This is a genomic window from Streptomyces sp. YIM S03343 (genome assembly GCF_054729195.1).
The window spans coordinates 737678-794700 of record NZ_JBPUKX010000002.1 but is presented as its reverse complement, the minus strand read 5'-3'; the positions used below and the strand labels follow the sequence as shown (position 1 = coordinate 794700).

The 57023-nt window shown below is 71.8% G+C and carries 52 protein-coding genes and 1 pseudogene (2 of these 53 running past the window's edge); 35 read left to right on the top strand and 18 right to left on the bottom strand.

Annotated elements, in window-relative coordinates; translation table 11 throughout:
- On the top strand, positions 1-211 hold the 3' end of the coding sequence (locus ACSYGN_RS39305) for an oxygenase MpaB family protein (protein ID WP_460405305.1). The gene continues 683 nt to the left of window position 1, outside the view; 211 of the gene's 894 nt are visible here — the last part of the coding sequence; the start codon falls outside the window, past its left edge; it ends in the stop codon at positions 209-211.
- Positions 212-529: 318 nt separating this feature from the next.
- On the opposite strand, the gene tnpA is transcribed toward ACSYGN_RS39305, so the two are convergent.
- Complete coding sequence (gene tnpA, locus ACSYGN_RS39300) at positions 530-961, bottom strand: IS200/IS605 family transposase (protein WP_460405303.1); 432 nt, start codon at positions 959-961, stop codon at positions 530-532.
- Between the two features lie 25 nt (positions 962-986).
- Here tnpA and ACSYGN_RS39295 point away from each other — a divergent pair, with 25 nt between their 5' ends.
- The 8 genes from ACSYGN_RS39295 to ACSYGN_RS39260 all read left to right on the top strand — a co-directional run bounded on the left by ACSYGN_RS39295 (position 987) and on the right by ACSYGN_RS39260 (position 11679).
- Entirely contained in the window at positions 987-2195 is a 1209-nt protein-coding gene (locus ACSYGN_RS39295) for an RNA-guided endonuclease InsQ/TnpB family protein (RefSeq protein WP_460405301.1), read from the top strand.
- Between the two features lie 685 nt (positions 2196-2880).
- Entirely contained in the window at positions 2881-4083 is a 1203-nt protein-coding gene (locus tag ACSYGN_RS39290; protein WP_460405299.1) for a helix-turn-helix domain-containing protein, read from the top strand.
- Positions 4084-4290: 207 nt separating this feature from the next.
- Positions 4291-4440, top strand: coding sequence for a hypothetical protein (locus ACSYGN_RS39285; RefSeq protein WP_460405297.1), 150 nt, complete (start codon positions 4291-4293; stop codon positions 4438-4440).
- A 5-nt stretch (positions 4441-4445) separates the two neighbouring features.
- Positions 4446-4814 (top strand): DUF6415 family natural product biosynthesis protein, encoded by a 369-nt coding sequence (locus ACSYGN_RS39280; protein WP_460405295.1) that lies wholly within the window; start codon positions 4446-4448, stop codon positions 4812-4814.
- Positions 4815-5386: 572 nt separating this feature from the next.
- A complete protein-coding gene (locus tag ACSYGN_RS39275; RefSeq protein ID WP_460405293.1) occupies positions 5387-6982 on the top strand; it encodes a phytoene desaturase family protein in 1596 nt (531 codons plus the stop codon).
- A gap of 110 nt (positions 6983-7092) precedes the next feature.
- Positions 7093-8205: an NAD(P)H-dependent flavin oxidoreductase gene (locus ACSYGN_RS39270; protein WP_460405291.1), complete on the top strand. Its 1113-nt coding sequence runs from the start codon at positions 7093-7095 to the stop codon at positions 8203-8205.
- Complete coding sequence (locus ACSYGN_RS39265; RefSeq protein ID WP_460405289.1) at positions 8202-9752, top strand: acyl-CoA synthetase; 1551 nt, start codon at positions 8202-8204, stop codon at positions 9750-9752. Before ACSYGN_RS39270 ends, ACSYGN_RS39265 begins: the two co-directional genes overlap by 4 nt.
- Before the next feature lie 466 nt (positions 9753-10218).
- Entirely contained in the window at positions 10219-11679 is a 1461-nt protein-coding gene (locus ACSYGN_RS39260) for an eCIS core domain-containing protein (RefSeq protein WP_460405287.1), read from the top strand.
- On the opposite strand, the gene ACSYGN_RS39255 is transcribed toward ACSYGN_RS39260, so the two are convergent.
- Positions 11676-11831, bottom strand: coding sequence for a hypothetical protein (locus tag ACSYGN_RS39255; RefSeq protein WP_460405285.1), 156 nt, complete (start codon positions 11829-11831; stop codon positions 11676-11678). The two genes, ACSYGN_RS39260 and ACSYGN_RS39255, sit on opposite strands and share 4 nt — an antisense overlap.
- Positions 11832-11957: 126 nt before the next feature.
- Positions 11958-13250: a phenylacetate--CoA ligase PaaK gene (gene paaK / locus ACSYGN_RS39250; protein WP_460405283.1), complete on the bottom strand. Its 1293-nt coding sequence runs from the start codon at positions 13248-13250 to the stop codon at positions 11958-11960.
- A gap of 139 nt (positions 13251-13389) precedes the next feature.
- On the opposite strand from paaK, the gene ACSYGN_RS39245 reads away from it, so the two are divergent.
- The 3 genes from ACSYGN_RS39245 (at position 13390) to ACSYGN_RS39235 (ending at position 14606) form a co-directional block, all read left to right on the top strand.
- Complete coding sequence (locus tag ACSYGN_RS39245) at positions 13390-13839, top strand: hypothetical protein (RefSeq protein WP_460405281.1); 450 nt, start codon at positions 13390-13392, stop codon at positions 13837-13839.
- Entirely contained in the window at positions 13803-13898 is a 96-nt protein-coding gene (locus tag ACSYGN_RS39240) for a DUF397 domain-containing protein (protein WP_460405279.1), read from the top strand. The genes ACSYGN_RS39245 and ACSYGN_RS39240 overlap by 37 nt, the downstream gene beginning before the upstream one ends.
- Positions 13899-14135: 237 nt before the next feature.
- Positions 14136-14606 (top strand): hypothetical protein, encoded by a 471-nt coding sequence (locus ACSYGN_RS39235; RefSeq protein ID WP_460405277.1) that lies wholly within the window; start codon positions 14136-14138, stop codon positions 14604-14606.
- A 67-nt stretch (positions 14607-14673) separates the two neighbouring features.
- Here the strand turns inward: ACSYGN_RS39235 and ACSYGN_RS39230 are convergent, their stop codons facing one another.
- Positions 14674-15354 carry a formylglycine-generating enzyme family protein gene (locus ACSYGN_RS39230; RefSeq protein WP_460405796.1) on the bottom strand — a complete coding sequence of 227 codons (681 nt, stop codon included), beginning with the start codon at positions 15352-15354 and terminating at the stop codon, positions 14674-14676.
- A gap of 266 nt (positions 15355-15620) precedes the next feature.
- On the opposite strand from ACSYGN_RS39230, the gene ACSYGN_RS39225 reads away from it, so the two are divergent.
- Entirely contained in the window at positions 15621-15803 is a 183-nt protein-coding gene (locus tag ACSYGN_RS39225) for a hypothetical protein (RefSeq protein ID WP_460405275.1), read from the top strand.
- A 16-nt stretch (positions 15804-15819) separates the two neighbouring features.
- Here ACSYGN_RS39225 and ACSYGN_RS39220 read toward each other — a convergent pair whose 3' ends face one another.
- A complete protein-coding gene (locus tag ACSYGN_RS39220) occupies positions 15820-17475 on the bottom strand; it encodes an acyl-CoA synthetase (RefSeq protein WP_460405273.1) in 1656 nt (551 codons plus the stop codon).
- A gap of 174 nt (positions 17476-17649) precedes the next feature.
- On the opposite strand from ACSYGN_RS39220, the gene ACSYGN_RS39215 reads away from it, so the two are divergent.
- The 7 genes from ACSYGN_RS39215 to ACSYGN_RS39185 all read left to right on the top strand — a co-directional run bounded on the left by ACSYGN_RS39215 (position 17650) and on the right by ACSYGN_RS39185 (position 26033).
- Positions 17650-18450, top strand: coding sequence for a crotonase/enoyl-CoA hydratase family protein (locus ACSYGN_RS39215; protein ID WP_460405271.1), 801 nt, complete (start codon positions 17650-17652; stop codon positions 18448-18450).
- Positions 18451-18564: 114 nt separating this feature from the next.
- Positions 18565-19506 (top strand): Zn-ribbon domain-containing OB-fold protein, encoded by a 942-nt coding sequence (locus ACSYGN_RS39210; RefSeq protein WP_460405269.1) that lies wholly within the window; start codon positions 18565-18567, stop codon positions 19504-19506.
- Positions 19503-20564 (top strand): thiolase domain-containing protein, encoded by a 1062-nt coding sequence (locus ACSYGN_RS39205; RefSeq protein ID WP_460405267.1) that lies wholly within the window; start codon positions 19503-19505, stop codon positions 20562-20564. Before ACSYGN_RS39210 ends, ACSYGN_RS39205 begins: the two co-directional genes overlap by 4 nt.
- On the top strand, positions 20561-21727 hold the full coding sequence (locus tag ACSYGN_RS39200) for a thiolase domain-containing protein (protein ID WP_460405265.1): 1167 nt from the start codon (positions 20561-20563) through the stop codon (positions 21725-21727). Before ACSYGN_RS39205 ends, ACSYGN_RS39200 begins: the two co-directional genes overlap by 4 nt.
- Positions 21728-21856: 129 nt before the next feature.
- A complete protein-coding gene (locus tag ACSYGN_RS39195) occupies positions 21857-22099 on the top strand; it encodes a DUF397 domain-containing protein (protein ID WP_460405263.1) in 243 nt (80 codons plus the stop codon).
- A gap of 398 nt (positions 22100-22497) precedes the next feature.
- On the top strand, positions 22498-25452 hold the full coding sequence (locus ACSYGN_RS39190; protein ID WP_460405261.1) for an ATP-binding protein: 2955 nt from the start codon (positions 22498-22500) through the stop codon (positions 25450-25452).
- 83 nt (positions 25453-25535) lie between these two features.
- A complete protein-coding gene (locus ACSYGN_RS39185; RefSeq protein ID WP_460405259.1) occupies positions 25536-26033 on the top strand; it encodes a hypothetical protein in 498 nt (165 codons plus the stop codon).
- Positions 26034-26043: 10 nt separating this feature from the next.
- Here the strand turns inward: ACSYGN_RS39185 and ACSYGN_RS39180 are convergent, their stop codons facing one another.
- Entirely contained in the window at positions 26044-28017 is a 1974-nt protein-coding gene (locus ACSYGN_RS39180) for an N-acetylmuramoyl-L-alanine amidase (RefSeq protein ID WP_460405257.1), read from the bottom strand.
- A 245-nt stretch (positions 28018-28262) separates the two neighbouring features.
- A complete protein-coding gene (locus ACSYGN_RS39175) occupies positions 28263-29390 on the bottom strand; it encodes an aminoglycoside phosphotransferase family protein (protein ID WP_460405255.1) in 1128 nt (375 codons plus the stop codon).
- A gap of 232 nt (positions 29391-29622) precedes the next feature.
- On the opposite strand from ACSYGN_RS39175, the gene ACSYGN_RS39170 reads away from it, so the two are divergent.
- Positions 29623-31116 (top strand): DNA-binding protein NsdB, encoded by a 1494-nt coding sequence (locus ACSYGN_RS39170; RefSeq protein WP_460405253.1) that lies wholly within the window; start codon positions 29623-29625, stop codon positions 31114-31116.
- A 48-nt stretch (positions 31117-31164) separates the two neighbouring features.
- Here the strand turns inward: ACSYGN_RS39170 and ACSYGN_RS39165 are convergent, their stop codons facing one another.
- On the bottom strand, positions 31165-32625 hold the full coding sequence (locus ACSYGN_RS39165) for a PP2C family protein-serine/threonine phosphatase (protein ID WP_460405251.1): 1461 nt from the start codon (positions 32623-32625) through the stop codon (positions 31165-31167).
- Positions 32626-33176: 551 nt separating this feature from the next.
- Between ACSYGN_RS39165 and ACSYGN_RS39160 the strand changes: the two genes are divergently transcribed.
- Positions 33177-33602 carry an SsgA family sporulation/cell division regulator gene (locus ACSYGN_RS39160; protein ID WP_460405249.1) on the top strand — a complete coding sequence of 142 codons (426 nt, stop codon included), beginning with the start codon at positions 33177-33179 and terminating at the stop codon, positions 33600-33602.
- A gap of 53 nt (positions 33603-33655) precedes the next feature.
- Here the strand turns inward: ACSYGN_RS39160 and ACSYGN_RS39155 are convergent, their stop codons facing one another.
- From ACSYGN_RS39155 to ACSYGN_RS39145, 3 genes are all read right to left on the bottom strand, one after another.
- Positions 33656-34666 (bottom strand): Gfo/Idh/MocA family protein, encoded by a 1011-nt coding sequence (locus ACSYGN_RS39155; protein ID WP_460405247.1) that lies wholly within the window; start codon positions 34664-34666, stop codon positions 33656-33658.
- A 93-nt stretch (positions 34667-34759) separates the two neighbouring features.
- The gene (locus tag ACSYGN_RS39150) at positions 34760-35857 is read right to left on the bottom strand and encodes a baeRF3 domain-containing protein (protein ID WP_460405245.1); all 1098 of its coding nucleotides are present in this window, start codon (positions 35855-35857) and stop codon (positions 34760-34762) included.
- Positions 35858-35995: 138 nt separating this feature from the next.
- A complete protein-coding gene (locus ACSYGN_RS39145; RefSeq protein WP_460405243.1) occupies positions 35996-37678 on the bottom strand; it encodes an alpha/beta hydrolase in 1683 nt (560 codons plus the stop codon).
- A gap of 275 nt (positions 37679-37953) precedes the next feature.
- Between ACSYGN_RS39145 and ACSYGN_RS39140 the strand changes: the two genes are divergently transcribed.
- From ACSYGN_RS39140 to ACSYGN_RS39130, 3 genes are all read left to right on the top strand, one after another.
- Positions 37954-38646 (top strand): chaplin, encoded by a 693-nt coding sequence (locus tag ACSYGN_RS39140; RefSeq protein ID WP_460405241.1) that lies wholly within the window; start codon positions 37954-37956, stop codon positions 38644-38646.
- Positions 38647-39156: 510 nt separating this feature from the next.
- Positions 39157-40011 (top strand): GNAT family N-acetyltransferase, encoded by an 855-nt coding sequence (locus tag ACSYGN_RS39135; RefSeq protein WP_460405239.1) that lies wholly within the window; start codon positions 39157-39159, stop codon positions 40009-40011.
- Positions 40012-40105: 94 nt separating this feature from the next.
- Positions 40106-40882, top strand: a complete 777-nt coding sequence (locus tag ACSYGN_RS39130) for a GNAT family N-acetyltransferase (RefSeq protein ID WP_460405237.1) — start codon at positions 40106-40108, stop codon at positions 40880-40882.
- A 610-nt stretch (positions 40883-41492) separates the two neighbouring features.
- Here the strand turns inward: ACSYGN_RS39130 and ACSYGN_RS39125 are convergent.
- Positions 41493-41756, bottom strand: a complete 264-nt coding sequence (locus tag ACSYGN_RS39125; RefSeq protein WP_460405235.1) for a GlsB/YeaQ/YmgE family stress response membrane protein — start codon at positions 41754-41756, stop codon at positions 41493-41495.
- Positions 41757-42125: 369 nt separating this feature from the next.
- Here ACSYGN_RS39125 and ACSYGN_RS39120 point away from each other — a divergent pair, with 369 nt between their 5' ends.
- The gene (locus ACSYGN_RS39120) at positions 42126-43580 is read left to right on the top strand and encodes a hydrolase (protein ID WP_460405233.1); all 1455 of its coding nucleotides are present in this window, start codon (positions 42126-42128) and stop codon (positions 43578-43580) included.
- 144 nt (positions 43581-43724) lie between these two features.
- On the opposite strand, the gene ACSYGN_RS39115 is transcribed toward ACSYGN_RS39120, so the two are convergent.
- Together ACSYGN_RS39115 and ACSYGN_RS39110 are read right to left on the bottom strand one after the other, a co-directional pair.
- Positions 43725-44168 carry an SPW repeat protein gene (locus ACSYGN_RS39115; RefSeq protein WP_460405231.1) on the bottom strand — a complete coding sequence of 148 codons (444 nt, stop codon included), beginning with the start codon at positions 44166-44168 and terminating at the stop codon, positions 43725-43727.
- A gap of 157 nt (positions 44169-44325) precedes the next feature.
- A pseudogene (locus ACSYGN_RS39110) lies at positions 44326-44619 on the bottom strand (sigma factor); the annotation flags it as partial.
- Between the two features lie 152 nt (positions 44620-44771).
- Between ACSYGN_RS39110 and ACSYGN_RS39105 the strand changes: the two are divergent.
- Complete coding sequence (locus ACSYGN_RS39105; RefSeq protein WP_460405229.1) at positions 44772-45830, top strand: MerR family transcriptional regulator; 1059 nt, start codon at positions 44772-44774, stop codon at positions 45828-45830.
- 18 nt (positions 45831-45848) lie between these two features.
- Here ACSYGN_RS39105 and ACSYGN_RS39100 read toward each other — a convergent pair whose 3' ends face one another.
- A complete protein-coding gene (locus ACSYGN_RS39100) occupies positions 45849-47237 on the bottom strand; it encodes a cryptochrome/photolyase family protein (RefSeq protein WP_460405227.1) in 1389 nt (462 codons plus the stop codon).
- A 610-nt stretch (positions 47238-47847) separates the two neighbouring features.
- Between ACSYGN_RS39100 and ACSYGN_RS39095 the strand changes: the two genes are divergently transcribed.
- The 5 genes from ACSYGN_RS39095 to ACSYGN_RS39075 all read left to right on the top strand — a co-directional run bounded on the left by ACSYGN_RS39095 (position 47848) and on the right by ACSYGN_RS39075 (position 51509).
- On the top strand, positions 47848-48225 hold the full coding sequence (locus ACSYGN_RS39095; protein ID WP_460405225.1) for a YciI family protein: 378 nt from the start codon (positions 47848-47850) through the stop codon (positions 48223-48225).
- A gap of 192 nt (positions 48226-48417) precedes the next feature.
- Positions 48418-48789: a BlaI/MecI/CopY family transcriptional regulator gene (locus ACSYGN_RS39090; RefSeq protein ID WP_460405223.1), complete on the top strand. Its 372-nt coding sequence runs from the start codon at positions 48418-48420 to the stop codon at positions 48787-48789.
- Positions 48786-49718: a M48 family metalloprotease gene (locus ACSYGN_RS39085; RefSeq protein WP_460405221.1), complete on the top strand. Its 933-nt coding sequence runs from the start codon at positions 48786-48788 to the stop codon at positions 49716-49718. The genes ACSYGN_RS39090 and ACSYGN_RS39085 overlap by 4 nt, the downstream gene beginning before the upstream one ends.
- A gap of 287 nt (positions 49719-50005) precedes the next feature.
- Positions 50006-50410: a VOC family protein gene (locus tag ACSYGN_RS39080; protein ID WP_460405220.1), complete on the top strand. Its 405-nt coding sequence runs from the start codon at positions 50006-50008 to the stop codon at positions 50408-50410.
- Positions 50411-50438: 28 nt separating this feature from the next.
- Positions 50439-51509 (top strand): adenosine deaminase, encoded by a 1071-nt coding sequence (locus tag ACSYGN_RS39075; protein WP_460405218.1) that lies wholly within the window; start codon positions 50439-50441, stop codon positions 51507-51509.
- On the opposite strand, the gene ACSYGN_RS39070 is transcribed toward ACSYGN_RS39075, so the two are convergent.
- Entirely contained in the window at positions 51491-52006 is a 516-nt protein-coding gene (locus ACSYGN_RS39070; protein ID WP_460405216.1) for a mycothiol transferase, read from the bottom strand. The two genes, ACSYGN_RS39075 and ACSYGN_RS39070, sit on opposite strands and share 19 nt — an antisense overlap.
- Before the next feature lie 102 nt (positions 52007-52108).
- Positions 52109-53002, bottom strand: coding sequence for a LysR substrate-binding domain-containing protein (locus ACSYGN_RS39065; protein WP_460405214.1), 894 nt, complete (start codon positions 53000-53002; stop codon positions 52109-52111).
- A 110-nt stretch (positions 53003-53112) separates the two neighbouring features.
- On the opposite strand from ACSYGN_RS39065, the gene mgrA reads away from it, so the two are divergent.
- Together mgrA and ACSYGN_RS39055 are read left to right on the top strand one after the other, a co-directional pair.
- Positions 53113-54105 (top strand): L-glyceraldehyde 3-phosphate reductase, encoded by a 993-nt coding sequence (gene mgrA, locus ACSYGN_RS39060; protein WP_460405212.1) that lies wholly within the window; start codon positions 53113-53115, stop codon positions 54103-54105.
- A gap of 442 nt (positions 54106-54547) precedes the next feature.
- Entirely contained in the window at positions 54548-54958 is a 411-nt protein-coding gene (locus ACSYGN_RS39055) for a hypothetical protein (RefSeq protein ID WP_460405210.1), read from the top strand.
- Between the two features lie 33 nt (positions 54959-54991).
- Here ACSYGN_RS39055 and ACSYGN_RS39050 read toward each other — a convergent pair whose 3' ends face one another.
- On the bottom strand, positions 54992-56476 hold the full coding sequence (locus tag ACSYGN_RS39050; RefSeq protein WP_460405209.1) for a streptophobe family protein: 1485 nt from the start codon (positions 56474-56476) through the stop codon (positions 54992-54994).
- Between the two features lie 199 nt (positions 56477-56675).
- Here ACSYGN_RS39050 and ACSYGN_RS39045 point away from each other — a divergent pair, with 199 nt between their 5' ends.
- A protein-coding gene (locus ACSYGN_RS39045; RefSeq protein WP_460405208.1) for an ATP-binding protein crosses the window boundary here: on the top strand, positions 56676-57023 show its 5' portion. Its footprint extends 105 nt past the window's final position; the window shows 348 of its 453 coding nt (coding positions 1-348); it begins with the start codon at positions 56676-56678; the stop codon falls past the right edge of the window.

Sequence of the window (57023 nt, the reverse complement as noted above, 5' to 3'; positions counted from 1 at the left end):
CGGCAGACCCGCCCCCGCCCCGGCCGTCGTCACCCGGCGCCTGCGCCGCACCGGTGCCCTGCTGCGCGCGATCCCCACCCGGCTGCGCTGGCGACTGCCCCCGCAGCACATCGTCCGCGCCATGGCCCGCCTCGGGCCGGGGTCCAGACCGACGCCGCACGGACCCGGGCTGTCCGGCCTGCGCGGGCTACCCGGGTTACCCAGGCGGTGAGCGGGGGCGCTCGGCGACACTCGCTCTGGACCCGCAGCACCGTCAGTACAGCTGACCTCACCGCCTCCGGTGAACGCCCAAGTGGCGTTCACCGGAGGCGGTTTTCGTACCTTGAAGGAAATCGAGTTGGAGACGCGCGCACCGCGACCTAGGGTTGGGCGTGCCCAGGTGCCCAGGTGCCCAGGTGCCCAGGTGCCCAGGTGCCCAGGTGCGCAGGCAACGGCTACCTGGTCTATTCGTGGTGCACCGGGCTTCAGCCCGGTGGTGAAGCGGATCTGAGAACTGCTCTGACCTCAGCTGTGCACGGGTCCGCACTGTTCACGTCAGCCCGGGTCGGAGCGGCCGGTTCTGCTGCTCGATGTACTGCTTCACGATGCTGAGCGGCGCACCGCCGGCCGATCCGGCGAAGTACGAGCCGGACCACAGGCTCTGTGCCCGCCAGTAGTGGCGGACGAGGTCGGGGAACTCCTGGCGGAGTCTGCGCGAGGACACGCCCTTGAGGGAGTTCACCAGCCTGGAGACGGCGACCTTCGGCGGGAAGTTCACGAGCAGGTGGACGTGGCTGGTCTCGCCGTTGAACTCGACCAGCTCGGCCTCGAAGTCCTCACACACGGCACGCATGATCTCCTCGCAGCGCGTCAGATGCCGGTCGGTGAAGACGGAGTGCCGGTACTTCGTCACGAAAACCAAGTGGACATGCATGCGGAAGACACAGTGACGGCCTGTACGAACGTTCTCATCGATACCCATAGACCAACTGGGTACCATGATCCGTGTGCAGCTTCGGTACAGCTTTCGCCTGTACCCGGGTGCCAGTCAGCGCACGGCGTTGGCGCGGGCGTTCGGGTGTGCGCGGGTGGTCTACAACGACGCCCTCAGGGCCCGGGAGACCGCCCGCAGCGAGGGCATGCCGTTCCCGAAGACCGGCGACCTGTCCAAGTCGCTGATCACCGAGGCGAAGAACACTCCGGAGCGAGCGTGGCTCGGCGAGGTCTCCGCCGTCGTCCTCCAGCAGTCCCTCCGCGACCTGGACACGGCATACCGGAACTTCTTCGACGGCCTGAAGGGCAAGCGCCCGCGCATGGGCGCGCCCCGGTACAAGTCGCGCAAGGACACCCGGCAGGCCGTCCGGTTCACCGCGAACGCCCGCTGGTCGATCACGCCGGGCGGGAAGCTGCGCCTGCCGAAGATCGGCGACCTCAAGGTGAACTGGTCCCGGACGCTGCCCTCCACGCCGTCCACGGTGACCGTGGTCAAGGACTCGGCGGGCAGGTACTTCGCGAGCTTCGTCGTAGAGACCGGACCGTCCGAGGTGCTGCCGGAGACAACGCCGGAGCTGGGCATCGATCTCGGGCTGGGGCACTTCGCGGTTCTGTCGGACGGGACGAAGGTCGACAGCCCGCGCTTCCTGCGCCGGGCCGGGAAGCGTCTGAAGAAGACGCAGCGCGCCCTGTCCCGCAAGGAGAAGGGCTCCCGCAACCGGGAGAAGGCCAGGGTCCGCGTCGCACGGGCACACGCCCGTGTCGCGGACGCGCGCCGCGAGTTCCACCACCAGCTCTCCACGAGGCTGATCCGCGAGAACCAAGCGGTCGCCGTGGAGGACCTGGCGGTGAAGGGACTCGCCCGCACGCGCCTGGCCAAGTCCGTCCACGACGCCGGATGGTCGGCGTTCGTGGGCATGCTGGAATACAAGGCCGCCCGGTACGGGCGCACCTTCGTGAAGATCGGCCGCTTCGAGCCCACCTCGCAGGTGTGCTCGCAATGCGGCGTCAAGGACGGCCCCAAGCCCCTCCACGTCCGCGTCTGGACATGCGGGGCCTGCGGGGCGGTCCTGGACCGGGACGACAACGCGGCGGTCAACGTCGCCAGGGCGGCCGGACTGGCCGTGCCAGCCTGTGGAGCGCAGGTAAGACCGGAACGTGTTCCGGCACCGCGCGACGAAGCAGGAACCCACCCGACACCGCAGCCTTCAACGGCGCGGTAGGCGGGAATCTCCCCCCTTCAGGGGGGAGAGGATGTCAATTCGACTGTTAATCGAGTGGTTGCAGGTTCGAGTCCTGTCGTCGGCTTCGGCCGGTGTAGCTCAATTGGTAGAGCGCTATGTGCCGTCGCCGACTTGACCTCTGGACCCACAACTTCAGACGCACCTCCCGGTGTGCAGGCCGCGGTTACTTCCTTCCACTGCAAACGGAATCCCACCGCCGCCGCCTTGATCTCGGGAGGCACAAGCGCCGGGGTGCCCGGTGCGCAGGCAACGGATTCTTCCTGTCTCTACAACAGGGGACCCGGGTTCGAATCCCGGCGGCCCGGCTTCGGCCGGACTGTGGTGCAGCGGCCCAGCATCCTCGTACCGTCGCCGAACTGATCTCGGGCACCCTCACGCTGACCGCCTCCTCCAGCCCCAGCAGAGGAGGCATTCTCATGTCCCGCTTCAACGCCCGCACTTCGCGCCCCGCCGCGCGCGTCCCGGTCACCACGACCGGTGAGCACACCAGCACCCACGAAGGCGGCGCCGCGTACGTCCGGGACGCGAAGGGCGACCTCTTCCTGCTGGCCGTCACGAACATGGTCGGCCAGAACGCCCCCCATCGTGGGAGATGGGGGCCAAACGCCCTTCCCCCGAGGTCATCGGGGGTACCTTCGAGGTGTCGAGACTCGAAGGGGCCAGTATGCCCGACACCGCCTTTGAGACCCCAGACCGCATCGGGGCACGTATCCGAGAATTCCGAGCCATCCGCGACTACTCGCTGTCCGAACTCGGCCGGCGCGCACACGTCTCGCCGAGCCTCCTATCCCGCATCGAGAATGGCGACCGCGCGGCGAGCGAATCCGTCCTCGCCTCCGTCGCACGGGCCCTCGCCGTGAAGGTGTCCGTCCTCCGAGGCCAGCCGTTCATCCAGACCCTTCAGGGGGAACAGCTGGACGCATTGCTGGAGCCCATCAGTGCCGCTTTCGATGACTGGGACCTGCCGCCGGACGACGCGCCGCCGCCGCGCCCGCTGGAAGTCCTTGAGCAGGATGTGCGCCGTCTTCGCGAGCTGCGCATCAAAGCCCAGTTCACTGAGATCGCCGCCGACCTCCCCGGGCTGATCTCCGAACTTGCGCTCAGCACGCAGCTTCACGCAGCACCCGGGACCGACCGCGAACGCGCTCATGCGGCACAGGCCGAGATCTCTCGTACAGCGGCGATTGTGGCTTACCGGATCGGATACATGGACTTGGCGCGGCTCGCCCTCGCCCGGATGGCCGTGGCCGCACCCCAGTCAGGTGACCCCCGGCAGGTTGCCATCGAGCGGTACGAGCGCGCGCAGATGGCCGCGGACAGCTCACGCCTCGACCGGGGCGTGTCGCTCATGAAGCACGCGCTGCGAGAGCTGGACGACGACGGTACGCGGCCCACTCGGGCCGTGCGCGGCACGCTCCAACTGCGAGCCGCGACCCTGTCGGCGCGCAACGGCAATGAGAGCGGCGCCGCCGACTGGATCAGCGAGGCCGGCGAACTCGCCACGCAGACTGGCGAAACCCGTGACTACGCCCTCGCCTTCGGACCGCTGAACGTCCGCCTTCACGAGATCTCTGCGGCCAGCGACCAGAACGACTACGACCAAGCCCTGTCCGTGGCCGCAGAGGTGCAGTTGCCCGACGACTATCCCCCTACCCGTGCAGCGCACTTCTGGATCGACAAGGCCAACGCCCAGACATGGACGGCTCAGCAGGAGCAAGCCATGAAGTCGCTCCAGGCCGCCCGGTCTGCGTCCGCGCAGCTGACCCGCTACCACCACTCAGTTCACGAGACCGTGGCCACGCTGCTCCGAGCGCGCCCGCGCGCCAGCGAAGAACTCCGGCAGTACGCCCTGTGGTGCGGCGTGTAGCACATCTGTGAACACCCGTCAAGCACTGTGGCGTTGACACCTCCGTCAACGCCACAGTGCTTTTCAGTCGGCACTCTGAGTCAGCAAGCAAGACCCCGGCAACCGCGCGAACGGCCCCGGGGCGTGGCCAACGCTGAAAGGAGCGTCAACACAATGAACGCTACAGCCCCCGAGAATCCGCCGTGCCCACCGGGCTCGAAAATGACGATGCGCGTATACACCGTGGACCGTACCGGCGCGGTGAAGGAGGACCGCGGCACGGTGAACGTCCCGTACGCCCAGGACCTGCCGCCGATGATCTCCGTGAACCCGCCCTGTGAGTGCCCGCGCTGTCGGGCCGGGCTGGTCGTGCGGTGAGCGCGGTGACCGGACACGACAGCGCCGTCCATCCGCTGGACCTGACGGTGATGAGGGAGACGGCGCAACTGCTGCTGCGGCCGCACGAGGCCCCCGACATCCTGCCGCCCGCCGTCCGGGAGCTGGATGTGCTGACCGGCACGATCCGCGGGCACCTGGCCCTTCTCGTCCCGGAGGTTGAGACGGCGGCGCGCAAGCTCCAGAAGGGGAGCATCCCGCGCTACACGGCGCTGGGGTGTGTGTGGGAGGCGCGCAGCCGGATGGAGAGCGAGCCGAGCACGAGGACCGGCGGGGCTGCTGCCCACGCCCGGCGTATGGCACGCGTCCTGGTCGACCTGTGTGACAAGTACGAGCGGCTGGGCGGCGGCTCGTGAGCAGGCCGTCCGCCCCGCGCGCCCGGGCGGCCCCGCCGGTTCTGTCAGCGGAGTGCGCGCTGGCCTCGCAGCCTGGCTATGGTGGCCTCCACGCCGCTTGCCGCCAGACCCGGGACATCCCGTTGCCGCACTCCAACGGCATCGTGCTGGTGCCCCGCTGCGGCTGCCGCTGCCACGTGCGGGCGGGGCATGCCGCGTGAAGGCGCTGCTGGGTCTTCTCATGTACGTGTCCCTCGTGACGGGCCCGGTCCTTGCTGTGGTGCTGGCGCGGGCCTCCGGCTGAAGCACCCCCAGGCGACCGCAGGGTGAGGGTCGCACCGTGAACGCCCGGCCCTGTCGGTGTCCCGCAAGTCGTCGGTGGGGCCGGGCCCCCGCTCCGCCCGTCCTTACCCCCGTGGCGGATGGGCGGAGCCTTCCACGTCGGCCGTGATGGCGGAGACGCAGGTGCGCTTGCGACGCCGCTCAATGATCCAGTCCGGGTTGTCGCGAGGCACTCGAGACTGAGCCGGGCCGCTCGTGTGCCCGCCGTCGCCTTCTGGCCGCCGTAGATCGGCCCGTGTTACCAAGAACCCATGACCGCACCCGAGGCAGCTCAGGTACCCCCTATCCACGGACCCCGCAGCCACGACGTCGTCATCGTGGGCGGAGGACACAACGGCCTGGTCGCCGCCGCCTATCTGGCCCGCGCCGGGCGGTCCGTGCTGGTGCTGGAGCGGCTCGGCCGCACCGGGGGAGCGGCCGTGTCCACGCGGCCCTTCGCCGGGGTCGACGCCCGGCTGTCGCGCTACTCGTACCTCGTCAGCCTGCTGCCGCAGAAGATCGTGCGGGACCTCGGGCTCGACGTCCGGCTGCGAACGCGGACCGTGTCGTCGTACACCCCCGTCAAACGTGCGGGACGCCCCACCGGGCTGCTGGTCGGCGGCGGCGAGCGGCGCACCCGGGAGGCCTTCGCCCGGCTGACCGGCTCCGACCGGGAGTACAGGGCCTGGCAGCGGTTCTACGGCATGACCGGCCGCGTCGCCCGGCGGGTGTTCCCGACCCTCACCGAACCCCTGCCCAGCCGCGAGGAGTTGCGCCGCCGCGTCGACGACCCGGAGGCCTGGCGGGCGCTGTTCGAGGAGCCGATCGGAGTCGCCGTGGAGGCGGAGTTCACCGACGACCTGGTGCGGGGCGTCATCCTCACCGACGCCCTCATCGGCACCTTCGCCGACGCCCACGACCCTGGCCTGCCGCAGAACCGCTGCTTCCTCTACCACGTCATCGGTGGCGGCACCGGCGCCTGGGACGTCCCGGTCGGCGGCATGGGCGCCCTGACCGACGCCCTCGCGGACGCGGCCCGCGCTGCGGGCGCCACGATCCTCACGGGGCACGAGGCCGTCCGTGTCGACACCGACGGGCGGCGGGCCGAGGTCACCTACCGCACCTCCGACGGCGAGGGCGTCGCTGCCGCCCGTCACGTGCTGGTGGGCGCCTCGCCCCGGGAGCTGGCCGCCCTCACCGGCGACGAGCCGCCCGAACCCGCCGAGGGCGCCCAGCTCAAGGTGAACATGCTGCTCACCCGGCTGCCCCGGCTGCGCGACACCGCAGTCGATTCGCGCGAGGCGTTCGCCGGGACCTTCCATATCGCCGAGGGCTACGAGCAGTTGGCCGCCGCACACGCCCAGGCGGCCTCCGGCACCCTGCCCGCCGCCCCGCCCTCCGAGATCTACTGCCACTCCCTGACCGACCCGACGATCCTCGCCCCGTCACTCGCCGAGCGCGGCTGGCAGACGCTCACCCTGTTCGGACTGCACACCCCCGCACGCCTGTTCGCCCGCGACAACGACGCCGTGCGCGAGGAACTGCTCGCCGCCACCCTGGCCCAGCTCGACGCCCACCTTGCCGAACCGCTGGCCGACTGCCTCGCCACCGACGCCGACGGCCGCCCCTGTATCGAGGCGAGGACCCCGCTCGACCTGGAACGCGACCTCGGGCTGCCCGGCGGCAACATCTTCCACCGCGCGCTCTCCTGGCCGTACGCCCAGGAAGGCACCGGCCGTTGGGGCGTGGAGACCCGGCACCCCAATGTGCTGCTGTGCGGGGCGGGCGCGGTGCGCGGGGGAGGGGTGAGCGGGGTGCCGGGGCACAACGCGGCGATGGCGGTGCTGGAGGCGGGCGTGGAGGGGTGATGGCCGGCACTTGGCGTGCGGATGATCGGTACTGGCGTGTGGCCCAGAAAATCTGACGGTGCATCAGAAAAGGCCTTCCGTCGTCCGGAGGACTGCGGCATCCTGCGCCCATGCAGACGGAGCTGAGCGATTCCCTTGGCATCGAGCACGCCCTCTTCGGCTTCACGCCGTTCCCCGCCGTCGCCGCGGCCATCAGCCGGGCGGGCGGCTTCGGGGTGCTCGGCGCGGTCCGCTACACCGCACCGGACGACCTCCAGCGCGACCTCGACTGGCTCGACACACACACCGACGGCCGCCCCTACGGCCTCGACGTCGTCATGCCGGCCCGGAAGGTCGAGGGCGTCACCGAGGCTGACGTCGAGGCGATGATCCCCGAGCAGCACCGGCAGTTCGTCGCCGACACCCTCGCCAAGTACGGCGTCCCCGAACTGGCGGAGGGCGAGGCGTCCGGGTGGCGGATCACCGGGTGGATGGAACAGGTCGCCCGCACCCAGCTCGACGTCGCCTTCGAGCACCCGATCCGGCTACTGGCAAGCGCCCTCGGCTCCCCGCCGCCCGACGTCGTCGACCGCGCCCATGGGCAGGGCATCCGGGTCGCCGCCCTCGCGGGCAGCGCACGGCACGCGATCAAGCACCAGGAGGCGGGCATCGACATCATCGTGGCCCAGGGCTACGAGGCCGGCGGCCACACCGGTGACATCGCCTCCATGGTGCTCACCCCCGAGGTCGTCGAGGCCGTCGCCCCGCTGCCCGTACTGGCCGCGGGCGGCATCGGCGGCGGTGAGCAGGTCGCCGCCGCGCTCGCCCTCGGCGCCCAGGGCGCGTGGCTGGGCTCGGTGTGGCTCACCACCACCGAGGCCGAGATGCACTCGCCCGGCCTCACCCGCAAACTCCTCGCCGCGGGCTCCGGCGACACGGTCCGCTCCCGCGCCCTTACCGGGAAACCCGCACGTCAGCTCCGTACCGAATGGACCGACGCCTGGGACGACCCGGACGGACCCGGCACTCTCCCCATGCCGCTGCAAGGCCTGCTGGTCGCCGAGGCCGTCTCCCGCATCCAGAAGTACGAGATCGAGCCGCTGCTCGGCACACCGGTCGGGCAGATCGTCGGCCGGATGAACAGCGAACGCAGCGTCCAGGCGATCTTCGACGACCTCACCCGAGGCTTCGAGAAGGCCGTCGCGCGCCTCGACCGCATTGCCGGAAGGAGCGGCCGCCCGTGACCACGCCCCCCACCGGATTCTGGGCCCAGGCCGGCGCCGACCCCGACCGCGGCGTCCTGGTCGCCCCCGACGGCACGCAATGGACCGCTGGCCGACTGCACGCGGACGCGAACCGCCTGGTCCACGCCCTGCGTGCCGCGGGCCTGGAACGCGGCGACGCGCTCGCCGTCGTCCTCCCCAACGGCGTGGAGTTCCTCACCGCGTATCTCGCCGCCAGCCAGGCCGGGTTCTACCTCGTCCCCGTCAACCACCACTTTGTCGGCCCGGAGATCGCGTGGATCGTCGCCGACTCCGGCGCCAAGCTCCTGATCACGCACGAACGGTTCGCGGACGCGGCCCGCGCCGCCGCCGACGAGGCCGGACTGCCGACCAGCCACCGGTATGCGGTCGGCACCGCAGAGGGCTTCCGCCCGTACCCCGAACTCCTGGCCGGACAACCGGAGTCACCGCCTGCCGAACGCACCCTCGGCTGGGTCATGAACTACACCTCGGGCACCACGGGCCGCCCCCGCGGCATCCGCCGCCCGCTGCCCGGCAAGCAGCCCGAGGAGGCGTACCTGGGCGGCTTCCTCGGCATCTTCGGCATCAAGCCGTTCGACGGCAACGTCCACCTGGTCTGCTCGCCGCTCTACCACACGGCCGTGCTCCAATTCGCGGGCGCAGCCCTGCACATAGGCCACCCGCTGGTGCTGATGGACAAATGGACCCCCCAGGAGATGCTCCGCCTGATCGACACCCACCACTGCACCCACACCCACATGGTCCCCACCCAGTTCCACCGCCTCCTGGCACTCCCCGAGGAGGTCCGGACCCGCTACGACGTCTCGTCCATGCGGCACGCCATCCACGGCGCCGCGCCCTGCCCCGACCATGTGAAACGGGCGATGATCGACTGGTGGGGGCCGTGTGTCGAGGAGTACTACGCCGCGAGCGAGGGCGGCGGAGCCTTCGCCACCGCGGCCGACTGGCTGAAGAAGCCCGGCACGGTGGGCAAGGCCTGGCCCATCAGTGAACTCGCGATCTTCGACGAGGACGGCAACCAACTCCCGCCAGGTGAACTCGGCACCGTCTACCTGAAGATGAACACCGGCGGCTTCGCCTACCACAAGGACGAGGCCAAGACGAAGAAGAACCGCATCGGCGACTACTTCACGGTCGGCGACCTCGGCTACCTGGACGAGGACGGCTACCTCTTCCTCTGCGACCGCAAGATCGACATGATCATCTCGGGCGGCGTCAACATCTACCCCGCCGAGATCGAGTCGGTCCTCCTGTCCCACCCGGCGGTGGCCGACGCCGCGGTCTTCGGCATCCCGCACGACGACTGGGGCGAGGAGGTGAAGGCGGTGGTGGAACCGACAGAGGGCCAGACCCCCGGCGAGCCCCTGGCCCGGACCCTCCTGACCCACTGCGCCACCCACCTGGCGGCTTATAAACGCCCGAGGACGATCGACTTCGTCACGGAGATGCCGAGGGACCCCAACGGCAAGCTCTACAAACGCCACTTGAGAGACCCGTACTGGAAAGCCCGCTCCCGAGCGGTATGACCCCCGGCCCTCCAACACGCGCCCCAAAGCTTGACTCTGTCGGGGATCTTGGAGTTTCCCGGTGCGACGGCATGATCAACGGGCATGCTCGGGGCTGTTCCGCAGGCCGATGTAGTTGTCGAGGTGTCTGTTGTCGTTCCGTCCTCGTTCGGGTGAGCAAGTCCCGCTTCTGACCGCGCAGATCGCACGGGCGAGCAACCCGGGTGGTCGCACTCGGTGGTTGAGTACCTCCACAGCACCTCGCGGACGGCCACGCGGAGCAGCCTGCCTACGCCAGGGTTCGGCTTGGGGCCGGGCGGCACCGCAGTCCAGGTGCCGGTCCCCATACGCGCCGTACCCGTCACGGCGGTGCGGGTGGGTTGCCCGAACGATCAGGTGACTCTGCCCGGATCCCCCTTCACCGCGGCACGCCGGGCGCGGTATCCAGGAGCGGACACCCGATCCGCCCCCGAGAGGCCCGGTCCGCATGCGTACACGAGAAAACGGCACGTCGTCCGACGAGGCGAAGGCCAGTCCTCCGGCGCGCCGGGCGGACGTGGCGTCGGCCGCGCCCGTCGCGGACCCGCGCGCGCCCATGGCACTGCGCGCCGTACAGCGCGGCGCGGGCAACGCCGCTGCCGTGCAGATGCTCCGCCGGGCCGGGCACCCCGGCGTGCAGGCCCCGGTGCAGCGTTCCACCGTGCCCGGCGTGCTGGGTTCCGCCGGGCGGTCGCTGGACGAGGCCACCCGTACGGACATGGAGTCCCGTCTGGGCGCGGACTTCTCCGACGTCCGGGTCCACGACGACGCCGCCGCCCGGCGCTCGGCCGCCGAGATCGGGGCCCGCGCCTACACCTCCGGCAACCATGTCGTCATCGGCGATGGCGGGGGCGACCGGCACACCCTCGCCCACGAACTCACCCACGTCATCCAGCAGCGCCAGGGCCCCGTGGCCGGCACCGACCACGGTGACGGGCTGCGGGTCTCCGATCCCACCGACCGCTTCGAGCGCGAGGCCGAGAGGAACGCGCACCGCGCGCTGTCTGGCCGGGGCACGGCCACCTCGGCGGCTAAGCCCGGGACGGAGGCGGTGTCGACGCAGCGCAGCGTCCGCGAGGGGACCGTGCAACGGGTCGGGACCCCCGAGAACGTCCAGGACGTGTGGACCAACCGCCACTGGGAGCAGGAGGCCGGGGACCGTCCGGCGGTGAACCCCAATCCCCCGGGAGGCGGCCGGACCCTCACCGTGATCCTCAGGGACGTGGCCAACCAGCTCCTCACGGAACTGGCGGCGCAGGGCGAGAGGGCCGGGCAGAAGGAACTGCGGGTGTTCCGGACCATGACCAACGAGGAGGCCGACGCGATCCTCGAGTGGCGGGGGGCCGGCAAGAAGGAGGGCACCGAGGCCTGGCTGCGCGAGAACCGGGGCGCACCGGCGGGGATCACGGAGAGGTACCACGCGGCCAAGGCGCAGCCGGGGTCCGCCGTCGGCGCCATGCCGGTCAAGAAGCACCTCGGCGACTGGGACCAGGCGTACGACTACTACGAGCGCAACCACGCGCAGCACTACGCGACGGCGCCGAGGGCCGCAAACGGCAGGGTCGTCGGCGGTCCGGAGGTCCGCGTGCTGGAGTTCACGCTCAAGAAGGGCGCGCACGAACTGCTGTTCAGCCCCGATTACATGGCGCTGGCCGGCAACACGGGGGCACCCGCGGCCCTTCGGAAGATCTACGGGGAGCAGAACCGTCAGTTCGCCACGGCCTCCGGCAACGAGGGAAGTCTCACCGGGTACGTCGGCATGAAGCTTGAGGACATCGGGGACTTCAGCCTCAGCGTCGGCTCGAATGCCGAGGCCACCCAGTTGCTGTTCCAGTTGTTCGTCCAGGACATCCAGGACGTGACCAAGCGCGCCAGCCACCGGTGGAACGCCGAGACGGAGGCGTACTAGGCATCCTGGCAGGAGGAGATGGGCGAGGTGCGCTGCCGGATCGGCAGCGACTGCCGTGCTGCCTCCCGCCACAACTCCCCCATCTCCTCCGCCACTCCCGGTGCCGCCAGGAGGAACGATGCGTCGTAGCGGGGGAATCGGGGAATCGCCACCGCTCCCGCCTCCACCGCGATCAGGTAGGCCGGGAGGCCGTCGACCCCGTGAACTCGCCGATTGCCGCTGCCGTGGCTGGCCTGCGGCTACCTGGGTGAGGGAGAGGGCGGTGGTCCCGTCCACCCCTACCGCAGATCCCGAATCCGCCGCAGCTTCCCAAGCGACCGCTCCAGCGACTCCGGCTCGACAATCTCGACGGAAACCGTCACCCCGATCACGTCCTTGACGGCACAGGCAATCGCCCGTGCAGCAGCCGCCCGCACGTCCTCCCCCACCCCCGGCCGCGCCTCCGCGACGACAGTCAACGAATCCATCCGCCCCTCCCGAGCCAAGCGCAGCTGAAAATGCGGAGAAACCCCCGGCGTGCGCAGGACGATCTCCTCGATCTGCGTAGGAAATAGATTCACCCCCCGCAGAATCACCATGTCGTCACTGCGCCCCGTCACCTTCGCCATCCGCCGGAACGCCGGCCGAGCCGTCCCCGGCAGCAACCGCGTGAGATCCCGCGTCCGGTACCGCACCACCGGCATCGCCTCCTTGGTGAGCGAGGTGAACACCAGCTCCCCCTCCTCACCCTCGGGCAGCACCTCCCCGGTGAACGGATCGACGACCTCCGGCAGGAAGTGGTCCTCAAAGATATGGAGACCATCCTTGGTCTCCACACACTCCTGGGCCACCCCCGGCCCCATCATCTCCGACAGCCCGTATATGTCGACCGCGTCGAGGGCGAACCGCTCTTCGATCTCCCGCCGCATCTCCTCGGTCCAGGGCTCCGCCCCGAACACCCCGACCCGGAGCGAGGTCCCGCGCGGATCGATGCCCTGGCGCTCGAACTCGTCGAGGAGGGTGAGCATGTAGGTCGGCGTCACCATGATGATGTCGGGCCGTAGATCCTGGATCAGCAGCACCTGCCGGGCGGTCATACCGCCGGACGCGGGGACGACCGTACAGCCGAGCCGCTCGGCGCCGTAGTGGGCGCCGAGCCCGCCGGTGAAGAGGCCGTAGCCGTACCCGATGTGCACGGTGTCACCGGACCGGGCGCCCGCCGCGCGCAGGGAGCGGGCGACGAGGTCCGCCCACACCGAGAGGTCGCCCTCGGTGTAGCCGACCACGGTCGGGCGGCCGGTGGTGCCGCTGGAGGCGTGGATACGTCGGATCTGCTCGCGCGGCACGGCGAACATCCCGTACGGATAGTTCTCGCGCAGGTCCGCCTTGGTGGTGAACGGGAAGCGGGCGAGGTCGTCGAGGGAGCGGCAGTCGTCGGGGTGGACGCCCGCCGCGTCGAAGGACCGGCGGTAGTGCGGCACGTCGGCGTAAGCGTGCCGCAGGGTGGCGCGCAGCCGCTCCAACTGGAGGACGCGCAGCTCATCGGGCCCGAGCCGTTCCCCCGCGTCCAGCAACTTCGTCGCATCCGCCATGGGAGTCTCCCTCGCCGCCCTCATGCCACCGTACACACCACGGAAACGGTCGACCGATCATTCGGTCGGGCCGCCTGATCAGTAATCCAGGCGGCTCGGGCTGGAGCAAGAGAGCTGCGCGGACTTTCTCCAGCGTGTCGTGTCTTCTCCGCCGTGCCGTCCAGCGGGGGCAGCTTGTGCCGGAGTCCTCCATGTACGCCACCGCCACACCGAGCGCTACACGGTCGTCGGCAACCACCTCGCCCAGCACACCTCCCTCTCCGCCACGGCGATCGGCATCGGCGTGCACATCCAGTCCCTGCCGGACGGCACCTCCGTCACCGTCAAGGCACTCACCCTGCGCTTCCCGGAAGGAGAGACGACGATCGGCAACGCACTGAACGAACTGGAGACGGCCGGCTACCTCGTCCGCCGCCGGGTACCGCTCGGACGAGGACGCATCGCCACGCGCACCTTCTTCTTCGACCATCCCGGAGCGGCGGTCGTACGGCTCACCGAGCCGGGCAGTGGCGGGGACGCCGCCGCCCCGGTTCCGGCCAGCATGATGTTCACGTGCGGGACTCCAAGGACACCGCTCGCCCCGGACTGACCGTTGGCTCGGGTGCGTGGGTCACGTTCGTAGGGTTCGCCGCCAACCGGATGGGCTGAGTCGTTGCCTTATTGCTGTGCCCTGAGGCTCCGGGAAGAGTCACAGGGCACAGGCATGCTCGGGCAGGCCGGACGGTCAGGCGCCAAGGCGACCGGCTCGGGAGCGGAGAGGCTTCCGGGCCACAGTGCAGTTCAGCGGCTTGCAGCTGTAGTAACCGACCGGACGTACCGGATAGCGTCTCCCCGCCGACCTGGTGCAGGGCGGCGGGGAGATACCTGACTGAGTGGGAAAGACGGTTGACGATGCAGCGCTGGCGGGACAGGCAGGCCTTCGGAGTAGTTTTCATCGCAGGACACCTGACCTTTGCCGCTTACACGCTCCTGCACACGGGGCGCACGGATTTCTGGTACTTGTCCATCATTCTCGGACTTTCCGCGATGGTCGTTTACGCCGCACTGCGGCAGATACTGCCGAGCGTGCGCCGGAGCCCACGTGCTCTGTTTGTCCGCAACACCCACTGCACGTACGGGATTCCCTGGGGTCAGATCACGAGCGTCGCATGGAACCACTATCTCGGGCTGCATCTCACGCTGAACGGAGGCGACAAACCCATCGTTGTCGAGGCATTTAGCGCCTGGCCCGCCTTCGGACGCCACTTGCGGATACGCGATGAGTTGGAAAGAGAACGGCAGCGGTTCGCGGCGGACAGTGCTGGCGAGGACTTGCGCAAGATCCCGTCGAAAGGCTACTGGGGTTGGCACTGGTGATTCCCATCCTCGTCATGTTCATCTCCATGTTGGTCGAAGGGGTGAGCAATCTGTTCTAGCCAACCCGTCAGCCCCTCACTGGGGGCGGTGTCGGCCAAGGTAGTGGCGTGGAGCGCGCGATGCGAAATCCCACGTCGTCGATCCGGAACGTCGGGTGGCTGCGCCGCCGTACCGACGCCCGGCAGCTCCAGTGCTCGTCGGCCCATCCACCACCACGGAGTACCCGGTAGGTGCCGTACACCTCGGCGTCGTAGACGTCCCAGCACCAGTCCCACGCATTGCCCAGCATGTCGTACAGGCCCCATGCGTTGGGCTGCTTGCCGCCGACAGAGTGGATCCGCCCATCGGAATTGCCTTGGTACCAGGCGACCTCGTCGAGAGGGCCGTACCGCGGGCCAGTAGTACCCGCACGGCAGGCGTGCTCCCATTCGGCCTCGGTCGGCAACCGGTACCCGTCTGCGGAGGTGTCCCAATCGGCCGTCTCGGTGTCGACGCACAGGAGATACGCGGGCGTCAGCCCCTCGCGTCGGGACAAGGCGTTACAGAACCGGACCGCATCCCACCACGAAACACCCTCGACTGGCAGCCGCTCGCCTTGGGTGCTACTCGGCCGTCGGCCTGTGACTTGTGCGTACCAGGACTGGGTGACCGGGAACGCCGACATCTGAAACGGCGTGACCTCGACCGGCCAACTGATCTGCGTCCGCCGGTCCGACAGCGTCACCTGTCCCGATGGGACCGCAACCATCTCGTTTCCTGCCCCCGCGTCCACAACAGGTCACCCTACCGGCGCCTTTCCAACCGTGCCCCTCGGAGGCTGGGCATTCCGTACGGGTGAGTATGCAGAGCTTTCGCGGCGGACCGTACTCGGCGCCGCCGGGAAGGCCGCGGCGGCAACGCTTCTTACCGCGGCAGGGACAGCCCAGGCAGCCGACACCACAACGGCAGGTCACGAACCAGGAGACCGATACCCCCACGGCCGTCCGCACTGAAGAGCAGAAGTACGAAGCGTACGTGGCTAGCGACGAGGGCGAATGGCTGACCTACGCCACCTTCCAGGCCCACTCCGACCCCGGCGACATGTGGGCCTTCGTCGATGCGGCCCTGGCCCGCCTGAGGCAGAAGTACCCGCACTCGACATTCACCGGGAACGTTCGGCGGCACGACCAGGTCATCACCGACATCACACACCCGTGATGTCTGTAAGCACTTGTTATGGCAGGCGGCCCTCGTCCGGGCTCAGCCGTCCGCCCCCCCCCGCCACGTCCCGGGCCCAGCGGTAGTCCGCCTTGCCGCTGGGGGAGCGGCGGATGGTGGGCGTGATCACCAGCTGGCGGGGGATCTTGTAGCCGGCGAGATGCGCTCGGCAGTGGGTCTGGATGTCGGACAGGGTGGGTGGTGCGGCGCCGTCGCGCAGTTGTACCACCGCCGCCACGTGGCTGCCCCAGCGGGCGTCGGGTACTCCGGCGACCAGGGCGTCGTAGATGTCGGGGTGGGACTTGAGGGCCTGCTCGACCTCCTCCGGGTAGACCTTCTCGCCGCCGGTGTTGATGCACTGTGAGCCGCGGCCGAGCACGGTGACTACGCCGTCCTCGTCGACCGTCGCCATGTCGCCGAGCAGCACCCAGCGCACGCCGTCGCGCTCGAAGAAGGTCTCGGCCGTCTTCTTGGGGTCGTTGTAGTAGCCGAGCGGTACGTGGCCGCACTGTGCGACCCGGCCGACCTCTCCGGGGGCGATGGGCTCGTAGGTTGCCAGGTCGACCACTCTCGTACGGGAGTTGACGCGGATGCGGAAGCCGCGGTCCGGTCCGGAGTCGTCCGTCGCGGTGCCGTTGAAGCCGGACTCGGAGGAGCCGAAGTTGTTCAGCAGCATGGCGTTCGGGAGGAGTTCGCGGAACTGCCGTCGCACGGTGTCCGACATGATCGCGCCGGAGGAGGAGACGCTGAACACCGAGGATGTGTCGGTGCCCTTCATCGGTCCGTGGAGCGCGTCGATCAGCGGCCGGATCATGGCGTCGCCGACCAGGGAGATGCTCGTGACCTTCTCCCTCGCGATGGTGCGCAGCACCTCCTCGGCGCTGAACCTGCGGTGCAGCACGACGCGTTGGCCGAAGTTGAAGCCGATCATCGCGGTCAGGGTCGACGTGCCGTGCATCAGCGGGGGAGTGGGGAAGAAGGTGATCCCCTCTCCGCCGGCCGCTACCCGCTCGGCGAGTTCCTCCGGCCTGCCGACCGGCTTACCGGTGGGGGCGCCGCCGCCCAACCCCGCGAAGAACAGGTCCTCCTGACGCCACATCACACCCTTCGGCATCCCCGTCGTGCCGCCGGTGTAGATGATGAACTGGTCGTCGCCGGACCGCTTGTCGAACCCGCGTCCGGGCGAACCGGCCTCCTCCGCCTCCGTGAACGCCACCGCCGGCACCTCGGCCGCGCCCTGCGCCGGTGTCGGCGTGGCACCGACCCGGACCAGGTGCCGTAGCGCCGGAGTGTGCGGCAGCGCCGCCGCCACCCGGTCGGTGAACTCGGCGTCGTAGACCAGTGCTACCAGGTCCGCGTCCCGGTAGAGGTACACCAACTCATCTTCGACATAGCGATAGTTGACGTTCACCGGGACGATCCGTGCCTTGAGGCAGGCGAACACCGTCTGGAGGTACTCGACCCCGTTGTAGAGGTGCAGGCCGAGATGCTCGTCGGGCCGTATCCCGCTGTCGAGCAGATGGTGGGCCACCCGGTTCGCCGCCGCGTCCAGCTCGGTGTACGTCAGCCGCCGCTCCGCGCCCGTGCCCGGGTGGTCGAGGTACACCAGGGCCTCGCGGTCCGGGACCACGTCGACGACCGACTCGAACAGGTCGGCAATGTTGTACTCCACCGCTCCTCCTGACCCTGTCTGGCCCTGATCCGCTCGTCCGTCGGTCATCACAGCAAAGGCGGGGGCAAGTGGGAAGGGCCCGCGGCAAGAAATCTGACTGAGTGTCAGAAAACCCTTGAAGTGCCTCCGTCCCTACTGCAACCTGTTCTCGTTCTGTCAGAGGGGAGACGGTCGATGGGCGGCACGGAACACCTCACCGAGCGGCGCGAGGGCGCCACGCTGGTGCTCAAGCTCAACAGGCCAGAGGCCAAGAATGCGCTCTCGCTTTCGATGCTCGTCGGCCTCTACGACGGCTGGCTCGCGGCCGACGCGGACGACTCCGTCCGCTCGGTCGTGCTCACCGGCGCGGGCGGCGCGTTCTGCGCGGGCATGGATCTCAAGGCGCTGGCGGGCCGCGGCATGGCCGGTGAGCACCTCCGGGACCGGCTCAAGGCCGACCCCGATCTGCACTGGAAGGCCATGCTGCGCCACCACCGCCCCCGCAAACCGGTGATCGCCGCCGTCGAGGGGTACTGCGTCGCTGGCGGCACGGAGATCCTCCAGGGCACCGACATCCGTGTCGCGGGTGAGTCCGCCACCTTCGGGCTGTTCGAGGTGCGGCGCGGACTGTTCCCGATCGGCGGCTCCACGGTCCGGCTCCAGCGGCAGATCCCGCGCACCCACGCCCTGGAGATGCTGCTCACCGGCCGCCCCTACAGTGCCCGCGAGGCCGCGGACATCGGGCTGATCGGGCATGTCGTCCCCGACGGCACCGCGCTCGGCAAGGCCCTGGAGATCGCCGAGCAGATCAACTCCTGCGGCCCGTTGGCCGTCGAGGCCGTCAAGGCGTCCGTGTACGAGACCGCCGAGCTGACCGAGACCGACGGCCTCGCCGCCGAACTCGCCCGCGGCTGGCCGGTCTTCGACACCGCCGACGCCAAGGAGGGCGCCCGCGCCTTCGCGGAGAAGCGGCCACCGGTCTACCGGCGCGCCTGAGCCCGTGGCGAGCTTCGGTGCCCTTGCCGCCGTACGGCCGTCACCCGAAAAACCAGCAACGGCGGGTTCGCCCCCCGCCACCCCGCGCTGCCCGAGCCCGAAGGAGACCCCCGGATGCCCGAAGTCCTCCAAGCGCCCCTCGTCGTCGAGTTCCCCTTCACCCGCTCCCTCGGCCCGGTCCAGTCCGCCTTCCTCACCGGACTGCGCGAACGCGTCGTGCTCGGTGTGCGCACCCGCGACGGCCGCACCCTCGTCCCGCCCGTCGAGTACGACCCCGTCACCGCCGAGGAGATCCGCGACCTGGTCGAGGTGGCCCCCACCGGCACGGTCACCACCTGGGCCTGGAACCACGCCCCCCGGCGCGGCCAGCCCCTGGCCACCCCCTTCGCCTGGGTCCTCGTCCGCCTCGACGGCGCCGACACCGCCCTGCTGCACGCCCTGGTCGCCCCAGGCCCCGACGCCATACACACCGGCATGCGCGTCCGCATCCGATGGGCCGAGCAGCGCACCGGCGCCATCACCGACATCGCCTGCTTCGAGCCGTACGATGGCGGGCCCGGCGAAGTCACCTGCCACAACGGGGTGTTCGCGGATCCGGTTACCGGCATCGTCGCCGAGGCCCGCCTCGACTACACCTACTCGCCCGGCCGCGCACAGACCGCCTACATCGCCGCCCTCGCCGAGCAGCGCACCGTCGGCGAACGCTGCCCGTCCTGCCGCAAGGTCTACGTCCCGCCCCGCGGCGCCTGCCCCACCTGCGGCGTGGCCACCGCGGAACGCGTCGAGGTCGGCCCGCGCGGCACCGTCACCACCTACTGCGTCGTCAACATCAAGGCGAAGAACCTGGACATCGAAGTCCCCTACGTCTACGCCCACATCGCCCTCGACGGCGCCGACCTCGCCCTGCACGGCCGGATCGGCGGCATCCCCTACGACCAGGTCCGCATGGGCCTGCGGGTCGAGCCGGTGTGGACGGAAGGGGGGCGCCATCCCGACCACTACCGGCCCACCGGCGAACCCGACGCGGACTACGACACCTACAAGGAGCTGTTGTGACGCGGGACATCGCGGTCGTCGCCTTCGCGCAGACCGACCACCGGCGCGCCACCCCGGAGCAGTCCGAGGTCGAGCTGCTCATGCCGGTCCTGCACGAGGTGCTCGACCGGACCGGGCTGAAGACCGCCGACATCGGTTTCACCTGCTCCGGCTCCTCCGACTATCTCGCGGGCCGCGCCTTCTCCTTCACCCTCGCCCTCGACGGCGTGGGCGCCTGGCCGCCGATCTCCGAGTCGCACGTCGAGATGGACGGCGCCTGGGCGCTGTACGAGGCATGGACCAAACTGCTCACCGGGGACGCCGACACCGCCCTCGTCTACTCCTACGGCAAGTCCTCGCCCGGCTCGCTGCGCGACGTGCTCACCCGGCAGCTCGACCCGTACTACGTCGCCCCCCTGTGGCCCGACTCGGTGGCCCTGGCCGCCCTCCAGGCCCAGGCCCTCATCGACGCCGGCCACACCGACGAGCCCGCGCTCGCCGCCGTCGGTGCCCGCAGCCGGACCGCGGCGGGCGAGAACCCCCACGCCCAGCTGCGTGGCCCGGTCCCGCACGGTGATTACCTCGTACGGCCCCTGCGCACCGGCGACTGCCCGCCCGTCGGCGACGGCGCCGCCGCGGTGATCCTCGCCGCCGGCGACCGCGCCCGCGAACTGTGCGACCACGCCGGTGCCCGGCCCGCCTGGATCCGCGGCGTCGACCACCGCACCGAAGCCCACGCGCTCGGCGTCCGCGACCTGACCGACTCCCCCTCCACCCGCCTCGCGGCCGAACGCGCCGGAGTCTTCGAACGGCCCGTGGACACCGCCGAGCTGCACGCGCCGTTCACCGCGCAGGAGGTGATCCTGCGCCGGGCGCTGCGGCTCGACGACAGCGTCACCGTCAACCCGTCCGGCGGCGCGCTCGCCGCCAATCCGGTCATGGCGGCCGGACTGATCCGTATCGGCGAGGCCGCCGCACGCATCCACCGCGGCGTCTGTGACCGGGCGCTCGCCCACGCCACCTCCGGCCCGTGCCTCCAGCAGAACCTGGTCGCCGTACTCGAAGGGGATCCGCGATGAGCAAGGAGCCCGTGGCCGTCACCGGGATCGGCCAGACCAAGCACGTCGCCGCCCGCCGGGACGTGTCGATCGCGGGACTCGTCCGCGAGGCCGCCGGACGCGCCCTGGAGGACGCCGGACTCACCTACGCCGACATCGACGCCGTCGTCATCGGCAAGGCGCCCGACTTCTTCGAGGGCGTCATGATGCCTGAGCTGTACCTCGCCGACGCCCTCGGCGCCGTCGGCAAACCCATGCTGCGGGTGCACACCGCCGGTTCCGTCGGAGGGTCCACCGCGCTCGTCGCCGCGAACCTGGTCGCCGCCCGCGTCCACGGCACGGTCCTCACCCTCGCCTTCGAGAAACAGTCCGAGTCCAACGCCATGTGGGGACTGTCCCTGCCCATCCCCTTCCAGCAGCCCCTGCTCGCCGGGGCCGGCGGCTTCTTCGCCCCGCATGTCCGTGCCTACATGCGGCGCAGCGGGGCGCCCGACACGGTCGGCTCGCTGGTGGCGTACAAGGACCGGCGCAACGCCCTGAAGAACCCGTACGCCCATCTGCACGAGCACGGCATCACCCTGGAGAAGGTGCAGTCCTCGCCGATGCTGTGGGACCCGATCCGCTACTCGGAGACCTGCCCGTCCTCCGACGGCGCCTGCGCCATGGTCCTCACCGACCGCGCCGGAGCGGCCCGCTCGCCCCGGCCGCCGGCCTGGGTGCTCGGCGGTGCCATGCGCAGCGAGCCGACCCTCTTCGCGGGCAAGGACTTCGTCTCCCCGCAGGCGGGCAAGGACTGTGCCGCCGACGTCTACCGGCAGGCGGGCATCGCCGATCCGCGCCGCGACATCGACGCCGTCGAGATGTATGTGCCGTTCTCCTGGTACGAGCCCATGTGGCTGGAGAATCTCGGCTTCGCGGAGGAGGGCGGCGGCTGGAAGCTCACCGAGTCCGGGGTGACCGAGCTGGACGGCGACCTGCCCGTCAACATGTCCGGCGGGGTGCTGTCGGCCAACCCGATCGGCGCCTCCGGCATGATCCGCTTTGCGGAGGCCGCTCTCCAGGTGCGCGGCCAGGCGGGCGAACACCAGGTCGACGGCGCGCGCCGGGTGCTCGGTCACGCCTACGGCGGAGGGGCCCAGTTCTTCTCGATGTGGCTGGTCGGGGACCGGCCGCCGGGTTCCTGACGGACGTCTCGCCGAAGGCCCGGAAGCGGCCGTTCCGGGGTGTTGGGGAAGTTCGCCTCATGTGGCCTGTGCGGCGTCGGGACCGATCGCTAGGCTGGCCGCGGACGACGAACCGGGAGGAGCACGGACGTGGCCGAGAGCACCATCCAGCAGCACCGGGCGGCCGGCTGGGACAAGCCGGAGCTGGACCTGAGCAACGCCGACTGGCAGTCCGGCAGCCGGGGGCTGGGGGATGTCCAGATCGCCTTTGTCGAGGGCTTCATTGCTATGCGCAACAGTGGCCGTCCGGAGAGCCCATCCCTGATCTTCACCCCGGCTGAGTGGGGAGCGTTTGTGTCGGGGGCGCGGGAAGGTGAGTTCGACTTGACGTGATCGCGCGGGCGGGCGGCTCGTTGGTGCGCGGACGAGGACCGGCCCGCGTCAGGGGTTTTTGCGCCCCCGCCGCCCCTTCCCGTTCCCGTCCCTGGGGGCTGCGCCCCCGGACCCCCCTTGTCGGCCCTTCGGGCCTCGTCCTCAAACGCCGGACGGGCTACAAATCAGCTGAGGAGCGGGGGTACGGGGGCGGAGCCCCCCTGACGGGACGGGAAGGGGCGGCGGGGGCGCAGACCCTCCTGCCCGGCGGACCGCCCCGCCCCGCTCGGGCGGGTTCGGTCAGTACCGGTCAGTCGGTCTCGTCCGGGGGGCCGGGAGCGTACTCTGAGCCGCCTGTAGGTCACGGTGTGCGTCCGCTCCCCGCGCGGGCCCGGGTCCGTGACAGGGGGTGGGCTGTGATGCGGCGGACCGTACAGAACAGACGGAACGAACGGACCCTCTTCGAGCGCGAGAGCGAACTCGCCGCGGTCGACGAGGCGCTGGACGAGCTGGTGGGACCGCACCCGGAGGGTGCCGGACCGCCGCACCATCCGCGCGGCGCGCTGCTCGCCGTCACCGGCCGCGCCGGGCTCGGCAAGACCACCCTGCTCGCCGAGATCCGCCGCCGGGCCGCCGCCCGCGGCTGCACCGTGCTGTCCGCCCGCGGCGGCGACCAGGAGCAGCGCGTCGCCTTCCACGTCACCCGGCAACTGCTCCAGCCCCAGCTCGCCGGGACCTCCGAGGCCGAGGTCCGCGCCGCGCTGGGCGGCTGGTACGACATCGTCGGCCCCGCCCTCGGCCTGTGCGCCCCCACCGAGGGCGCCCCGCCCGACCCGCAGGGACTGCGCGACGGCCTCGACTGGGTCCTCACCCATCTCGCGGTACGGCGCGCCCCGATGGTCCTCGTCCTCGACGACGCCCACTGGGCCGATCCCGAGTCCCTGGGCTGGCTCGCCGCCTTCGCACCCCGCGCCGAGGAACTCCCGCTGCTGGTCGTCGTCGCCTACCGCCCCGACGAACTCCCCGACCACGCCGACGCGTTCCGCATGCTGCCCGGCCGTGCGGGCGGCCGTCCCCTCGGCCTGGAACCGCTCAGCCCCGAAGCCGTCGCCGACCTGGTCCGCCAGACCCTCGGCGGCCACGCCGACGACACGTTCTGCCACGAGTGCTGGGCCGTCACCGCGGGCAACCCCTTCGAGACCGTCGAACTGACCGCCAAGGTCCTCGACCGCGGCCTCACCCCCACCGAGGACGGCGCACCCCTGCTGCGCGACCTCGCCGCCGCCGTCAAGGGCAGCGGTCTGATCGCACGCCTCGAACGTCTGGGCGCCTCCACCGTGCGCTTCGCCTGGGCCTGCGCCGTCCTCGGCACCGAGATCCGCCCCGCGCTCGCCGCCGCCGTCGCCGGACTCGGCCGCGAGGAGGCCGCCGACGCCGCCGACGCCCTGCGCGGCGCCCGCATCCTCACCGGCGCCGCCAGCACGCCCCTCGAATTCGTCCACCCCCTCATCGCCACCGCCGTATACCGGGCCATCCCGCACGGTGTCCGGGTCGCCCTGCACGGGCAGGCCGCCTGGTGCGTCCTCGACGACGGCCAGGGTCCGGCCGCTGCCGCCCGGCACCTTCTGGAGACCCACCCGGAGGGCGACCCCACGGTGGTACGGCAACTGCGCGCCGCCGCCGCCGAGACCCTCCGCGCCGGGGCACCCGACGCCGCCCGCGGCTATCTGGCCCGCGCCCTGCGCGAACCCCCGCCCCCCGAGCAACGGGCCGCCGTGCTGTACGAACTGGGCAGCGCCGCCCTGCTCACCGAACCGGCCACCACGGTCAACCATCTGCGCGCCGCCCTCGACGAACCCATCGCCGATCCCGCGCTGCGCCACCGTATCGTCTGCCGGCTCGCCCAGGTCCTCGCGCACAGCGACCGCCTCACCGAGGCCTCCGGCACCCTCGACCAGGAGATCCGCCGCACCGACGACGCCCGGGTACGGCTGCGGCTGACCGCCGAACAGCTCATGTGGGACGCCTTCGACGCCGCCGAGCCCGACCACCCCTCCCGCTCCCGCAGGCTGACCCGGCTCGCCGACCGGCTCAAGGGCCGCGACCTCACCGAGCGCTACATCATCGGTCTGCGCGCCTGGGACGCCGTCCAGCGCGGCGAACCCGCCCCCGTCGCCCTGCGGCACGCCTCGCGCGCCCTGGAGGGCGGCCTCTGCTGGGCCGATCCCGAGCGCGGCTTCGAGGTGCCGGTGCTGGTGTCCCTGGCGTTCATGTACGCCGACCGGCCCGGCCGCACCGAGGAACTGTTCACCTCCGGCATCGCGGACTACGAGCAGCGCGGCTGGCGCGGCGGCCACCTGTCCTTCGCGTACACGCTCCTCGGCTACGTCCGCCTCCGCCGCGGGCGCCTCGCCGAGGCCGAGGACTTCGTGCGCGCCGGACTCCGGCTGGCCGAGCGTGTCGGCCCCGGCACCCCCGCCCACTGGTACGCCGTGGGCACCCTCGTCGAGGTCCTGATCGCCCGCGGCCGGGTCACCGAGGCAGCGCACATCGCCGACGCCTACTGTTTCGCCGAGCCCTTCCCCGCCGCCGTCGTCTTCCCCGACGCCCAGACCGTGTACGGCGGACTCCTCCTCGCCCGCGGCCGCACCAAGGAGGCGGCCGTGCAGCTCGCCGCCGCGGGCAGCCGACTCGACGGGCGCGGCATCCGCAACCCCGCCTGGAGCCCCTGGCAGCTCCATCTCGCCCGCGCCGAGGTCCGCGAGGCCCCCGAGCGGGCCGTCACGACCGCCTGCGAGGCGCTCGCCCGGGCCCGCCAGTTCGGCACCCCGTCCGTCGTCGGGCAGGCCCTGGGCACCCTCGCGGAGGTGTCCACCGGACCGGCCCGCGCGGAACATCTCGCGGAGGCCGTCGTCCAGCTGGAGCGTTCACCGGCCGCCTACGAGCTGGCCCGCGCCCTGGTCGCCCTGGGCACCGAACTGCGCCGCACCGGACGCCCCGACGAAGCCGCCGACCACCTCTACCGCGGTCTCGACACGGCCGTGCAGTGCGGCGCCGACGGCCTCGCCGACACCGCCCGCGACGAACTCGCCGCCGCCGGACTGCGCCCCCGCCGCCCGCTCGGCGCCGAGACCGACACCCTCACCGTCCGGGAGCGCGCCGCCGCCGACCTCGCCGTGGGCGGCCGCACGCCCGCCGAGACCGCCGCGGAACTCGGCGCCGACGAGCAGACCGTCGTACGGCTGTTGTCGGCGGTGTACCGCAAGCTCGGCACCGATCCGACGGGCCTGGCGGCGGCACTGGGCGAGCGGCGGACCGGACCGGAGGACCATCCGGCCGGGTGGTCCTCCGGTCCGGACCATCCGGCCGGGTGACACCGGCCCGAGCATCCCGCTGCGGGCCGGTCAAGAGCGGCTCCCGGCCTTCGTCGGGCTCGCCGGGCACGTACCATGGCCGCATGTCGTTCCTCCGCCGCCGCAGTGCCACACCCGCGGGCCCTGACTTCGACGTACTGGCCATGGACCCGGGCGACTGGCCCGGCAATCTGGGCGCGGGCCTGCTGCCCGCCCCGGACGGCACCTGCCAGGGCGTGTTCCTGCGCTACGACCTGTTCGGCGGCCGCGGCCCCGCGATGATCATCGGCAATCTGCCGGAGGGCTCCCCGGCCCGTGACGTCGCCGAGGGCGAGATCCCCTTCGAGGTCGGGCAGCTGCTGGTCGCGCTGGAGAACGAGGAGGAGGTGACCGTCGTCGGCACCGAGGACATGCCGGTGATGCAGGGTGACAATCTGCTGATCGTGCGCCGCCTCAAGTTGTCCGAGGGCCGGATCTCCTGCGTCCAGTTCGACCGCAGCGACAATGTCCTGGTGACCATCGCCGCCTGGGACCGCCCCATCACGGACGACCTGTACGCCCTGCTGAAACCGCTCCCGGCGGAACTGTTCCAGCAGGGCTGAGACATCTGGGCTACGACCCGGACCGCTCCACCGTCACATCGGCGGCGCGGACGAACGCCACCCGGTGGCCGAACTGGATCTCGTAGTACAGGTCGTCACCGATCACGACCCGGTGCGAGTCGGTCGTGAAGGTCACCGCGTAGTAGTACTCGCCCGGCAGCTCGTCACCGACGACGTACTTCTGCCCCTTGAGCAGCTGGTACGGCAGCGGTGAGACCGACTGGGCGGGCACGCCCGCCGGGTACGCCTCCTTCTCCGGGTAGGCGCGTCCGTACACCGGGACGCTGTCCAGCCCGTCCTTCGGCGTGACCACCAGCCCGGCCGCGTTCACGGCGGTGCGCTGCGGACCTGCCGGGTTCCTGAACCATGCCTCCTGTCCCAGGTACCAGATCGCCGTCCAGTCGCCCTGCCGGTCGGCGACCGCGTACTGCTGGCCGGTCGACACCCGCGACGACAGATCGTTCACCCCGGTCGTCGGCTCGGTCTTGAGACCGATGTCCTTGATCAGCGGGTACGACTCGCCCGGCCCCGAGTACAGCCGCACCTCGCTCGACCCGTGCGCGGCACACGTCTGGCCTGCGGTGACACAGCCCGTGTACTCCGGCTGGTTGGCGGTGTAGTCCGGCAGAATCGTCACCAGACCGCCGCGCGGACCCGCGGTCGGGTGGAGGGGCCGGCCGAGCAGCTCGAAGTAGTGCCGCCAGTCCCAGTACGGGCCCGGGTCGGTGTGCATCCCGGGGATGTACGAGGTGGTCGGGCCCGGCACGGTGTCGTGGCCGAGGATGTGCTGCCGGTCCAGCGGGATGTCGTACCGCTTCGCCAGATACCGCACCAGCCGCGCCGAGGCCCGGTACATCGCCTCCGTGTACCAGGAGTCCGGGTAGGCGAGAAAGCCCTCGTGCTCGATGCCGATCGACTTGGCGTTGATGTACCAGTTGCCCGCGTGCCAGGCCACGTCCTTCGCCTTGACATGCTGGGCGATCAGTCCGTCGGTGGAGCGGATCGAGTAGTTCCAGGACACATAGGTCGGGTCCTGGACCAGGTTGATCACCCCGTCCCAGGCACCCTCGGTGTCGTGCACGACGATGTACTTGATGCTCTGCGACGCGGGCCGGTCACCCAGGTCGTGGTTGCCGTAGTCGTGGTCGCCGAACTCCTCGTACGGCGCCGGGATCCACTCGCAGGACACCGACCTCGGGCACTCGGTGCCGTCGTCGGAGACCGTGCGCAGGCCGGTCCGGCCCAGTTGCGCGGTGTCCGGGGCGAGGTCCGGCGCCGCGGCGAGCGCGACCTGCTGCCCGGCGTCCGTGACGCGCTGCTCGCCGCCGCGGATCACGTCGTACACGTCGTCGGCGTACGCGGCGGCCGTCGAGGAGTCGTCGGCGCCGGAGAACTCGGCGACCGCGCCGTACCAGTCGGCGGGGTCGGCGCTCAGCGGCTCGCCGAGCGTGCGCTGCGCGGCGGCGAGCAGCGCGGCGCCGCCCGCCACGTTCGAGGCCGGGTCGGTGCGCAGCGCTTCGGCGCTCAGCCCGGTCAGCTCGGCGGCCTTGGGGAGGGTCTTCAGACGGGCGGGGAGCGCGGCGTTCTGCGGGACCGTCGTGGTCGGGCGGAGGGCGGCGCGGGCGGTGTCGCCACGGGCGTCCTCGGTGCCCTCGCCGTGGTGGGACACGGCCGCCGCGAGCGCGGTGCGGGCGTCCGTGAGGTGCATCGGGCCGTAGCCCCCGCTGACGCTCGGCGCACCGGCGTGGGTGTCCCAGCGGGACTGGAGGTAGGAGACGCCCAGCAGGACGCTCTGCGGCACGTGGTACTCGGCGGCCGCGTCGGCGAACGCCTGCTGCAGCGATGCGGTGGCGGGCGTGCCGGCGGCCTCGGGCGGGGCCGCGCCGAGCAACGGCAGCAGTAAGGCCGCCGTGGCCAGGGCACCGGCGGCCCTGTGGACACGTCTGTGCCCGGGGACGGTGGGTTCGGTGGCGGATCCTCGCAAGGCGGCCTCCTGTGACGGACGGTCAGATCGGTGGCATACGGCGCTCAGTGCTACCGCGTTGCCGACGGTCCGTCAATGATGCCCAGTGGAAGGGCATTTCCCCTGTCAGGAGGACTCTGGCGAGTTTCCGCACCGCCCGACTCGGTGGGCCGATGGGTTACCCATTCAACTGACCGAGTCGGGCGGGCGGGTGGGAAACACGGGGGTGCAGGGGGCAGCGCCCCCTGCGACTCCGCGCGTCAGCGTCAACGCGTCCCCACCGCCGCCCGCACAGCGCGCCGAGCGAGCTGGCAGTCGTCGTGCAGCCGCCGCAGCAGCAGCCGCTGCTCCTCACCGGCGGGGACCCCGCCCGGCTGCACGGGCGCCGCATCCGTCAGAGACCGCTGCACCGCCGTCTCGTAGGTCCGGATCTCCCGGGTGAGCACCAGCATCAGGTTCACCAGGAACGCGTCCCGCGCCGCGGGCCCGGCGGTCTGCGCGAGCTGGCTGATCTGGCGGCGGGCCACCGGTGCGTCCCCGAGCACCGACCACAGCGTCGCCAGGTCGTACCCGGGCAGATACCACCCCGCGTGCTCCCAGTCCACCAGCACCGGACCGGCCGGTGACAGAAGGATGTTGGACAGCAGGGCGTCACCGTGGCAGAACTGCCCCATGCCCTGGCGGCCGGCCGAGTGCGCGATGCCGTGCAGCAGCTTCTGGAGATCGCCCATGTCCCTGTCGGTGAGCAGACCCAGCTCGTGGTACCGGGCGATCCGTGCCGCGTAGTCCAGCGGAGCGTCGAACGTGCCCGCCGGCGGCCGCCAGCTGTTGAGCCGGCAGATCGCGCTCAGCGCGGCCCTGATGTCGGCGCGCGGCGGCGACTCCACCGGATGGCGCTGGAGGGCGGCGGGCCGCCCCGGCATGCGCTCGATGACAAGTGTGCAGTTGTCCGGATCCGCCGCGATCAGTCTCGGCGCCCGCACCGGTGGGCGGTGCCGGACGAACGCGCGGTATGCGGCTATCTCGTGCCTGATGTGCTCCGCCCAGGCGGGGGAGTGGTCGAGTAAACACTTCGCGACGGCCGTGCTGCGCCCCGTCGTGCCGACCAGGAGCACAGAACGTCCGCTGCGGCGCAGCACCTGCACCGGAGAGAACTCCGGGCAGATCCGGTGCACGGCGGCGATGGCCGTGCGCAACTGCGCGCCCTGAGGGCCGGACAGATCGAGTCTCCCGCTGAGCGGCCCGGTGCCCGGCCCCGGGCCGCGCCGCGTCCGCGCCGCGCCGAGCGCGGGGGCCGCCTGCGGCCGTGCGGGGTCGAGGTAGGGGCCGCTGCCCGCCGGGCGGGGTCGCAGCGGCCGAGGCGGGGCGGACACGGAGGACGATGCTGCGTACATGGGCGGAACAGATCCCTTCGTGTGCCTGCGACGTCAGCGCGCTGCCCGGCCCGGCTCCGGGGAACACCCTGGGGAATGTCCCTCGGCGGCCGGGTCGGGGTGGCGCTTTCCTACCTGACACCGGACGGCCACTGGCACACCATCTGGCGCACCCTGGCGAACCCTGGCGAATAGTCGCCCGGCATGTCTGGCCGGGCTACTGTCAACTCAGCCGAGAACCTGGGGGCTTGACGTGAGCGGACTACCCAACACCCGCCTGGCGGACCTGTTCGGCCTGGCCGGCTGGTCCAAGGGGGAACTCGCGAGGCTGGTCAACAGGCAGGCGGCGGCCATGGGCCATCCGCAGCTGTCGACCGACACCTCCCGGGTCCGGCGGTGGATCGACATGGGAGAGATCCCGCGCGATCCGGTGCCACGGGTGCTGGCGGTTCTGTTCACCGAGCGTCTCGGCCGTGTCGTGACCATCGAGGACCTCGGTCTGGTGCGGCACGGGCGTACGGGGAGACGGCCGTCCGCCGGGAGCGTCGAGCATCCCGACGGAGTGCCGTGGGCGCCCGGACGTACCGCCGCGGTCCTCACCGAATTCACGGGAATGGACCTCATGCTCAACCGACGCGGCTTGGTGGGCGCGGGTGCAGCGCTCGCCGCGGGATCCGCACTCAGCAGCGCCATGCACGACTGGCTGCACTCCGATCCGACTCTCAGGGCCGACGCCCCCGACTTCACCAACCCCCTGCACGCCGACCCCGCGGGGTACGACCGCTACGAGGCCGCCCCCATCGGGTCGCAGGAGATCGACGAACTGGAGCGCTCGGTCGAGGTGTTCCGCGCCTGGGACGCCGCCCGGGGCGGCGGGCTCCAGCGCAAGGCCGTGGTGGGCCAGCTCAACGAGGTGGGCGGCATGCTCGCCTACCGGCACCCCGACCATCTCCAGCGACGCCTGTGGGGCGTCGCCGCCAACCTCGCCGTCCTCGCGGGCTGGATGTCGCACGACGTCGGCCTGGAGCCCACGGCCCAGAAGTACTTCGTCATCGCGGCGCACGCCGCCAAGGAGGGCGGTGACCGGCCCAGGGCCGGGGAGGCGCTGTCCAGGGCGGCCCGCCAGATGGTCCATCTGGGCCGGCCCGACGACGCGCTCGACCTGATGAAGCTCGCCCGGTCCGGCTCGGGCGACGAGGTCCTGCCGCGCACCAGGGCGATGCTCTACACCATCGAGGCCTGGGCACAGGCGTCGATGGGCAAGGGCCAGACGATGCGCCGCACCCTCGGCAGGGCGGAGGACCTCTTCGTCTCCGACAAGGGCGATGTGCCGCCGCCGAGCTGGATGCAGATGTTCAAGGAGGAGGACCTGTACGGCATGCAGGCCCTCGCCTACCGCACCCTGGCCGAGCACGAGCCGGGCGCGGCCGTGCACGCCCAGCACTTCGCGGAGAAGGCCCTCGCGCTGCGCGTCGACGGACGGCAGCGCTCGAAGATCTTCGACTATCTGTCCATGGCCTCCGCCTGCTTCATCGCGGACGACCCCGAACAGGCCGACCGGTACGCGCGTCTGGCGCTGGTGTCGATGGGCTCCAACTCCTCGCACCGCACCTGGGACCGGCTGCGCCAGATGTACCGGCTCACCGCCGAGTACGCCGACTACCCGAGGATCGAGGAACTGCGGGACGAGATCCGCAACGCCCTGCCCAGGGCCAGGGGGAAGGGCGGCGACGGCGCGGCCGTCTAGGCCGTCCGGGAAGCGGGACCACGACCCCGTACCCGGTCCTTCCACGACCTACGACGTCACCCTGGCGACGAGCAGACAGGCGTCGTCCTGACGCTCGGTCTCGCCGAACTCCTCCACGACCGCCCGGACAGCGTCCTGTGCCGTGCGGGCCTCGCCGAAGCGGGGTGCCAGCCCGAGGAGCCGGTGCGCGGCCGTCGTTGCCTCCTCGCTCCCGGTGCCGTACGGGAGGGACGGGTCCCAGTGCCGGGGCGCCAGCCCGTCGGTGTGCAGGAGCAGCAGATCGCCGGGTTCCAGGGTCTCCTCGGCCTGCCCGTACACGGCGCCCGACGTCGCGCCGAGCAGCACGCCCCCGGGTGCCCCGAGCGCACGCCCCGTCCCGTTGCGGAACAGCAGCGGGGCGGGGCGTCCCGCTTGCGCCCACTGCAGGGTGCGGGTCGCGGGCCGGTAGCGGCAGCAGACGGCGCTGCCGAGCGCGGGCTGCACCGTGGCGTCGAGCAACTGGTTGAGCAGCCCCAGGAGTTCGCCGGGCCGGGTGCCGGCCATCGCCATGCCGCGCAGCGCCCCGAGCAGCATCGCCATGCCCGAGGCCGCGGTCACACCGTGCCCGGTGAGGTCGCCGACGCTCAGCAGGGTGTCGCCGTCGGTCAGTTCGAGGGCGTCGTACCAGCCGCCGCCGATCAGCGGGCCTGCGGCCGCGGGCAGATAGTGGGCCGCCAGATCCAGTGCCCTGGGGCCCTGGTGCGGCAGCCTCAGCGCGCCCCGCCACGGCGGCAGCACCGACTCCTGGAGCTCCACGGTGAGCCGGCGCTCGGTCTGGGCGCGCTGCCGGTGCAACTGGAGCGCGTCACGGCTCTCGTGTACCGTCCGCTGGCTGCGCCGCAGTTCGCTGACGTCCCGCAGCACGGCCCACATCGAGGCGGTGCCGCCGTCGGTGTCGAGCACGGGCTCGCCCATCATGTGCACGGTCCGTACGGAGCCGTCGGGCCGGACGACGCGGAACTCCCCGTCGATGCGCTGGGCGTCGACCAGACAGTCGGTGACCATCGTGGTCAGCGCCGGGCGGTCCTCGTCGAGCACCAGGGAGGGCAACTCGTCCAGGGTGAGCGGGGCGGCGGCCGGGTCGCGGCCCAGGATCTCGTAGAGCTCGCCGGACCAGTCGGCCTCGTCCGTCAGGAGATTCCACTCGGCGCTGCCGACCCGGGTGAGCAGGGAGCCCGTCGCGGGGGGAGGGGCCGCGACGGGCCCGGGCTCCTCCGGCACCGGCGGCGGGCCCTCCCGCAGTTGCGCCAGATGCGTGTCGAGGTCGTCGAGCTGGTGCAGGGCGAGTTCGCACAGGGCGCGCTGCCAGCGCTCCTCGGGGTCCCGGGGGTCCGTACCGGCGGCGCGGGCGTCCTGCCGTACGGCGGCCATGTCCGTCCTCAGCCGCCGGGTCTGCGAGATCAGCGAGTCGACCGAGCCGCGCCCCGGCGGCTGGGCGGCTGGGTGGTCCGCAGAGCGAGGGGACGACATGACGTACTCCGATGCGGGGGCGAGCGGCTGGTCGGGACCGAAGGACCGTTACGACTCTCGCACAGCCCGCGACGCCCTGTAAGGGATTTGGCAACACCCGATCCGGTGGTGCTTCTGGCACATGCCACAGTCCTAATGCGACGCTCCGGGCAGGCCGTTGCGTGTACGCGCGGAGCCAGCCAAGTCGTAGACGAAGTACGAGAGATGACGTACCAGGTGCGGACCGAAGGCGTTGGTCATGCGGGCGTTCGACGATCATGTGTTCGGTACGGCGAGGCGGGCGCCGACGGGTCCCGGCCACGGGGGCCTCGGGCCTGTCCGGCGGATCAAGTCGGAGGAAACCGACGGGACCCATAGCCGCCGCGTCTCCCGCATGATCCGCCGGACAGGCCCTGAGTGCCGCCGACTCTGGCAGGAACTGTCCCTTTCATTCGCCGGACGTGATGCAGCTCACAAGATTCGATGGGCTCCGGGCGTAATGCGAACGGCTCCTTCGAGGTCGTAAAGGCATACCGGAAAACCGGCCGCCCTCGCCCGCAGTGGAGACGACCATGGACGACAGCACGGACATCATCCTCGAGCAGCCCACCCACGCCCAGCTCGTCACGCCCGACGAGTGCGAGCTGCCCGTACCGGCGAGCCTGCGCTACACCACCGCGGACCCGCTGGCCGTGCACATCGACTTCCCGCCCGAAGTGGCCCTGGACGGCGAGCCCGTCACCTGGACCTTCGCCCGCACCCTGCTGGAGGCCGGTGTCGACGGCCCGGCCGGCGGCGGTGACGTGCACATCTGGCCGTGCGGCCGGGCGCGCACCGTCATCGAGTTCCACTCGCCCTTCGGCCTCGCCCTGCTCCAGTTCGACACCGACGCGCTGCGCCGCTTCCTGCTGCGGTCGTACGCGGTGGTGCCGTCCGGGCAGGAGGACGTCGGCGCCGAGATAGAGCGCGGGCTGAGCGCGCTGTTCGGCAGCGTGTGACGCCCCCGGCGCCGGGCCTCGGCGGCCGTTTTCTCAGTACAGTCCGGGACGCGTCAGTACAGTCCGGGACGCGGGGCGAGTGCGACCGTCTGCCGCCCGCCGTTCTCCAGCGACCGCACGCCGGCCTCCGCCACGGCCGAGGCCGCGTAGCCGTCCCACGCGGAGGGCCCGGTGACCCTGCCCCGCCGGGTGGCGTCGACCCATGCCTGCACCTCACGGTCGTAGGCGTCGGCGAACCGCACCAGATAGTCCATTGCCACCGCCTCGACCGCCGAACCGCCGGAGGTGACGAGCACGGTGTGCCCCTCTCCGATCCGCGCGCTGCCCGTCTCGCACACCGCCTCGCACCGCACCTGGTAGCCGAAGCCGCAGTTGACGAAGACCTCGACGTCCACCAGGGCGCCCCGCTCGCTCTCGAAGAGCACGAACTGCGGGTCGAGCAGGCCCTCCGGAGCGCCCGCGGCGGACCGGGGCCGCATCGCGGTCACCGCCGTCAGCTCCTCGCCGAGCAGCCAGCGCGCCACGTCGATCTCGTGCGACACCGAGCTGTCGATCAGCATGGCGCTGGTGAACCCGGGCGGCGAGGACACATTGCGGTGCACACAGTGCAGCATCAGCGGGCGGCCGAGCCGGCCGCTGTCCAGCAGCGCCTTGAGAGCGCCGTACTCGGCGTCGTAGCGGCGCATGAACCCGATCTGCGCCAGCCGCCGCCCGAGCCGCGCCTCCGCCTCCACCACCCGCAGCGCCCCCGCCGCGTCCGGCACCATCGGCTTCTCGCACAGCACCGGCAGCCCCCGCGCGAACGCGGCGAGCAGCGCCTCCTCGTGCGCGGGGCCCGGAGAGGCGATCAGCACCGCCTCGACACCCGGGGCGTCCAGCGCGGCCTCGGCCTCCGTATGCACGGTGATCCCGTCGATCCCGGCCACGGCCTCCCTCGCCCGGTCGCCGTCGGGATCGGCCACCGCGGCCACCCGCGCCCCGCTCACCGAGTGCGCCAGCCGCCGCACATGATCGGCCCCCATATGACCCGCGCCCAGCACCGCAACACCCAGCAGCTCACCCACGTACGCACTCCCTCGTCACGCCCGTCCCCGCCGTAGCGTAGAACGCAGAGAGCCTCATCGCGCACGGCCTCGTGCGAGGTGAGTGACGCGGGGTCAGTAGCGCAGCACGCCCGCGATGCCGGCCGAGTCGCCGAGGGCGCCGTCCGGCAGGAAGCGGACCACGGCACCGGTCTCCAGGCACTGCTCGACGATCTCGTCCACGATGTCCTCCCGGGCGTCGAGATCGCCGCTCTCCGCCGGGATCAGATGGTCGCCGGCGTCGTCGCGCACCGTGATCCGGTAGTTCTCCTCCACGACGAGCAGCCGCACTCGGCCCTCCCGGGCACTGCGCCACACCTCGTCCACTCCGGCAGCGAACGCCCGCCGCCCGCGTGCCGCGTCGAGTTCCCCGGCCACGTCGTCGGCGCTCCTGCGGGCCTCCGCCTCGACCACCGGGTGCACCGCCTGCCACACCGCGTCGGGCGTGCCGTGCGCGAGACCGCCGTGCCGGACGCGCACCGCGCCCGGAGCCACCCCGCCGACCTCGTCCAGCAGCGACAGCGCCGCCTCCTCACCGGTGATGTACAGCGGGCGCGGGGCCTCGCGCAGGAGCTTGGCCATCGCGATGCCGGCCTCACGCAGGAAGCTGCGGGTCCGCTCGTCACGGAAGGCGCTCGGGGTGTCGCCGATGCGCTCCAGGCGCTCGGGGTCGAAGTTCTCGACCGGTCTGATCAGCGGGAACCCGGCGGTGCTCTCCTCGGTGACGCGGTCGGCGCCGCCGTTCCACAGCGTGACACGATCGGGGGAGACCGACAGCACCCAGAACGGCCGCTCGGCGGCCTGCGCGGAGACCAGATTGCGGGTGAGGAACGTGTCCGAGAGCACCACCCGCTCCGGAACGGTGCGGGCCAGCGACCACACCTGGTGCTCACCGGGCGCGGCGAAGATCACCAGACCGTCCTCGGCGTGGGCGAGGTCCACCTCGGTCAGGGCGCGGTCGAGCTGCCGGGACACATCGGCCCGCCGCTCACGGCTGACGGCGGGATCCGCCTCCAGCTGCTTCTTGGCCTCGGCCACCACATTGCGCAGCCGGACCGGGTCCTGGGCGTTGTCCGGCTCGCGGCGGTGCGTCGGCGTCAGCACCGACACAGCGGGGTAGGGGCGCGGGCGCCGGAGCTCTGCGAGAGTCGTCGGACTGAGTGCGTGCTCCATATCAGCACGATAGGGCGGATTCGCGTATCGGGCATTTGGGGTACGGCGCCGCTGTGCGCGGTGGTGCCACACGGTGGTGACACACGGTGGTGGCGCGCGGTGGTGACACGCGGTGGCGCCAGGGGCACGGCGCGCGGGTCAGCCCTCCTCGGGCAGACAGATGCTGCCGGAGGGCGGGAGCGAGCCGTTGCGGAGGAAGTCGTCCACCTTGCGGTGCACACACTGCGAGGAGCTGTAACCGGTGTGTCCCTCGCCCCTGTTGTCGAGCACCACCGCCGACCGGCCGAGCCGCCGCGCCGTCTCCACGGTCCAGCGGTACGGCGTCGCCGGATCGCCCCGGGTGCCCACCAGCAGCATCCGGGGCGTGTCCAGGTCCTTGACCCGGGTACGGATGAACTCGGTGCCCTTCGGACGCCCGTAGCACATCAGCACCTGGGTCAGCCGGTACCGGCCGAACACCGGTGAGGCGTGTTCGTACACGGCGCGCAGCCGGGCCAGGTCGTGGATGATCCGCCCGGCGGAGGGCCGGTCGGGGTCGTCGGCGCAGTCGATCGCGGTCAGAGCGGCGGGGAGGTTGTCGAAGGGGACGCTCTCCGGTTCGGACCGTCCGGGGGCCGCCGTGCCGGGGTCTGCGAGACCGGTGGCGAGACCGGTGGCGGGACCGGTGGCGAGAGCGGTGGCGAGAGCGGTGGCGGGTACGGGTCCGGGTGTGCTGCCCCGCTCCGGGGGCGGGGGTGTGCCGACGCCGCCCGTCGCCAGCGATTCGAGGCCGCTCGGGTCGCCCTGGTTGAGCAGGTGGGACAGGGCGCGCTCCAGCGCCGGCCACAACTGGCGGCTGTAGAGCGCCTGTCCTACGGCGACCACCATGTCCTGGCCGGTGAATTGCTGCCCGAGGGGCGTCGGCACCGGATCCTCGTCGAGCGAACGAACCAGCCGTACGACACGGCTGCCGGCCTCGCGCCGGTTCCGGCCGAGCGGGCAGGCGATGTCCGTCATGCACCAGTTCAGGAAGCCGTCCAGTGCCCGCTGCTGTCCCTCGGCGCCCACGACGCCCTGCTCGGACAGCGGTTCGACGAGTGTGTCCACGCCGTCGAGCGCCAACCGGCCGACCTGGTGCGGGAACCGGGCGGCGTAGACCGCGCCGAGCCGTGTTCCGTAGGAGAAGCCGAGGTAGTTGAGCTTCCGGTCACCGAGTGCCGCGCGCAGTACGTCGAGGTCCTGCGCCGTGTCGAGGGTGCCGATGTGGGCGAGCACGGGCCCGGAGTGCTCGGCGCACTCGGCTGCAGCCTTCTGCAGCTCCCTGAGCGCGGAGCGCGGGTTGCCGCCCGAGGAAGGCGTTCCGCTGAGCTGGGGCAGCGTTCCGGCGCCGCCGCAGCCGACGGGGGAGGAACGGCCCACACCCCGGGGATCGAAGGAGACCACGTCGTGGCCCTTGGTCAGGTCCGTGAACTCTCCTCCCGCGGAGGCGAGTTCGCCCACGCCCGGCACTCCGGGACCGCCGAAGTTCAGCACCACCGAGCCGCTTCTCCTGCCTGTCGCCCGGTAGCGGGCGAGCGCGAGGGTGAGGGTGCCGGCGGCGGGGTGCGCGTAGTCGACGGGGACGGTGAGCCTGCCGCACTCGAGGCCGAGGGGCATCAACGGGCCGTCGCAGACCGACCACTTGATCTTCTGGTCGTAGAAGCGCGACAGTTTCCCGGTGTCCCGGCCGACGGTGCTGGTACCGGTCGTGGCGGGCGGCCCGGCCGCCAGCACGGCCAGCACCGCGGCCGACGCACAGGCGCAGCGCCGGGCCGCGAGCCGCTTCGACGTCGTAGGCAGCATGAATGCCTCCAGGGACACCACGCGGCGGACCGGGGAACGGCGTCCCCGCCCACGATAAGCGCGGCGCGGAGGGCACGCCTGCGGAGGCGTGCGGAACGACGCGAGGCCATGGATCACACAAGGGGATCGTGTGAAGAACGGCCGATTGTGACGATGATGCGCCGGATGTGCTCGATGGGGTGAAAGAGAGCCAAGCCAGAACCCATCCGTGCCCGGGAGCGTTCTTTCCGGTGCGAGCGACTGCTCGCGACCAAGTCTGGAAGGCAGGGAACCGTATGAGACGGGTTACCCGAACCGGGGTGATCGGCGTCGCCGTCTCCGGCGCGATGGCCGTCACGATGCCGGTGTACGCCGACTCCCTCGCGGAGGGCGCCGCGACCAACTCGCCGGGGGTGGGCTCCGGCAACACGGTGCAGATCCCGGTACACATCCCGGTGAACGTGTGCGGCAACACGGTGAACGCCGTCGGGCTGCTCAACCCGGCGATGGGCAACCGCTGCGCCAACGTGAGCGGGGGCGCGCAGGGGACGGACGCCGGGGCGTCGAACTCCGGGGGCGCCGCGGCGAGCGGCGTCGCCCACGACTCGCCCGGGGTGGTCTCGGGGAACGCGGTGCAGGTGCCGGTCGACCTCCCGGCCAATGTGACCGGCAATTCGGTGAACGGGGCCGGTATCGGCAACCCGTCGTTCGGCAACACGTCGGTCAATGTGTCGGGCCACCCGGTGCACCCGGTCCACCCGGTGCATCCGTCGCGGCCGAGTCACCCGACTCGCCCCGATCACCCGACGCGGCCCGCGCCGAAGCCGCACACGCCACCGGCGGCCGTCCCGCAGGCACCGCCGAGCACCTCGTCCTCCCTCGCGGAGACGGGAGCGGACCAGACCCTGCCGCTCACGGCCGGCGCCGCGGCGCTGATCCTCGGCGGCACGGTCCTGTACCGGCGCTGCCGCCCGATGGCGAAACGCTGACCCACGCCGTCGGCCGCCCGGCAGCACCGCGGCACAGCGTGGCCCCGCCGAGTCCGTGCCCGGCGGGGCCACGGCGCTGACCCCCGCCCTACCGACGACGGTCGGCCACCGGGCCCGCGCACCCGGCGGGCCGGCCTCGCGGGGCGGGTGTTCTGCGGGCCAGTGGCTTCACGGTCGGTCGCCGGGGAGAGACACCTGGTGGCCGACCGGCGGCGACGTGTCCGTCCGCGGGACGCCCGTCGGCCACGCTGCCCTGCAGACGGCTTGATCCGCTGTGGCGCACGGGGCTGGAGTCGGCAAGGATGCTGCGGGTCCCGGACGGTCGGTGTTCAGACGCCGCACGTCTGCGGACAAGCTGAACGGCCGGGGTACGACACGTCACACCTCTTCGCAGGAACAGACCACCAGGAACAGACCACCAGGAACAGACCACCCCGGGCGCCGCGCATTTCCCTCCGGGCCCGACGGAGCCCGCGTATCGAGCCCGCCCCGAACCGATGGAGTGCACCGATGATCTCGCCGCCCCCCGAAGAGCTCGTCGTCACCCGGGCCGAGCCCGGTGACTGGCCGGTGATCAGCGGATGGGCTGCGGACGAGGGCTGGAACCCCGGAATCTCCGACGGGCCCGCCTTCTTCGCCCAGGATCCCGACGGCTTCTTCCTCGGCCGGATCGGCGGTGAGCCCGTCTCCGCGATCTCCGTCGTCACCTACGGCACTGACTACGCCTTCCTCGGCTGCTACCTGGTCCGCCCCGATCTGCGCGGCCGCGGTTACGGCCTGACCACCTGGAAGACCGCCCTGGCCCACGCGGGCACCCGCACGGTCGGCCTGGACGGAGTCGTCGCCCAGCAGGACAACTACCGCCGCTCCGGCTTCGAACTCGCCCACCGCACCGCCCGGTTCACCGGAACCGCGCCCACCGCCGAGATCCCGCCGGACGTCCGCGCCGTGGTCCCCGGCGACCTGACGGACCTCACGGCGTACGACGGCGGCTGCACCGCGGCCGACCGCCCGCGCTTCCTGGCCAACTGGCTCACAGGCCCCGGACACCACGCGTTCGTCAGGCGCACCGGCGACCGTGTCACCGGCTACGGAGTGATCCGCCCCGGCCACGACTGCCCCCGTATCGGACCGCTGTTCGCCGACACGCCCGACGACGCCCGTGCCCTGTTCACGGCCCTTGTCGCCGCGTTCCCCGGCACCCCGGTCGCCATCGACGTACCGGAACCCAACGAGGCGGCCGTCGCCCTGGTCGAAGAAGCCGGTTTCACCCCGTCCTTCGAGACGGCCCGGATGTACACAGGCCCGGTCCGCCCGCACGCGCAGGGGCGGGTCTTCGGCATCACCACGCTCGAACTGGGCTGACCGGCGCGGCCGTTCACCTATCCGTCGGCCGTTGTTCGCCGTACGGTGCCGTAATCCCGTTGTCCTGCCCGCACCCAGATGCTGGAGTGTGCACATGGATCACGCCACCTTGCTCGCCCTCCACGACCGCGACCTGCGCGAAGGCGCCCGCCCGGACGGGCCGGGCGCCCGGATCGAGCGGACCGGCGGTGTGATCCGCCAGGTCGCCGGCACCCTCGGCTGGAACGGAATCGTATGGTCCGCGCTGGACGAGAACAGCGCCGACGCCGCGATCGCGGAGCAGATCGCGTACTTCACCGGTCTCGGCCTCGGCTTCGAATGGAAGCTGTACGGCCATGACCTGCCCGTCGACCTCGGAAAGCGGCTCGTGGCGGCCGGGTTCACGCCGGAGCCCGAAGAGACCCTGATGATCGGCGAGGCAGCCCCGCTCGCCCGCGACACCGAACTGCCCGAAGGCATCAGGCTCCGGCCGGTCACCGATGCCGAGGGCATCGATCTCGTCGTGGCCGTGCACGAGCAGGCGTTCGGCAGGGACGGCACCCGGCTGCGGCACCGGATGCTCGAACGGCTCGCCTCCGACCCCGACACCGTGATGGCCGTTGTGGCGCTCGCCGGGGATGAGCCGGTGAGCGCGGCCCGTATGGAACTGGTGCCCGGCACCCGGTTCGCCGGGCTCTGGGGCGGGGGCACCGTGGAGAGCTGGCGCGGCCGGGGCATCTACCGCTCCCTCGTCGCCCACCGCGCCCGCGCCGCCGTGGACCGCGGCTACCGCTATCTCCAGGTCGACGCCTCGCACCAGAGCCGTCCGGTGCTGGAGCGCCTCGGCTTCGTATCGCTGACCACGACGACGCCGTACATCCACACGCCCTGAGCGCCTGTCGGCCGGCGCCCGCAACCCGGCATTGCATCTGCACAGTTGTGTGAACACGGGCCGAACGGGCCGTGAAGGGAGCCCGGTTGGCCCACGCGGGCCGGAGCGCCCGGTGGGAAGTTGGCACTGTGCGGCGCAAGTCGCCCACCGGGGGATCCGCCTCCCGTGGCGCCCGACTCTCCCGTTCGGAGCGCACGGTCGAGGCGACAGGCCCGCCGATAGCCGAGGGGAGCCGCATCGGCGGGCCTGAAACCCTCATGCCGTCAGGCTCTGTGACGATGTGACAGACACCCCATCGGCTCAATTTCATCCAACCAGCTCAATCTCCTCAATCTCCTCAATGGGCATGCCCGCGCGCGGAGTCGGCCCAGCCCCCGGGCTCGGGCCCGGCACGGGCGCACGGGTGAGGGGCGGCGGGCCCTGGACGCGACCCCGCCCCGTGCACCAGGTGACACAACTCCGGTGACGCGACTCCGCATCCGAGACGCCCGACACCCCCGACACGCCCGACCCGTTCGCCGTTCCGACGGCCTCGCCGGACCCCACGCGCCCGCCGTACGCCGCGTACAGCACGGTATCCCCGACGCGCCGGGGACCCGTGCCCCCCGCCTCAGCGCCGCACCCTCGACCGGTCCAGCGCGGTCACGCCCACCGCCGCGAGGCCGATCTGGATCAGCCACTCGATCCAGTCCACGCCCTTGGTGTCCGCGACGCCGAGGCCGGCCGCGATCGCCGAGCCGAGCAGCGCGGCCACGATGCCGACGAGGATCGTCCACAGGACGCCGATGTGCTGACGCCCCGGCACCACGAGCCGACCCAGCACACCGATGATGATGCCGATGAAAATGGCACTGATGATGCCTGAGATCTCCATCTCCGCCCCTCTTCCTCCGAAGCCCCCCGCACCAGTTCATCTGCCCGTTCACGGCGGAGGCACTCCGTACCGGACCGGGTGCCCGCGCGCGGCGCACGTACTCCGCCCGGCCCGACCGCCGTCCGCGTACCCGTCCGCGCACCGCCGTCCGGTGGCCGTCCGTCGGCCGCCCGGCGCCTCGCGCCGGTTCGCCCGCCGCGAAGGCCCCGGCCGTAACTCCTTGGCGCGATGTTCTGTTCACCACCCTGTCATGCCATGTACCTTTCAAAATGTTCAACGCGTTTAGAACTCTGGGTCCCGCTCTACGCGCGCAGAATCGGCGCCCCCACCGCCGTCACCCCACCCCCATCACCCCGGAGGTTTCGCCGGATGCCCGGTTCCAGAAGGTCCCGACGCAGACTGACCACCGCCCTCGCCGGACTCGGACTCCTCGTCACCGGGGCCGCGTTGCAGGCCACCACCGGTGCTGCACCCGCTCACGCGGCGACCACGCATCGCATCCTGTTCGACAACGCGCACGCCGAGACGGCCGGCAACGCGGACTGGATCATCTCCACCAGCCAGCCCGACCCGCTCGGCCAGAACTCCTCCCCGTCCGCCGAGACGGACTGGACCGGCGCCATCTCCTCCTGGGGCGTGGCCCTCCAGAAGACCGGCAGCTACAGCCTGAAGACGCTCCCCTCGGGCTCCAGCCTCAGCTACGGCGGGTCCACGACCACTGACCTGTCGAACTTCGACACGCTGGTCCTGCCCGAGCCCAACACGCTGTTCACGACCGCCGAGAAGACGGCGATCATGAACTTCGTGAAGAACGGCGGCGGGCTGTTCATGATCTCCGACCACACGGGCGCCGACCGCAACAACGACGGCTACGACGCGGTCGAGATCTTCAACGACCTGATGACGAACAACAGCGTCGACTCGACCGACCCGTTCGGCTTCTCCGTCGACTCGCTGAACATCAGCTCCGGCTACCCGGCCGCCATCAGCGACAGCACCGACCCGGTCCTGAACGGCTCCTTCGGCACTGTCACCAAGAGCCTCATCGCCAACGGCACCACAGCCACCCTCAAGCCCTCCGACAACTCCGCGGTCAAGGGCCTGCTCTACCGCTCCGGTTACTCCGGCAACACCGGCGCGTTCTTCGCGACCAGCACCTTCGGCAGCGGCCGCGTCGCCTTCTGGGGCGACAGCTCGCCCATCGACGACGGCACCGGCCAGTCCGGCAACACCCTCTACGACGGCTGGAACGACTCCGGCGCCGCCAACGCCGCCCTCGCCCTCAACGCCACGGCCTGGCTGGCCGGTGACGGCAGCAGCAGCGGAGGCGGCGGCGGTGGCTCCGGCACCTGCACGGCCGCCCAGCTCCTCGGCAACAACGGCTTCGAGTCGGGCAGCACCACCTGGAGCGCCAGTAGCGGTGTCATCACCAACTCCAGCAGCGAGTCGGCCCGTACCGGCTCGTACTACGCCTGGCTCGACGGCTACGGCACGGCCACCACGGACACCCTCTCCCAGGCGGTGACCATTCCGTCCGGCTGCACCACCGCCGCCCTGAGCTTCTACCTCCACGTCGACACGGCGGAGACGACCACCAGCACCGCCTACGACACGCTGAAGGTCCAGGTCCTCGACAGCTCCGGCACCGTCCTGAGCACCCTGGCGACCTACTCCAACCTCAACGCCGCCAGCGGCTACACCCAGCGCAGCTTCAGCCTCGCGAGCTACGCCGGGCAGACCGTCACCCTGAAGTTCACCGGCACCGAGGGCTCCACCCTCCAGACGTCGTTCGTCATCGACGACACCGCCCTGAACGTCAGCTGAGACTCCGCCGACACGAGCGGCCGGTCCGCGGACTGCGGACCGGCCGCTCCATTCTTTTCTTCCCTTCTACCTTTCTTCCCTTTCTCGTCCTTTGTCGCTCTGTCGTGCTGTCGTGCTGTCCTTGTGTCGCGCTCGCTCCGCCCGCTACGGCGTCGTCGATGTTCTGCGTGCCGAGGTGGCGGCGCAGATCAGCCCGAGGAGTATGGCGAGAGCGCCGATGATGATGTTGTTCACCGCCACACCGGCGTCCGGGCTGCTGCCCACGACCCAGGGCGCGATGATCATCCACACGCCCACTGCGGACATGGCCCAGCTGAGCCCGTACATCCGGGCCGGGTCGCGGGTGAACCCGAGAGCAAGCAGGCAGATGGCGATGCCCACGACCAGGTTGTGCGTCACCAGCGGGGGCTGGCTCGTCGTGTAGTGGAGTATCCACGGGGACACCGCGCAGTACAGGCCGAGCAGGAACACCGGCCCGTCCACCAGCGGCACGTCCCGACCACCACCGAGCACACGGGCGTAGCGCGCCCGCATCTCGGTGACATCAGGGTGACTCGTCATGTCACCACGGTGTGAGACATCGGCCATGAGTGGTCTCCTTCGACTTGCTGGACCGACCGTGTCGGGTGCGGTGTAGGACCATCGCCGCGCATACTCAATATGCTCTTATTTATCCCTTATGTGTAGAGGTCGGGCCCGGTCATGCCCGCGACTACTGTGCGTGTGCAGTGATCCCGGGCCGGGGGCCGACGATCCACCCGGCGACCGGGCCGCGATCGGGCCGGTAGCCGCGGCGTCCACCCCATACACCGAGGAACACCTGTTGGGTGATGTCTTCGGCCTCTCCCGCGTCCCCGACCGAGCGCCGTGCCAGGGTGTGCACCAGACCCGCCCAGCGCTGGTACACGGCGGTGAGACATGCGTCGTCGCCCGCGACCAGCCCGCGCGCCAGGTCCTCGTCCGCGAGCGGCTCAGGCACCGGGCGGTACGGCTGCGGCGTTGCGGCCCGGGCGGGCAGGGCGGTGGGGTGCGGGCTCATGACGACGGCGCTCCTGGTCGCGGCGGCGATGCGGGACGGGCCCGGACCGCCCGGGCTCGTTCACGCGGTCATCGTGGGAGGGCGGAGGGAGCGGGCTCAAGTTGCATCGATTCTGCGTCGTATGCCGCCGCGGGACCGTAAAGTCAAGGCTCATGAGCGAGTCCGCAACGCCGCGGGAACCGCAGCCGGCACCGTCGCAGGAACCACGGCAGGAACCGCCGGAGCAGCAACCGGAGCGGTCGCAGGAGCAGCCCGAGGCGGGCCTGACCACCGGCGCCCTGTCCCGCAGGCTCGGCGTGTCCCCCACCACCGTCCGCTCCTGGGACCGCCGCTACGGCATCGGCCCCGCCGAGCGCGCCGACGGACGGCACCGCCGCTGGACTCCGCGTGACATCGCCGTACTGGACACGATGTGCCGCCTCACCTCGGCCGGGTTGCCGCCCGCCGAGGCGGCCCGGCTCGCGAGGGCCGGGGACGGCATGCCCCCCGTAGCGCCGCCGTCCGTGCGTTCCCGGTCGGCCGGGCCGCTGCCGCTCGGCGAGGTGCGCCAGGAGTGCCGGGGGCTGGCCCGCGCCGCCGTACGACTCGACGCCCCCGCCGTCGAGGACCGGCTGGCGGCCGCGGTGGAGGAGTACGGCGTGGCCGGCGCCTGGCAGGAGGTGATGGCGCCGACGCTGCACGCGGTGGGACGCAAATGGGCGTCCTCCGGGGACCGTTACGTCGAGGTCGAGCATCTGCTGTCCTGGCATGTCGCCACGGCCCTGCGCCGCCGCACCCGTCCCGCGGCGGCGCAGGGCGGACCCGCGACGGCACCCGGCGGACCCGCCATGGCCCCCGTGGTGCTGGCCTGCGCGTCCGGGGAGCAGCACACCCTGCCCCTGGAGGCGCTCAACGCCTGCCTGACCGAACTGCGGCTGCCCACCCGGATGTTCGGGGCGGCCGTACCCGCCGAGGCACTGACCGCGGCGGTGCTGCGGCTCGGGCCCGCCGCCGTGGTCCTGTGGTCCCAGGCCCGTTCTACGGCGAGCCCCGCGTCGGCCCGTCGGCTGGCCGGCATCCGGTGGGGCGTACGGGGTGCCCGCACCCGCCCGCTGGTGCTGCTCGGCGGCCCCGGCTGGGCCGGGACCCGGCTCCCCGGAACGACACGTCCCGGCAGCCTGAGCGACGCGCTCGACGTCCTCGCCGACGCGTACGGCATGGCACGGTCCTGACGTACGTCCGCCGATCGTTCACCCGCGTTCGCGTGCCCTCCTGAACCGGGCCAGCCCCTCGGCGAGGCCGACGACCGGGTCCGGGTAGTCCACGGCGGCCCGGTCCGGCCCCCGCAGCTTCCACGGCTCGTGCACCGCCGGTGCCGCCAGATGACCCAGCTCGGGCACCCAGCGCCGGACGTAGCCGCCGTCGGGGTCGTAGCGCCGGGCCTGGGTGACGGGGTTGAGGACCCGGTTGGGCCGGGTGTCCGTGCCGGTGCCCGCCATCCACTGCCAGTTGAGCTGGTTCTCGGCGACGTCCCCGTCGACCAGCAGGTCCAGGAAGTGCCGGGCGCCGACGCGCCAGTCGACGTAGAGAGTCTTGGTGAGGAGACTCGCCGTCAGCAGCCGTCCGCGGTTGTGCATCCAGCCCTCGTGCCGCAGCTGCCGCATCGCCGCGTCGACGACCGGATAGCCGGTACGGCCCTCCCGCCAGGCCTCGATGTCGGCGCGGGCGGTGCGCTCGGTGCGCCAGCGGTCGTGCTTGGTGCGGTAGTCGGCGCGGGCCGCGTCCGGCCGTGCCGCGAGCACCTGGCGGTGGAAGTCCCGCCAGGCGAGCTGCCGTACGTAGGCCTCGGCACCCGGACCGCCCGCCCGCCGGGCCCGGTGGACCAGCTCGACGGGGGAGAGGGTGCCGAAGTGGAGATGCGGGGAGAGCCGGGAGGTGGCGTCACCGGCGAGGTCGTCGTGCCGTTCCTCGTAGCGGGCGATGCCTCCGCGCAGCCAGGCCGTCCAGCGCTTGCGCCCCTGGACCTCCCCGCCCCGCGCCAGCCTCTCCGACACGCCGGTGATCCCGTCCCGGGAGGGCAGCTCCTCGGAGCCAACGCCGTCCGGGACGCGGACGGCGCGGGGCGCGGCGAGGGCGTCGCGCAGCGGCTGCCGCGACCACTGGCGGAAGTACGGCGTGAACACCGAGAAGTGGTCCGAGGCGGACGGTGTCACCACCCCCGGCGGCACGGCCGACGTCACGGTGTCATGGACGTGCAGCCGCCGCCCGCCGGCCTCCAGGGCCCGGCGCAGCCGTGCCTCCCGGCGCCGGGCGTAGCCGCTGACCTCGGCGGCCATGTGCACCTCGTCGGCGTCGGTCTCGGCAGCCACCTTGCACACCTCGTCGACGACGTCCCCCGACCGCACCACCAGCCGCCCGCCGCGCTCACGCAGCCCGGCGTCCAGCTCGCGCAGACAGTCCGCGAGGAACGCCAGCCGGTTCGGCGCCGCGAACCCCGCATCCAGCACCCCCCGGTCCCGCACGAACAGCGGCACCACCTGCCGCCCGCCCTCCAGCGCGGCCCGCAGCGGCGGATGGTCGTGCAGCCGCAGATCGGCGGTGAACAGGACGACCGAGACATCGGCGTTCAAGGCATTCATGGCGGGCTCCGGGAGGGACGGACGGGACCGAAACAGACGGAAGGGACGGGACCGGGGCGGGACCTGGCAGGACGGGACGGGACGGGAAGGGAAGGGAAGGGACCGGACGGTGAAGTGCTTCCGGTCCCGGGTGCCCCGCGGATGCGGAGGTCAGCGAGCGGGCGCGGAATTCGTCCGCGCGGGTGACGGCGGTGCGGGCGACTCCGGTCGGCCGACGGGCACGGCGCAGCCGTCGGCGGGCAGACGGCATGTACGAGCTGTGACCGGCCCGTCGCGGGCGGCGGCCCGCACCCGGGAGCTGATCGCAGGAGGCGGACGTCGGTAAGGGCGCGAAGGTGTTGCAGCGGTTCCCCGCCGGTTCCTGGTGGTGGTCCCGGCGGGTCCGCGACGAGGAGCGACCGCGGCCGGTTGCGTCCCGGCGTGCGCGGTGGGTGGGTCGTGCGGTGCCATGGTCGGGGCGGGACCGTCCGGGTCCGCGACGAGGAGCGACCGCGGCCGGTTGCGTCCCGGCGTGCGCGGTGGGTGGGTCGTGCGGTGCCATGGTCGGGGCGGGACCGTCCGGGTCCGCCCGCACCCCGACCGGCCCCGTACGGGCCGACTGGAGCACGCCATGCCGTACTTCCTGCTCAGTGTCGCCCAGCCCACCGGCGGACAGCCGCCCGCCCCCGCGGAACTCGACGCGATCATGCGTGACATCCAGGCGTTCAACCAGGACCTGCGGGACGCCGGCGCCTTCGTCTTCGCGGGCGGCCTGGACGGTCCGGGCACCGCCACCGTGCTGCGCCCGGCAAGCCCCGGCAGCCCCGGCAGCCCCGGCGGCGAGGTGACCGCGACGGACGGGCCCTTCGCCGAGCCCGGTGACGAGTACCTCGCCGGACTGTCCCTGATCCGCGCCGACGACCGTGCCGAGGCCCTGCGCTGGGCGCGGAAGGCCGCCCTCGCCACGACCCTCCCCGTCGAGGTACGGCAGTTCGTGCACGTGGACTGACGCCGGGGCCGAGCAGAGAGGCGGCGGCGGCCGGGGCGCACCGGGCGCGAGCGGCGATAATGGCTGCGGGTGCCACCGTACGGGGGTGCCCGGCCGGCCGCCGGAAGGGCGCGGCGGGCCGCACCGAACCGGTAGACGGTAGACGGTAGACGGTAGCCGGTAGACGAGGACGGACGGGGCGAGGAGCGTTCCATGGCCGACGCGAAGGACGAGCGCCGCCCGGCCGGCGAGCTGGAGGCCGGTGTCATGGCCGCCCTGTGGGCCGCGGGCGTGCCGCAGACCCCCGGCCAGGTCCAGCGCAGCCTCGGCTCGGGCCTGGCCCGCACCACGGTGACCACGATCCTGACCCGGCTGTACGAGAAGGGCATCGTCGACCGGCGCCGCCAGGGCCGCGGTTACGCCTACCGTCCCGTCCAGGACGCACAGGGCCTCACCGCGCTGCGGATGCACACCGAACTGGACCGCGACACCGACCGGGAGACGGTGCTCGCCCGCTTCGTCGCCCAGCTCAGCGCCGACGACGAGCGCATCCTGCGCGATCTGCTCGACCCGGGGCGGCGATGACCCTCCTGCTGCTCCTGCTGCCGCTCGCGCTGCCGTTCGCCGTTCCGCCGCTGGCCCGGCGGGCGGTGGAACGGCTGGCGCCCGTCACCGCGCTGTGGCTGCTCGCCGGTGGAGCGGTCGTGCTCGCGGGTTCCTCGCTCGCTGCGCTGGGCGCGTTCGTGCTGGTCGGGCTGCTGAAACTGCCCTTCTTCGCCGCGCTCGGCGAACTGATCCACCCGCTGCGCACCGTGTCCGACACCTTCGTGGTGCCGGCCGCCGCGATGTCCGTCGGCGCGCTCGCCATGTGCGGGTGGGCGCTCGCGCGCTCGGTGCTGCGGCAGACGCGTGCCTTCCGTGTCGCCCGCACCGAGGCCGGGCGTCGGCCCGCTGCGGGTGATCTGTGCGTCGTCGATTCGGCCCGCCCGGACGCGTACGCCCTGCCGGGGCGGCCGCACCGGATCGTCGTCACCACCGGCATGCTGCGCAGCCTCTCCGCCGCCGAGCGGGAGGCGCTGTTCGCCCATGAGCGGGCGCACAATGCCGGTGGCCATCACTACTTCCTCGCTGCCGCCGAGCTTGCCGCCCTCTGCCATCCCGCGCTGCGTCCTGTCCGTGCGGCGGTTCGGCTCGCGGTCGAGCGTGCCGCCGATGAGGCCGCCGCCCGTGTTGTGGGGGACCGGCAGCTGACCGCCCGTGCGATTGCGCGGGCTGCGCTTGCGGGGCACGAGGCTGCTGGGCGGGCGCGGGCCGGGTTTGTCGCTGCGGCGACGGCCGGGCCTGTGCCGCGGCGTGTCAGCGCGCTGCTGGCCGCTCCGCGGGTGTCGGGGTGGGCCGTTTCCTGGATCGCCGTGCTGCTTGTGGCGTGCGTGGGGCTGTCCTTTGCCGCCTCCGCGACCGGGATGGTCGACGTGCATCATCGGGTCGAGGTCGCGCAGGGGGAGGCCGGCTAGAGCCGGTTGGGTCGCCCCCGCCGCCCCTTCCCTTTCCCGTCCCTGGGGGCTGTGCCCCCAGACCCCCCTTGTCGGCCCTTCGGGCCTCGTCCTCAAACGCCGGACGGGCTGATTCCTGCCCCTCCGGCGTTTGAGGAGCGGGGGTGCGGGGGCGGAGCCCCCGGGTCGGGAACGGGAAGGGGCGGCGGGGGCGAAACCCTCCCCACCGGAACGGACTGGCGCGCGTCACGTTTTACGTATAACCTCACCCGTCAATCACCCCCGTGGAAAGGCCGCACCGAGTCGCCATGAGACGTATCGCCCTGGTCACCCTCGTCGTCGACGACTACGACGAGGCGATCCGCTTCTACACCGAAGCCCTCGGGTTCAGAGTCGTCGAGGATGCTCCGAGACCCGACGGATCGCGTTGGGTCGTCGTCGAACCGGGCGGCCCGGCCGACGGTTGCGGCACCGGGCTGCTCCTCGCCCGTGCCAAGGACTCCGCACAGCGCGCCCGGATCGGCGACCAGACCGGTGGGCGCGTCGGGTTCTTCCTGCACACCGACGACTTCGCCCGTGACCACGCCCGGATGACCGCGGCGGGCGTGACCTTCCTGGAGGAGCCGCGCCACGAGCCGTACGGCGTCGTCGCCGTTCTCCAGGACCTGTACGGCAACCGCTGGGACCTGCTCCAGCCCGCCGACCAGCAGTAACCCCGGCCTCCGACCCAGAAAGCCCGCCATGCCCCAGTCCTCTATAGACACCGACACCCTCCGCCGGCTGCCCAAGGCCGTGCTGCACGACCACCTCGACGGCGGACTGCGTCCCGCCACGCTGGTGGAGCTCGCGGCCGAGGCGGGTCACCGGCTGCCCACCACCGACCCCGCCGAGCTGGCCGCCTGGTACTTCGAGGCCGCGAACTCCGGTGATCTGGTGCGCTACATCGCCACCTTCGAGCACACCCTCGCCGTCATGCAGACCCGTGAGGGCCTGCTGCGCACCGCCGAGGAGTACGTGCTCGACCTCGCCGCCGACGGCGTGGTCTACGGCGAGGTCCGCTACGCGCCCGAGCTGATGCTGGCGGGCGGACTGACCCTGCCCGAGGTCGTGGAGGCCGTACAGGAGGGCCTCGCCGCCGGGATGGCCAGGGCCGCCGCCGCGGGCACCCCGGTGCGGGTCGGCACGCTGCTGTGCGGGATGCGGATGTTCGACCGCGTGCGGGAGGCCGCCGACCTCGCCGTCGCCTTCCGGGACGCGGGGGTCGTCGGCTTCGACATCGCCGGTGCCGAGGACGGCTTCCCGGCCACCGACCACCTCGCCGCCTTCGAGCATCTGCGCCGCGAGAGCGTGCCGTTCACCATCCACGCGGGCGAGGCGTACGGCCTGCCCAGCATCCACCAGGCCGTACAGGTGTGCGGCGCCCAGCGGATCGGGCACGGGGTGCGGATCACCGAGGACATCGTCGACGGCAAGCTCGGCCGGCTGGCGAGCTGGGTGCGCGACCGCCGTATCGCCCTGGAGGTGTGCCCCACCTCCAACCTCCAGACGGGCGCCGCCGTTTCGATCGCCGAGCACCCCGTCACGATGCTCAAGGACCTGGACTTCCGGGTCACCGTGAACACCGACAACCGGCTGGTGTCCGGCACCACGATGACCCGGGAGATGGCCCTGCTCGTGGAGCAGGCGGGCTGGACGGCCGAGGACCTGCGCACGGTCACGGTCAACGCGCTGAAGAGCGCGTTCATACCGTTCGACGAGCGCAAGGCCCTCATCGAGGACGTCGTTCTGCCGGGCTACGCGGCCGTGCTCTGAACCAGCCCCTTGGCATAGGCGGCCTGTCCGATGTGCTGGAGATCGTCGGACAGGACGCTGACCAGCCGCACGCCCAGCGTGACCGGCGGGTCCCACCGCTCGTCCACGACCCGCTCCAGGTCCTTCGCGGTGAGATCGCGCAGGGCCTGGAGCGTCTGCTCGTGGACCGCGTCGTAGTACCCGGTCAGCAACTCGCCGGAGTCGACGCGCACCTTCCCGACCTGCGCGGAGGTGTGCCCGTACCCGGTGGCACGGGCGGGCAGGCCGAGCCCGAAGTTCTTCTCCCAGCCCTGGGTGAGCCACACCTGGTCGAGGCCGAAGGCGTCGGCGATGTGGTCGTCCTGGACCCGGGTGAGATGCCAGACGAGCCACGCGATGGAATTGGCACCGGGGGTCGGGCGGGCGGCGAGGGCATCGGCCGCGAGACCGTCGACGGTGGCATGGACTTCTTCCCTGACACGGCCGAAGCCGTCGATGAGGATCTCCTTCACATGCATGGGTCCACCTTCGCCCATCGGCGTCCCCGCTGTCGTCCGCAATACGGCGTCCAGCAGGCCGAACTGCGTAACCGCCCCGGTCAGCAGGGGGGGTGCCGCCCCTCAGCAGGGGTGTGCCGCCTCCCCGCTCTCCAGCAGCGCCATCAGGGCCCGGGCCGCCGGGCTGGTGGCCTCCGGGGGCGGCAGCAGGGCCGCCGTGCCGTACACGTCCTCGCCGGTGCCCTTGACCGGGAGCGCGGTCAGCGAGGGCCGCTTGTGCCGGAAGTGCGCGGGCACCACGGCGACGCCCAGGTTCTCGCCGACCAGGTCGAGCAGGCTGTGCACGTCGTTGACCTCCAGGGCGACCGTGCGCCGTACCCCGCACGCGGCGAACGCGGCGTCGGTGGCGCGGCGCGGGCCCCAGTCCGGGTGGAAGTCGACGAACATCTCACCGGCCAGCTCCTCCGGCCTCACCGCGACGGCCCCGGCCAGCGGATGGCTCGGATGGCACAGCACGGTCATCGGCTCGGCGGCCAGCGCCACCGTGCGCAGCGGATCGGTGCCGTCCTCGGTGCGGTAGGCGAACGCCAGGTCGAGGCGCCCGGCCGCGACCTCCTCCACGAGCGCCCCCGTGCCGGTCTGCCGCAGCCGGATCTCCACATCGGGATGGTGTCGCCGGAACGCGGCGAGCAGCCCCGCCACATGCACCCCGGCGATGCACTGCTCGGTGCCCAGCGCGAGAGTGCCGCGCAGTACCCCCTGCACCGCCGCCACTGCCTCGTGCGCCGCCCTGACCTGGGCCAGGATCCGCTCCGCCTCGGCGAGCAGGGCGCGTCCGGCCTCGGTGAGCGTCACCCGCCGGGTGGTCCGCACGAACAGCGGGGCGCGCAGCTCCCGCTCCAGCGCCCGCACCGACGCCGACAGGCCGGACTGCGACACCATCAGCCGCTCCGCCGCCCGGGTGAAGTGCTGGTCCTCGGCGACCGCGACGAAATGCCGGAGGTGGCGCAGTTCCATGACTGAGAAGCCTATCCGCTGAATTCCATCGGATTCTCCTGTTGGACCGCTGGGGCGCGCCTGGGGAAGAGTGGAACCGGTAGATCGTGTGCCAACCCCCTGGAGTCGCGTTGTACACCGCACACCCCGACCGTTACGCGGACATGCCTTACCGGCGCACCGGACGCAGCGGACTGAAGCTCCCCGCGCTGTCGCTCGGACTGTGGCACAACTTCGGCCCCGACCGCCCGGTCGAGACCCAGCGCGCCATTCTGCGCCGCGCTTTCGACCTCGGCGTCACGCACTTCGACCTGGCCAACAACTACGGCCCGCCGCCCGGTGCCGCCGAGTCCGCGTTCGGCGAGGCCCTCAAGGCGGACTTCGCGTCCTACCGCGACGAACTGGTGATCTCCACCAAGGCGGGCTACCTCATGTGGCCCGGCCCGTACGGCGAATGGGGCTCGCGCAAGTACGTGCTGTCGTCGCTGGACCAGAGCCTGAAGCGGATGGGCCTGGACTACGTCGACATCTTCTACTCACACCGCCCCGACCCGGAGACTCCGCTGGAGGAGACGATGGGCGCCCTGCACTCGGCGGTGCAGCAGGGCAAGGCGCTCTACGTGGGCATCTCCAACTACTCGGCGGAGCAGACCCGGGAGGCCGCCCGTATCCTCGCCGAGCTGGGCACCCCGCTGCTCATCCACCAGCCGCGCTACTCCATGCTCGACCGGCGCCCGGAGGACCAGGGCGTGCTGGACGCGCTGGACGAACTCCAGGTCGGCTCCATCGTGTTCTCCCCGCTGGAGCAGGGCCTGCTGACCTCCCGCTACCTCGACGGCATCCCGGAGGACTCGCGGGCGGCGAGCGACAGCCCCTTCCTTAACTCGGACGCGGTCACCGAGGAACTGGTCGGCAAGCTGCGCGCGCTCGACGACATCGCCAAGTCCCGCGGCCAGAGCCTGGCCCAGCTCGCGCTCGCCTGGGTGCTGCGCGGCGGCCGGGTCACCTCCGCCCTGGTGGGCGCGAGCAGCCCGCGGCAGATCGAGGACAGCGTCGCCGCGACCCGCAACCTTGACTTCGACGCCGAGGAACTGGCGCAGATCGACGCGATCGTGGCGCCGTAGCGGATCGACATGATCGTGGCGCCGTAGCGGTCCCACGGACCCCCCACGGGCGGGGGCGCCTCCCGGTAGATTGGGAGGCGCCCCCTTTTCGCGCCCCCGCGTGCGCCGTGGCGCTCTTCCGGCGCGTGAGCCGCCCGACAACATGGGCTGTGCATTCCGGCCAAGAACGGCCACGAATATGCCAGGAGACTGGCCGGAATGGTGTGGTGACAGTGGTTCAGAAGTGAACATACTCGACTGCTAGGGGCAGACGTCGCCGGGCGGACGGGAAGCTGACGACAGGCCCTGGGACGGGTCCGCGGCATGGCCGGCGGGACAGCCCCGGGGACGCCGTCGAGCACGTCGTCCGGGACGAACGGGCCCCCACCCGGGACATTCCGAGCCGCACGGAGAGCGAGGGCAACCCACACCGGCTGACGCGCTTGGCAGCGGGGGAGTGATCGTGCACGACGAGTTCCTGTGTCATGTCACCGCGTACGGCGTCTGCGACGGCATGCGCATCGGCGTACCGCTCGGCACCTACCGGGCGCCCACCCTGGCCCTGGCCCTGTGGTGGCTGCGCGACCGCGCCCTGTGGATCGCCGACCGGCTCGACCCGCAGCCCGACCGCCCCCAGTACCCGCCCAGCGCGCTCATCCCGGTCGGCCCGTCGGTGCCCGATGTGCCGGAGGCCCTGCGCGGCTGGTGCGGCGACGACGTACGGCAGGAACTGGTCGCCGAGGAACTGGCCGCCGGGCGCCTTGTGCGGGTCGCGGCGGCCGACGAAACCACCGAGTACGAACTGCTCGCCGAGTCCGTGGACGCGCTGCGCATGCAGCGCACCATCCCCGCGCTGGTCCTCCCTGTCGCCTGAGTCGCCTCGCTCACTTCCCTTGGTGCGGCGGTCCTACCCGGGTTCCGTCCCGCCTCGGTGGCGTGTCGGGCGGGTCAGGAGGCTGCCCAGGAAACCGCAGGCCAGGCCCCAGAGGAGGGCCAGGGCGAGGGCCTGCCACAGGGCCGGTATCAGGTAGACGGTGCCGGACAGGCCGCCGCCCAGGTCGCCGATGCCGAGCAGGGACAGGCCGTAGTGGGCGTCCAGACGGCCGGTCAGACAGATCATCAGCACCGTCGCCGCGAGCGCGACGCCCATGCGCACCGCGTGCTGCCAGGCCCGTGTCCGGGCGGGGGAGCGGACCGCCATCAGGAACGCCACCGCGAGCAGCAGCACCGCCGCCACGACCGTCAGCCACCACACCCGGCCGTCGTGCTCGGAGAGCGTGCGCAGGTTCAGCGTGGAGACCTCCTCGGTGCGCAGCACCTCGTCGAGCAGATGCGGCATCGGCAGCCCGAACGGCCCGTCCACCCTGCCGTGCCAGGTGACACCGAGACCCAGCGTGAGGGCCGGCCACACCAGGTTCGGCAGGCCGAGCAGCAGCACCGCCACCGTCTCCGCCACATGGCCGCGGGTGGCCGCCACCACCAGACCGGTAACGACCCCGAGAGCGACGTAGACGAGCAGCAGCACGACCATCGCGTACGCCGCCGGACGCACGGACGTCTGGAAGCGCAGCAGCCGGGCCGGCAGCGGCGCCCCGCTCGACACCAGCAGCGCCAGTACCAGCACCCCGGCCAGCCACAGCAGCCCGAACAGCACCGTCGGCCCCACGTCCGTGGTGAAGCCGACCTCGGGCGAGATGCCCAGGAAGTCACCGATGTCGCCTAGTGTGCCGTTGCCGACATCGACGGCGAAGGTCTGGCGGGCCCCCAGAGCGAGGCCGATCAGCGCCGCCAGCCACAGCACCGCCAGCCGCGCCGCCCACCCGGCCAGTGCCGCGACAGGCAACGTTCGCCCCGTCGCGACGCCCGGCACGCTCCCCCAAGCTCTTCGAGCAGGGGGGACCCCCGCTCGCCGCACCGGCCGAAGACCCAAGTACGTCCGGTCCGTCGACGGGGCCCTCCGGCCGGCACGCCGAGAGCACGCACCGGACGCCGCTCCTTCACGGGCGAACGTTGCCTGCCACGGCACTGGCTCCCCGGCCCCGGTGACCGCCCGGTGCCGCAGCGGGCGCAGAAAGCCTGCGCCGATCACCAGCGCGCCCGTCAGCGTCACAGACAGCGGCATCACGGTCAGCCCCGCGTGCGTCTCGGCCAGGGGACCCGCGTTCCCCGACAGCCGTACCGTGCCGCCCACCGCGGTCACCACCGTCGCCGCGACGACGCGGGGGAAGGCGACGTCCGGCAGCTCCGCCGCACCCGCCGCCCACAGCCCGGCCGACGCGACCAGCACCATGGCGGCCAGCCCGGTCAGCACCGCGGCCAGCGCCTGCGGCCAGCCCTGCCGGGCCCGGACGGCCTCGGCGTGGTCGACAAAGGAGGGCGACGGCTGGCTCACCTTGTCACGCTAAGCAGGGCAGAGGGGGCACGCCCGCCGGGAGGGCCGTCCGCGCCGTCCGTGCGAGCCGCACCGCCTTCGCGCGTCACCTCGTCGGCGTCGGGACTGCGGCGCGCCGCTTGGGGTACGAGCACTCCTGGGGTAAGAGTGCCGGAGCGGCGGTGAGCCGCCTCCGGACCGGTTTCCGAGAGAGACACGCATGACCGAACACCTGGACGGCGCAGTGATACCGACTGGTTTCGACGTGCCCGTGGAACCACTCCTGCGGGCCGCGCACTACACCGGTGAACCCGGTTGCATAGCCGAGGCGCGCGCGTTCGCCGCGCGCTTCGTCGACCAGCTCAGGACCGAATGGTGCGCCGACATCGGCGACCGGGCCCTCGGCGAGCTGCTGCTGGTGGTCAGCGAACTCGTCACCAACGCGGACCGGCACAGCAACGGCCCGTACATCCTGGAGCTGGAGGGCACGGACAGCGCGGTCTCGGTGTCGGTCTACGACAGCAGTGTCGCCCTGCCCCGGCGCTTCCCGCGCGACCCGGAGCGCATC

What these genes read in the sequence shown, in the direction of transcription:
- tnpA (WP_460405303.1), bottom strand. Translation starts at nt 961, where the DNA reads ATGGGTATCGATGAGAACGTTCGTACAGGCCGTCACTGTGTCTTCCGC.
- ACSYGN_RS39290 (WP_460405299.1), top strand. Translation starts at nt 2,881, where the DNA reads ATGCCCGACACCGCCTTTGAGACCCCAGACCGCATCGGGGCACGTATC.
- ACSYGN_RS39285 (WP_460405297.1), top strand. Translation starts at nt 4,291, where the DNA reads ATGCGCGTATACACCGTGGACCGTACCGGCGCGGTGAAGGAGGACCGC.
- ACSYGN_RS39275 (WP_460405293.1), top strand. Translation starts at nt 5,387, where the DNA reads ATGACCGCACCCGAGGCAGCTCAGGTACCCCCTATCCACGGACCCCGC.
- ACSYGN_RS39270 (WP_460405291.1), top strand. Translation starts at nt 7,093, where the DNA reads ATGCAGACGGAGCTGAGCGATTCCCTTGGCATCGAGCACGCCCTCTTC.
- ACSYGN_RS39260 (WP_460405287.1), top strand. Translation starts at nt 10,219, where the DNA reads ATGCGTACACGAGAAAACGGCACGTCGTCCGACGAGGCGAAGGCCAGT.
- paaK (WP_460405283.1), bottom strand. Translation starts at nt 13,250, where the DNA reads ATGGCGGATGCGACGAAGTTGCTGGACGCGGGGGAACGGCTCGGGCCC.
- ACSYGN_RS39230 (WP_460405796.1), bottom strand. Translation starts at nt 15,354, where the DNA reads ATGGTTGCGGTCCCATCGGGACAGGTGACGCTGTCGGACCGGCGGACG.
- ACSYGN_RS39215 (WP_460405271.1), top strand. Translation starts at nt 17,650, where the DNA reads ATGGGCGGCACGGAACACCTCACCGAGCGGCGCGAGGGCGCCACGCTG.
- ACSYGN_RS39210 (WP_460405269.1), top strand. Translation starts at nt 18,565, where the DNA reads ATGCCCGAAGTCCTCCAAGCGCCCCTCGTCGTCGAGTTCCCCTTCACC.
- ACSYGN_RS39200 (WP_460405265.1), top strand. Translation starts at nt 20,561, where the DNA reads ATGAGCAAGGAGCCCGTGGCCGTCACCGGGATCGGCCAGACCAAGCAC.
- ACSYGN_RS39190 (WP_460405261.1), top strand. Translation starts at nt 22,498, where the DNA reads ATGCGGCGGACCGTACAGAACAGACGGAACGAACGGACCCTCTTCGAG.
- ACSYGN_RS39185 (WP_460405259.1), top strand. Translation starts at nt 25,536, where the DNA reads ATGTCGTTCCTCCGCCGCCGCAGTGCCACACCCGCGGGCCCTGACTTC.
- ACSYGN_RS39175 (WP_460405255.1), bottom strand. Translation starts at nt 29,390, where the DNA reads ATGTACGCAGCATCGTCCTCCGTGTCCGCCCCGCCTCGGCCGCTGCGA.
- ACSYGN_RS39165 (WP_460405251.1), bottom strand. Translation starts at nt 32,625, where the DNA reads ATGTCGTCCCCTCGCTCTGCGGACCACCCAGCCGCCCAGCCGCCGGGG.
- ACSYGN_RS39160 (WP_460405249.1), top strand. Translation starts at nt 33,177, where the DNA reads ATGGACGACAGCACGGACATCATCCTCGAGCAGCCCACCCACGCCCAG.
- ACSYGN_RS39150 (WP_460405245.1), bottom strand. Translation starts at nt 35,857, where the DNA reads ATGGAGCACGCACTCAGTCCGACGACTCTCGCAGAGCTCCGGCGCCCG.
- ACSYGN_RS39145 (WP_460405243.1), bottom strand. Translation starts at nt 37,678, where the DNA reads ATGCTGCCTACGACGTCGAAGCGGCTCGCGGCCCGGCGCTGCGCCTGT.
- ACSYGN_RS39140 (WP_460405241.1), top strand. Translation starts at nt 37,954, where the DNA reads ATGAGACGGGTTACCCGAACCGGGGTGATCGGCGTCGCCGTCTCCGGC.
- ACSYGN_RS39135 (WP_460405239.1), top strand. Translation starts at nt 39,157, where the DNA reads ATGATCTCGCCGCCCCCCGAAGAGCTCGTCGTCACCCGGGCCGAGCCC.
- ACSYGN_RS39130 (WP_460405237.1), top strand. Translation starts at nt 40,106, where the DNA reads ATGGATCACGCCACCTTGCTCGCCCTCCACGACCGCGACCTGCGCGAA.
- ACSYGN_RS39125 (WP_460405235.1), bottom strand. Translation starts at nt 41,756, where the DNA reads ATGGAGATCTCAGGCATCATCAGTGCCATTTTCATCGGCATCATCATC.
- ACSYGN_RS39120 (WP_460405233.1), top strand. Translation starts at nt 42,126, where the DNA reads ATGCCCGGTTCCAGAAGGTCCCGACGCAGACTGACCACCGCCCTCGCC.
- ACSYGN_RS39115 (WP_460405231.1), bottom strand. Translation starts at nt 44,168, where the DNA reads ATGGCCGATGTCTCACACCGTGGTGACATGACGAGTCACCCTGATGTC.
- ACSYGN_RS39105 (WP_460405229.1), top strand. Translation starts at nt 44,772, where the DNA reads ATGAGCGAGTCCGCAACGCCGCGGGAACCGCAGCCGGCACCGTCGCAG.
- ACSYGN_RS39100 (WP_460405227.1), bottom strand. Translation starts at nt 47,237, where the DNA reads ATGAATGCCTTGAACGCCGATGTCTCGGTCGTCCTGTTCACCGCCGAT.
- ACSYGN_RS39095 (WP_460405225.1), top strand. Translation starts at nt 47,848, where the DNA reads ATGCCGTACTTCCTGCTCAGTGTCGCCCAGCCCACCGGCGGACAGCCG.
- ACSYGN_RS39090 (WP_460405223.1), top strand. Translation starts at nt 48,418, where the DNA reads ATGGCCGACGCGAAGGACGAGCGCCGCCCGGCCGGCGAGCTGGAGGCC.
- ACSYGN_RS39085 (WP_460405221.1), top strand. Translation starts at nt 48,786, where the DNA reads ATGACCCTCCTGCTGCTCCTGCTGCCGCTCGCGCTGCCGTTCGCCGTT.
- ACSYGN_RS39080 (WP_460405220.1), top strand. Translation starts at nt 50,006, where the DNA reads ATGAGACGTATCGCCCTGGTCACCCTCGTCGTCGACGACTACGACGAG.
- ACSYGN_RS39075 (WP_460405218.1), top strand. Translation starts at nt 50,439, where the DNA reads ATGCCCCAGTCCTCTATAGACACCGACACCCTCCGCCGGCTGCCCAAG.
- ACSYGN_RS39070 (WP_460405216.1), bottom strand. Translation starts at nt 52,006, where the DNA reads ATGCATGTGAAGGAGATCCTCATCGACGGCTTCGGCCGTGTCAGGGAA.
- ACSYGN_RS39065 (WP_460405214.1), bottom strand. Translation starts at nt 53,002, where the DNA reads ATGGAACTGCGCCACCTCCGGCATTTCGTCGCGGTCGCCGAGGACCAG.